The organism is Streptomyces sp. NPDC025618 (assembly GCF_055558795.1).
The window spans coordinates 95,212-151,676 of record NZ_JBVHLW010000009.1; the positions used below are offsets into that span (position 1 = coordinate 95,212).

Below are 56,465 nucleotides of genomic sequence, written 5' to 3' on the forward strand. Positions count from 1 at the left end.
AGTTCCTGCTGGGCATGGTGCTGGCCCGGCTCGTCGCCGTCGGCCGCTTCCCCCGGGTGCCGCTGCTGCCGGCCGGGGCGCTCGTGGCCGGGGCGTATGTGGCGGCGCTCTACACACCCGGGCAGTACGGGACGGTCGCGGTGTGCGTGGCACCGCTCGCCCTGCTGATCGCGTCCGGTGCCATGGCCGACGCCGGCGGCCACCCGTCCGCGCTGCGCCGGCCGGTGATGGTGTGGCTGGGCGAGGTGTCGTTCGCCCTCTACATGGTGCATCAGCTCCTGATCGACGAGGTCGCGCGCCGGCTGGGCATCGACGCCGCCCACAGCCTGGACAGCTGGTCGGCCGCGGCGCTCTCCCTCCCGGTGCTCGGCGGCGCGCTGACGCTCGCCTGGCTGCTCTACAGCCGTGTCGAGCGGCCGGTCATGCGCCGGTGGAGCAGCCAACATCCGCCACTCCTCCTGAAAGTGGGTGAATTGTCGTGAACTCCCCCGAGGACAACGGCCCCTCCGCGAACGACCAGCTGTTCCAGCTGGCCTTCAACAGTGCTCCCTGGACACATCAGACCCTCTATGTGGTGGCCCGGCTGGGCCTGACCGATCTGCTGGCCGACGGCCCGCGGGGCAGCGAGGAACTCGCGGCCGCCACCGACAGCCACCCGGGCGCCCTCTACCGCTTCTGCCGCGCGGCGGCGGCGCTGGGGATCTTCCACGAGCACCCCGGACGGGTCTTCTCCCTGGCCCCTCTCGGCGACGCCTTCCGCACCAGCGGCCTGGCCCAGTTCGTCACGCTCAACGGCTCGGAGAACTTCCGCGCCTGGGTGGACGTCCTCTACAGCGTGCGGACCGGGAAGCCCGCGTTCGACCAGATCTTCCACATGGGCGCCTGGGAATTCCTCGACCGCAACGACGAGATGCGCAAGGTGATGCAGACGATGGTCGGCCGGGGCACCGTGCCGCCCGCCATCGACCTCTGCGACTTCTCCCGCGACACCACCCTGGTGGACCTCGGCGGCAGCGTGGGAACACTCGTCGCCCACGTGCTGCGGGCCAACCCCGAGCTGCGGGGCATCCTCCAGGACCTGCCCACCGTGGTGGACGGGGCCCCCGAGATCCTGCACGGCCAGGGCGTGGCCGGCCGGGTGGAGATCGTGGGGCGCAGCTTCTTCGAGGGGGTGGCGCCGGGGGGCAGCACCTATGTGCTCTCGCGGGTGCTGCACGACTGGGACGACGAGCAGGCGCTGCGCATCCTGGGCCGGGTCCGGGAGGCGATGGGCCCGGGCTCCCGGCTCCTCGTCGTCGACCAGGTGATCCCCGCGGGCGACGGCTTCCACCCGGGCAAGTTCTCCGACCTCCAGATGCTGGTCGTGCTCGGCGGCCGGGAACGGACGATCGAGGAGTTCCGCGAGCTGCTGCGGCAGGCCGGGCTGACGATCAGGGCGGTGCGTGGGCCGGAGGCGATGCCCGCCAGCCCCCGCACCGAGGCCCTCATCGAGGCCGTGGCCTGACCGCGGCCCCGGCCCGTCAGGCGGTGGGCGCACCACGGGCGTCCGCCTCGGCGGCCTCCGCCACCTGGGAGGCCGCCGCACGCCGCTCCAGCGCCGTCATCAGCACGGCCGGCAGGATCGCGACCAGGGCGGCGGCCAGCACCCAGACGAACGTGGTGCCGAAGCCGGACGCCTGCTCGCCCGGACGGCCCGCGGCGTCGTCGAGGTGCTGCTGGAGCACCACGACGAACAGCGCGGTGCCTATGGAACCGCCCACCCGCTGGAGCATGTTGAGCTGCGGGGTGGCGTCGCCGACCTGCTCCGGTCGCAGGGCGCGGAAGGCCGCCGTCATGGCGGGCATGCTGGCCAGGCCGATGCCGAACCCCCGGACGACCATGGCCAGGCTCAGCAGCCAGTAGGAGGTGGTGGCTCCGATCAGCACGAACGGCACGGTGGCGGCGACGCAGACGACCCCGCCGATGACGGCGGTGAGCGTGCCGATCTTCTCGAAGAGCCGCGCGGAGAGCCACATCGCGACCGCGGCGCCCAGCCCCTGCGGGGCCAGCAACAGGCCGGTGTGCACGGCGTCCTCGTGCCGGACCACCTGGTAGTACAGCGGCATCAGGACCATGCCGCCGAAGATGGCCGCGCCCATGGCGAAGGTCGCGAAGGAGGACGCGGCGAACATGCGGTTGCCGTAGAGCCGGAGGTCGAGCAGGGGACGCTCGATCCGGACGGACCGCAGCACGAAGACGGCGGTGAGGGCGAGACCGGCGAGGAAGGGCACCACGACCTGGGCGTCGAGCAGATCGCCGCGCTGCCCCGCCTGGGCCAGTCCGTAGGTGATCCCCACGACGCCGGTGGAGACGAGGAAGAGGCCGATCGCGTCCAGCGGGCCCGCTTCCTCCCGGCGGTCGCGCGGGAGGAGACGCAGGGTCAGATAGAGGGCCAGCACGCCGATCGGCACATTGATCCAGAAGATCCACTCCCAGCCGGCGTGGTCGAGCAGCAGCCCGCCGACGGTCGGGCCGAAGACCGGGGTGAGCACCATCGGCACCCCGATCGCGCTCATCACCCGGGCCAGCCCCTGGGGCCCGGCGGCCCGCACGAGGATCGCCTGGCCGACGGGCATCATCAGGCCGCCGCCGATGCCCTGGAGCACCCGGAAGCCGATCAGCTGCTCGGCGGAACCGGCCAGGCCGCACAGCGCGGAGGCGACGGTGAAGACGGCGAGCGCCACGGCGTAGAGCGTGCGGGAGCCCCACCGCCTGGCGGCCCAGGCGGATATCGGGGTCACCGCGGCGAGGGCCAGCAGATAGCTGGTGACGACCCACTGGACCGTGTCCAGCGAGGTGTCGAAGTCGAGGGAGAGGTGGCGCAGAGCCACGTTGACGACGGTCGAGTCGAGGAAGGCGAGGATCGCGCCGAGCAGGACCACGAGCACGGCCTGACGTACTTCGCGAGTGAGCCCGGGCGTACGCGTCTGCTCATCTTGTGCAGCCATGCTCCCATGGTCATCCCATCGACTGACTCTGTCAACCACCCGGATGATTGATTAGAGTGGCCCCATGACGACGAAGAAGGCCGGCATCTCGGCCCCCGCCACAGCCGCCCCCGAGGACGCCTCCGCGGCGCGGTCCCGGCCGCGCCGGGCCCCCCGGGCCGACGAGCGGCAGCGCGACGCCGAGCGGTCGCGCGCCCTGCTGCTCGACGCGGCATTGGAGGAGTTCGCCCGGCATGGCCTGGCAGGCGCCCGGGTGCAGGACATCGCCACCCGCGCGGGTGTCAACAAGCAGCTGATCAGCTACTACTTCGGGGGCAAGGACGGCCTCTACCGCGAGCTGCAGCGCGAATGGGCGGAGCGGGAGGCGCTGTTCACCGAGGAGAACACGCCGCTGGAGGAGGTCGCCGTCCAGTATCTCGAGCGCGGCCTGGCCGACCCCCGGCCGGCCAGACTGGCCATCTGGCGCGGGCTCGCGGGCGACGACCAGCACACGCCGGAGGAGGCGTCGGCGATCGACACCGACCTGGACCGGCTGCGGCGGGCCGGGGAGCGCGGCGAGTTCTCCCCGGACCTGGACACGGGCTTCCTGCGGCTGGCGGTCATGGGCATGGTGATGGCCCCCATCGTGATGCCGCACACCGCGCGGGAGGCGTCCGGGCTCGACCCCCGGTCGCCCGAGTTCCGGGAGCGCTACAGTGAGCAGATCCGGCTGCTGCTGCGGCAGTTGGCTACCACAGACCCCGGGTCAGCTCACGGAACCGGGTGAGCCGGGCGATCTCCGCGTCCGCCCCGCCCGCCCCGCGCCGGTTGGAGAGCGTGAGGTGCGAGGCCCCGGCACGCCGCCAGGTCTCCACCCGCTCCACCCAGGCGTCCTCGGGCAGCATCTGCAGCGGGACGCGCGCCTCGACGCCGAAGTCCCCGGGATCCCGGCCGTGCTTCTCCACGAGCTCCCGCAGCCGCCGGACCACGTCGAGCCCGGCGTCGAGGTTCCGCATCAGCGGGCCGAACATCCGGTAGCCGTCGGCGATCCGGGCCATCCGGTCGAGGACGGCCGGCCGGGGCACCCCGCCGCCCTCGAAGTCACCACCCCCCATCCACACCGGGATCGGCTTCTCCGGGCGGGGGTTGACGGCCGCGTCCTCGATCTCGATCAGCTCACCCCGGTAGGTGAGGAACGGCTCGGTCCACAGCAGCCGCATCACCTCCACCTGCTCCTCGAGCAGGCGGCCGCGGGTCGCCGGGTCGGCGCCCAGGGCGCGGACCTCCTCGCGGTTCCAGCCCACGCTGACGCAGAGCCGCAGCCTCCCGCCGGAGAACAGGTCGATCTCGGCGGCCTGCTTGGCCGCCATGCCCGCCGAGCGCAGCGGCAGCACCACCGACGGTGCGATCTCGACGCGCGAGGTGAGCGCCGCCACGAAGGCGGCGTGGGTGAACGCCTCGTGCCAGGGGTCGCACGGCGGCACGGACGAAGGCCAGTTCGGCGCCCGGGCGGGCAGCACGTGCTCACCGAAGGCGAGGTGCCGATAGCCCAGCTCCTCGAACGCCTGGACATAGTCGTGGAGTTCCTGGCGGGTGCCGAAGTAGGGCAGGTCACCACCGACCCGGAGCGGGCTGGTCACGTCGTCAACCTCCGGTGGGAGCGGGGGAGTTGTCGTATCGCACCGGGCCCACGATGCCACCGGGCAGGGCCGGCCGCCACCGCCTTCCGGGCAACATCGGCGCGCTCCCCGGTTTCCAGGGAGTTTCGAGGCCCCCTCCAGCCGTGCGCACCAGCATCCGCCGCAGCCCGCGCGTACGGCGGGAGAGCGGGAGAAGACGAGAGAAAGGGGAGCCGGGATGAACGGGAGCACCACCGGACGCGACCTGCCCACCGGCGTCAGCCTGACGGCCGTCGGCATCGCCATCGGCCGGGCCATGGAGAGCGACCGCACGGACGGACTGTTCAAGGACCCGTACGCACGGGCCTTCGTGGACGCGGTCGGGGCGAGCGCCGTGGCCGGCATGGGGGCCTTCAGCGGATACGTCGCGATACGCACCCGCTTCTTCGACGACTATCTGCTCCGCGGCGCGGAGCGTGGCCGCCGCCAGGTGGTGCTCCTCGCCGCCGGGCTCGACACCCGCGCGTTCCGGCTGCCCTGGCCGGCCGGGACGCGCCTCTTCGAGCTCGACCTTCCGGCGCTGCTGGCCTTCAAGGAGGAGGTGCTCTCCCGGGAGGGCGCGGTCGCCTCCTGCCGGCGTACGGTGCTCGCGGCCGACCTGCGCGAGGACTGGACGCGGGCACTGCGCGCCGCCGGCTTCGACCCGTCGGCGCCCACCGCGTGGCTGGCCGAGGGGCTGCTGCCCTACCTCTCCACGGCGGACAACGACCTGCTGGCCGAGCGCATCGGACACCTCTCCGCCCCGGGCTCGGAGCTGGCACTGGACCACCTGGATTCGGAGACCAAGCGGGGCAACCTCGCCGCCACCTCCGACACCCTCGACGGGCTGGGGGCCTCCTGGCTGTCCACGCTCGACGACCCGGCCGGATGGCTGACGGGCCACGGCTGGACCGTACGGGACGCCCCGACCCGGGCGGCGCTCCTCGAGCGGTACGGGCGCGGCAGGCCGGCTCCCGTCCCGGACCGGGACCGGCTCAGCGGACTGGCCGCGGCCGTCCGGGAGGGCTGACGTGGAGACGGCCGTCGCGCTGTCGCTGGTCTGCCGGGTCCACACCGAGCCGGACGGTGACGACCACACGATCCCGTACACCCTCCGCTTCACCGCCACCGCGCCCCGCTCGGTGGCGCGGTGCGAGGAGTTCGACATCGTCCTGGCGCCGGATCCGATCACCCTCAACCCCCGGCTCAGCAGCGGCGTCAGCCATATCGCGCTGCGCTTCGCGGCGCCGGCCGGGGCCCGGGTGCTGGAATACGCGCTCACGGGCGGCGACGCGTCCGGCGCGGACGCCCGCCTCGACCCGACGGCCGCGGGTGTGGTCCTGCGCGTGCCCGGACCGTTCGGCCCGGGCGCGCCGTTCACCCTCCCCGCCCTGCGGTGGACGCTGCGGGCCGACGGCAGCGGCGCCGCCGTGCGCACGGGGCTCGCCGGGCCGTCGTTCGACGACCCGGCGTGGAGCTACCGTTGGACCCGGCACTCGGACGGCAGGCGGGGCACGGTCGTGGGCCACCCCGACCGCTCCCCGCTGCTGACGGTCACGCCCGTCGGACCGCGCTCATGACGCCACACCCGCCAGTTCGAGCGCCTCGGCCGCCGCGCGCAGGATCCGGATGCGTCCGTCCGGCGTCGCGGCGGCCGCCGACACCATCACCCCCAGCGTGGTGACGCCCGCCTCGGCGTAGGCGGTCATCCGCTCGGCCAGCCTCGGCACGGGGCCGGCCAGAGCGGTGCGGTCGATGAACTCCTCGGGCAGCGCGGCCGCGGCCCCCTTGGGGTCACCGGCCGCGAGCCGCTCGCGGAGCAGGCCGACGGCCGGCCCGTAGCCGAGCCGCCGCGCCAGTCCGCAGTGCACGTTCCGCTCGGGATCGCCGATCCCCAGCAGATGCACGTACTGACCGCGGAGACTGTCCACCGCGCTGCCCACGTCGTCGGCGACCGCGACCGGCAGGCTCGGCAGGACGTCGTAGCCCGCCATGCCCAGACCGGCCGTCCGCCGCCCCTGACCGATCACGGCGACCGCCCGGGCGACCGCCTCGGGCGGGGTGAACACCCCGATCCAGCCGTCCGCGATCTCACCCGCCAGCCGCAGGGCACGCGGGCCGACGGCCGCCAGATAGACGGGGATCCGCCGGCCGGGCCGCTCCGTGCGCAGGTGCAGCGGCGCGGCCCCGCCGCCCGCGGGGTCCGGCAGCCGGTAGTGCTCGCCGTCGTGGGTCACCGGCCCGCCGGCCAGCGCGCGTCGCACGATGCCGACGTACTCCCGGGTGCGGGCCAGGGGCCGGTCGAACGGCACGCCGTACCACCCCTGCGAGACAGCGGGGTCGGACACCCCGAGGCCCAGCCGGAACCGGCCGCCGCTCAGGGCGTCCAGGGTGGCGGCGGTGAGCGCCGTCGCGCCGGGCGGGCGCGCCGGGATCTGCATGACGCCCGAGGCGAGGCCGATGCGGCGGGTGGCCCCGGCGAGGAGCCCCAGCACACTGACGGCGTCGGACCGGTAGCCTTCCGGCGCCAGCAGCACGTCGTACCCCAACTCCTCCGCCGCGCGAGCGAGTTGTACTGTCCCTTGGTACGGGATGGTGGCACCGAGCCGCATGGCCCCTCCTGCGTCTCCTGCGTCCGGTCGGGTCCGTCAGATCAGGTGGGCGCCGCCGTCGACCAGCAGCACCTGCCCGGTCGTGTACGCGGCGCGGGACAGGGCCAGCACGGCCTCGGCCACGTCCTCGGGCAGGCCGACGCGCCGCAGCGGGGTGCCCTGGCGCACCTTCTCGGCGATCGGCGCGAAGAACTCGTCGTCGCGGGTCCAGGCCGTCTCGATCAGGCCGGGGGCGACGGCGTTGACGCGGACCCGGGGGCCCACCGTGTTGGCCAGCAGGCGGGTCATGTGCTCGATGGCCGCCTTGCTCACCGCGTAGGGGATGGAACTGCCCGCGGGCCGGCTGCCGGCGACGGAGGAGATGTTCACCACCGCCCCGTCCCCCGACCGCGTCAGATGGGACATGGCCGCCACGGTCGTCTGCCAGGTGCCGATCACGTTGAGCCCGAGGATCTCCCGCCACACCTGGGGCGTGGCCGCCTCCAGGTCGGCGTGCGGGATGACGCGGGTGCCGCCCGCGTTGTTCACCAGGAGGTCGAGGCGGCCGTAGTGCCCGACGGCGGAGGACACCAGGCGGCGTGCCTCGTCCTCGTCGGAGACATCGGCCCGGATGTAGACCGCGTCCGGCAGCGAGCTCGCGACCTTCTCGCCGGCCTCGGTGGAACGGGCGGAGTTGACGACGATCCGCATCCCCTCGGCGGCGAGGCGGACCGCGACGGCCCGGCCGATCCCCGAGGAGGAGCCGGTCACCAGGGCGACGCGCGCGGGAGCGGCCATCAGTAGTTCCCCAGTCCACCGCAGACGTTCAGGGCCTGCGCGGTCACCGCCGCGGCGTCGTCCCCGACGAGGTATTCGACCATCGCGGCGACCTCCCGGGGCTCGACATAGCGGCCCAGCGGCACCCTGGTCGTGATGCGGTCGTACGCCTCCCGCTCGCTGACGCCCCAGATGCCGGCGTAGTGCTCCCTGACGCGCCGCGCCATGGGAGTCTCGACGAACCCGGGGCAGACCGCGTTGACGGTGATGCCGGTCCTGGCCAGCTCCAGGCCGAGCGCCTTGGTGAAGCCGACCACGCCGTGCTTGGAGGCGGAGTAGGGCGCGGCGTGCACCACGCCCTGCTTGCCGCCGGTCGAGGCGATGTTGACGATGCGTCCGCGCCCGGCCGCCAGCATGCCGCCGGTGGTGAGCACCTCCCGGGTCATCAGGAAGACGCTGTTCAGGTTGGTGCCGATCACGTCGAACCAGAGCTCGTCGGTGATCTCCGCCGTCGCGCCGCCGCCGCTGCGGCCCGCGTTGTTGACCAGGATGCCGACGGGGCCGAAGCGGTCGACCGCCGTCCGCACGTACTCCTTGACCTGCTCGGGCCGGGAGACGTCGCACACGGCACCGTCGGCCTCACCTCCCGCGTCGCACAACTCGCCTGTCACCTTGTCGAGTTCGCCCTTGTCGCGGGCGCAGATGTGGACGCGGGCGCCCCGCCGGGCCAGCCGGCGGGCGATCTCCTTGCCGATGCCGCTCGTCGCTCCGGTCACCAGGGCCACGGGCTTTTCCGTCTCGCTCATGCGCTGTCGGTCCCGTCTTGTCGTCGGTGGGCTTGTCGTCGGTGGGCTTCTTGCCGGTGGGCTTCTGGTTGTGGACTTCTGGTCGGTGGGCACGGTCCGGACGACGCGAGCGTCGGCAGGCCGCCTAGAGCGCAAGTGGAAGCCGGGTGGAGCCCGGAGGTCCGTTCCTTCGAGGGGGCTTCGAGGCCGCGCCACCAGCCTGGGCGGCGGCCCCGTACGCCACTTTCCGAGGAGCACCGATGAGCGCAACCGCCGTCGACACCGAGGTCCACTCGCGGATCCAGCACTTCTACGCGCATCAGATGCAGGCCCTGGACGCGGGCCGGTTCGAGGAGTACGCGCTGACCTTCACGGAGGACGGCAGCTTCCAGCACTCCCCCGCCGTCGCGCCGGCCCGGGGCCGGGCGGCGATCGTCGCCGAACTGGTCGCGTTCCACGAGCGGTTCGCGGGCGAGCCGGTCCGGCGGCGGCACTGGTTCGACCACATCGCCCTGACCCCCCAGCCGGACGGCAGCATCCACTCCACGGTGTACGCGCTGGTGGTCACCGTCCGGCCGGGGCGGCGGGAGCCGGAGATCGCCCCCAGCTGTGTGGTGCGCGACGTCCTCGAGGTGGACGGGGAGCGCGTGCTCACCCGGTCCCGGACCATCTCCCACGACCACCTCGACTGACGCGCCGGAGCACCGGCCTCAGGCGGGCCGCCCCTGCGCGTACGCCCCCTCCCCGTCGAGCTCGGGAGCGCCCGACAGCACCGCGCAGTGGAGCCGCTGGAGCCGGGCCGAGGGCTCGACGCCCAGCTCGCGGCGGAGGCGCTCGCGCAGCTCCCGGAACTCCTGGAGCGCCCGCCAGGGGCTGCCCGAGCGGCACAGCGCCGTCATCAGCTGGGCGCAGAAGTTCTCGTGCAGCGGATACCGCGCGACCAGGGTGCGCAACTCGCCCAGCAGCACGGCGTGATAGCCCAGCCGCAGGTCGGCCTCGATACGTTCCTCCAGCGCCTGCATGCGGGTCTCCTCCATATAGAGGACCTCGAGACCCAGCACCCGCCCGGCCGGGACGTCGACGAGGGCGGGACCCCGCCACAGGGCGAGGGCACGCGTCAGATGCGCGGAGGCGGCACGGGCGTCCCCGGCCATGAGGGCCCTGTGGCCCGGTGCCGCCCACTGCTGGAACTGGGTCCAGTCGCAGCTTCCCGGCGTGACCGTCATGCGGTACCCGCCGAAGGCCGTCGCGAGGACGTCTTTCGGCGAGCGGTCACCGGCGGCCGACGACTGCCGCAGGGCGGCTCCTATGCGCCGGCGCAGTTGAAGTATGTACGTCTGCAGCGTGGTGGCGGCGCTGCGGGGGATCTCGTCGCCCCACAGCTCTTCCATCAGTGTCGTCACGGGGACGACGCGTCCCGACCACAAGGAGAGCAGGGCGAGAACCTGCCGTGGCTTCCCGGCACTGGGCACAATGGATACCCCGTTCTCGTACATCGCCAGCTCCCCCAGCACTTCGATGTCCATGTACGCCTTCCGATCGGTGGAATCAGGTCCTGGCCCGAGGCTCCCACCACGCACCGGCCGCAGGACAGTGAGACCGTCACCGGGTGGGCGGTGAAAGCACCACGCGCGTGTGAGGAATTCACAATTCCGTGCCGCCGAAATCGTTCCGAGGGGTGGCTCCATCCAACAGCCGCTGGGCTACAGTCGGTTCGCCGCCGGGGTAATAGCCCCCACTACCGGAAAGACCGCTGGAACTTCGCTCGGACGGGCAGGACGCATGGTGGTTATGACCAGGAGTGAGCCGCCGTACTGGTTCGCTACGTGCATCATCCTCTCCGTCATGTCCGCGGTGGCCGCCCTCGGCTTCCTGAACCTCCTGCAATCCCATCCTCCGGCCTCCCATGTGGCGCTGTTCCTCGTGGGCTTCGTCCTGATGCTCTCGCTCCAGGGCGTGCACTGCGCCGACCGGCCCACCCGGGCTCGCGCCGCGCGGTGGGCGGTACTCCTGGCCCAGGCCACGCTCACCTACGGACTGCTGCCCGTCCTGGGCCTCGCCTGGGGCGGGATGCCGGGTTTCCTGGCGGGCTCCATGCTGATCACCCTCGCCCCGCCCTACTCGGTCGCCGTGTTCTGCGGCACGGCCGGCTTCACCGGGGTCTACGCCTGGATGGTCGGCCAGCACCCGCTCGGCATCGGCATCGGGGTGCTCTCCTGCACGGTGAACGGTCTGATGGTGTACGGCATGACCCTGCTGGCCACATGGAGCGTGGAGCTCCGCCGGGCCAGGGACGAGATCGCCCGGCTCGCGGTGCAGGAGGAGCGGCTGCGGGTCGCCCGTGACCTGCACGACCTGCTGGGTTACAGCCTCTCCGCCATCACCCTCAAGGGAGAGCTGACGGACCGTCTGATCCGCGGCGGGGCCGACGAGGAGGCCGCGCGCGCCCGGATCGAGCTGCGGGAGATGGTCGACATCTCACGGCAGGCCCTCGCCGACGTGCGGTGCGTCGCCCACGGCTACCGAAGGCTCTCGCTCACCGCCGAACTCAGCTCCGCCGCCCGGGTGCTGGTGGCGGCCGACATCGCCGTACGGATCGAGGACGCCCGGCCGACCCAGCAGGAGGAGACCGGGACCGTGCTGGCCACCGTGGTCCGGGAAGGGGTGACGAACATCCTGCGGCACAGCGCGGCGCGCGAGTGCCGCATCACGGTCGTGCCGTCGGGAGACAGGCTGGTGCTGACCCTGTGGAACGACGGCGCGCCGGGGGACGCCCGGCGGCGCATGGCCCGCCGCCGGGACGGCGGGCTGTGCAACCTGGCCCGCAGGCTGGAGGAGGCGGGGGGCGTCTTCCGGGCGGGCCCGCACGGCCGGGGCCGGTTCCTCGTCCGCGCGGAGTGCCCGGTGCATCCGGCCCGGGAGCTCAGCGGATCCAGCCCCGCTCCTTCGCGATCCGGACGGCGTCCAGCCGATTCCGTGCAGTGAGCTTGGTGACGGTGGAGGTCAGGTAGTTGCGCACGGTGCCGGTAGACAAGTGCGTGGCGCGCGCGATCTCCTCGGCGGAATTGCCGTCGGCGGCCAGCTGCAGGACATCGGTCTCGCGCGCCGTCAGCGGGCTGCCGCAGGCCGGCGAGGCGAGGGGCCCGTCGTCGTTCTCCCACGCGGCGGGCGGTATCCGGGAGTCGATCACGCGCCTGCCCGACACGACCGCCCTGATGGCGGCGGCGAGTTCCGCGGGCGGCGCGTCCTTCGGCAGGAAGCCCCTGACCTGGGCGTCGAGCGCCTTGCGCACGGTGCCCCGCTCCTCCAGGGCGGTGAGGATGACGACCTTGCACTCGGGCGCCAGCTCGTTCACCCGCCGGGCGGCGTCGAGGCCGTTGGAGCCCGGCAGGTGGATGTCGAGGATCGCGACGTCCGGGCGCAGGGTCAGCACCGCGGGAATGATGCCCCGCCCGTCCGCCACCTCGGCGACCACCTCGAAGTCCGCTTCGAGACGGAGCAGCGCGACCAGCGCCCCCCGGACCATGTGCATGTCTTCGGCCAGCAGGATCCGGATCACCGTTCCCCCGTGATGCTCGCGCCCTTGGACCACTTTCCGCCGAACGCGGCCCACTCGCTGGAAGTTCCAGCCTACGGACCCCTTACCCGAACAATCGTCCCTTTCTCGCCATATTCTTCTGCATGGAGGCACGTTGGCGCCAAGATGCGCTGGGGGTATGCGCCGTTTTCGAGCCGCCCGCGCCCCGGCGGCGCTCAGCAGACGGCCGGTTCCGCCTCCCGGGTCGTCTTCGTCCAGCCCGTGCTTCCCCGGATCATCCGGAAGAGGGCGCGCCACGCGCACAGGAACGACAGGTAGTTCCTGGTACCAGCGGGTGCGCTGCCGGATCAGCCGCCGCGAGTCGCTCACGCCCTGCTGGTCGACGGAGGCATGGGCGGTGGTGCGCAGCCGCCAGCCGCCGACGGCCAGGCTGATGGCCAGGTCCAGGTCCTCGGTGAGCGAGTCCGTCCAGCGCGGACAGCCGGGTGAACTGGCCGTTGCCGCCCAGGCTGACGGTCCTGGTGAGGTCGCGGCCGAACTGGGGGTTGCCGTAGCCGGTGTCGCCCTGGACCTGTAACGCCGCCTTCTGGCGCCGCAGTTCGAGCGTCCGGCGCCCATGGCCAGGGCCAGATAGCCGACCGACATGCCGATGACGGTGTAGCCGACGGCGCGTCGACCGGCGCCCAGGCCAAGTCGAGCCCGGGTGAACAGTGTTGAGGCAGCGGAACAGCGAGCCCCGGCTCCAGAAATCTCTCGGCGATACGACGCGGATCGCTGCGACCGGGGTGCCGACGGGGCCTGGGGAGCTCGCGCCCCGGGCCGTCCAGGAGCGTACGCATCATCGTCACCCCCCGACTGCCCATCGGCCAGGGCGTGATGCATCCGCAACATCAACCCGTACCACCCCCCACCGGACGCGGCATCAACCGCAGCTCCCACAACGGCCGTTCCGGTGACAGCGGACGCACCAGATGGGCAGACGCCCACGATTCGATCGCGCACTCGGCCGGATCCTGGACGACATGCCGCTCGACCGCGAAACCGGATTCGTCTGCCAAACGAGAGGCGAGGGAAGCGGCTCATCGACCTGATACTGCCTGCGCGGCGGGGTGACGAAACGCGGTGACCACGGGCGCCCGGCAGGGCGGCGCACGCGGGATGCGATGCGCGCGCCGTCTCCGCCGGGTCGCTGCCCGGCCCGCGAGGTGCCGCGCGCCGGCCGGGCAGCGCGAAGGGTCACACCGTTGTGGCGAGTGCCCGGGCGGGCCGCGTCTGCTCGTAGGCGTGGCCGACCCGCAGGAGCGTGGGCTCACCGAGGGGCCGGCCGAGCAGCTGCATGCCGAGGGGCATGCCCGCCGCGTCGTGGCCGGCCGGAACGGTCAGGGCGGGCACACCGGTGATGTTGGCGGGGGCACAAAGGCGCACATAGGCGTCGGAGACGCTCTCGGCCGTGCCGTCGGGCCAGGTGACCGTGTCCTCGTCGGCGCCGACCGCGGGCATCGGGACGCTCGGGGCGGCGATCACGTCGACCTCCTCCAGCATCCGCGCCCACTCGGCGCGCATGAGGGTGCGGGAGCGCTGAGCGCGTACGTAGTCACGGGCGCTCATCAACTCGCTCGCCTCCAGGAGGATGCGGACGTCCTCCTGGTACAGCTCGGGGACCGTGCGCAGGCTGTCCTCGTGGTAGGCACCGGCCTCCGGCACCATCAGGCCCCACTGGGTGGCCTGGATGTAGCGGGTCATCGGGATGTCGACCTCGACGAGCCGGGCGCCCAGGGCCTCCAGCTGCCCGATGGCCTGCCGGACGGCGGTCTCCACCTCCGGGTGGACGTGGTCGAAGTAATAGGTGCGCGGCACCCCGACACGCAGCCCCGTCAGGTCCGTGCCGGCACCGGGCCGGTAGTCCGTGACGGGCACGGACAGCGAGGCGGGGTCGCGCGGGTCGTGTCCGGCCAGCGCGGACAGGACCAGGGCCGCGTCCTCGACGGTGCGGGTGACCGGGCCGACGTGGTCCAGCGACCAGGACAGGGAGGTGACGCCGTGACGGGGGACCAGGCCGTAGGTCGGCTTGAGGCCGACGACCCCGTTGAGCGCGGCGGGCACCCGGATCGACCCGCCGGTGTCGGTGCCCAGGGCGAAGGTCGCGGTGCCCGAAGCGACGGCGACCGCGGAGCCGCCGCTGGAGCCGCCGGCGACCCGGCCGGGGTCCCAGGCGTTACGGGTCTGCGGGGTGGTCAGGCCGAACGCGAATTCGTGGGTGTGGGTCTTGCCGAGCAGGATCGCGCCGGCCGCGCTCAGCCGCGCGGCGACCGTACTGTCCGTAGGCGCGCGATGGCCGGCACGCACCCGGGAGCTGGCCGTGGTGGCCATCCCAGCGACATCGATCAGGTCCTTGAGACCCATCGGGATGCCGTGCAGCGGCCCCCGGTAACGACCTTGCGCCGCTTCGCGTTCGGCCTCGACCGCCGCCCGGCGGGCCTGCTCCGCCGCGACAGTGACGTAGGCGCCGAGACGCGGCTCCGCCTTCTCGATGCGCTCGAGGACGGAGTCGACCAGTTCGACGGGGGACAGCCGCCGGGCACGTATCGCGTCCGCGGCGGCGGCGAGGGACAGCTCATACGGCTCCATCGTGCTTCTCCTCTCCGGCGCGGTAGGCGGCGGCGGGCGGGACGTCCGCGAAGTCCAGCTCGCGCAGGACCGCGACGACGCTGTGGATGTGGTTGGCGACCGCGGCGACCGCGGCGTGGCGCTCGGTGGGCAGCACCAGACCGGCGCGGGCGGCCCAGCGGGCGGCCTCCGGCGGTGTGAGTTCGACGGCGGACATGGGGGTTCTCGCTCTCGGTGGAGGGTGGAGGGTGGAGCAGCGTCGTGACCGACGCCCTGAAGGCCAAGGATTCGCTTGAGGCGGTCGCGGACGCCGCCGTAGCCCGGCGGCCCGTGCGGGAGCGGCCGAGCGGGACCGGCCACTCGGGGACCGGCCGCGTGGTCAGGCCGCGATGGCCGGGATCTCGGTGCCGCGCTCGGCCAGCAGCCGGTAACGGCCGTTCTCCCGGCGGACGGTGCCGGCCGTGGGCCGCGGGAAGTGGGTGCCCAGGAGCAGCGCGTCGGTGTCCGCCAGGGCGTCGAGCAGCCGGGCGCGGGTGCGGATCGCCTGGGCGGGGTCGATGTCGACGCAGCTGTGCACATGGGGGTGGGACAGCTGCACGGGGTGGTGGATGCTGTCGCCGGTGATCAGCGCCTGGCGGTCACTGCCGCGCAGTTCCACGGCGATCTGCCCCGGGGTGTGGCCCGGGGCAGGCACCAGGAAGACGCCCGGCGCCACCTCGTGCCCCTGCTCGGGCACGTCCACGAGGTCGTACTGTCCGGCGGCGCGGACGGGGGTGACGGAGTCGCGGAACATCTGGGCGCGGGCCTCGTCCAGATCGGTGGCGGCCCAGTGCTCCCATTCGGTGCGGCTGGTGACGTAGCGGGCGCCCGGGAAGGTGGGAACCCAGTCCTCACCGGCGAGGCGGGTGTTCCAGCCGACGTGGTCGGTGTGCAGGTGCGTGGTGATGACCAGATCCACGGACTCGGGCGCGAAGCCGGCCGCTGCCAGGCGCTGCGGGAAGTCGGTGTCGAGACCGTCCCAGGCCGGGTTGGCCCGGGTCTTGCCGTTGCCGATGCCGGTGTCCACGAGGATCCGCAGCCCGCCCGCCTCCACCGCGAAGCTGTGGCTCGCCAGGCGGGGGACGTCGGTGTCGGCGAAGTCGGGGCGCAGCCACGGTGCCTCGTCCAGCACCTCCTTGGTGGCGTCCGGCAGCAGCCAAGGTCCGGTCTGGCGCGGCAGTTCGATCTCGTCGACACGGCGTACGGCGATGTCGCCGAGGCTCCATCCCGCGGTGGTGGAGGAAGTGGCCTGCGGGGGCGCGGGGTTCATCGGTGGGTCCTTTCGAATGCGGCGGTGCGGGGCGGGAGAGCAGGATCGGTCAGCCGGTGCCCGGCTGCCGCACGGCGCGGGCGAGGCCGGTCAGGGTCAGCAGGATGACCGCCACGGCGTAGAGCGAGACGGCGGTCCGCAGGCCGTACAGGTTGGTCAGCAGGCCGGCGAGGACGGCGGGGATGCTCATGGCCAGGTAGCTGATGACGTAGTAGGCGGCGAGTGTGCCGGCGCGTTCACCCGGGGCGGCCGGGGACAGCAGCAGGCGCAGGGCGCCCTGGGTGACGGCGCCGAAGCCGGTGCCCGCCAGGGCGGTGCCGGCGAACAGGGCGGGCAGGCTGTGCAGATGGGGCGCGCTCAGGGTCAGCAGGGCCCCCGGGATCAGGAGCGCGGAGCCGACGGAGCTCGCGGTGCGGGCGGGCAGCGGCCGCGCGGCGTGGACGGCGAGGCCGGCCGCTGCCGTCAGGGTGAAGAAGACCAGGCCGCCGGTGGCGCGGGAGGTGTGCGGGGCGATGAGCCGGGCGAGCGAGGGGCCGAGGGAGGAGTAGAAGCCGCCCAGCGCCCAGGCGGCGACGACGCCGGGGGCGAGAAGCCGCATGGCCGGGAGGGAGGCGGGGGCGACGGCGACGCCGGGACGCAGGGAGCGCCACGCACCGGAGTGGGGGTGCGCGGTCTCGGCGGTGAGCGGCACCGCGGCCGCCTGCGCGGTGAACAGCAGGAGCAGCAGGAGGTAGACGGTGCGGGTGGGGGCGGGGGCGTACTGCGCGAGGGCGGTCGAAGCCAGCACGCCGGCCGCCATGCCGGCCACGGGGGTGATGCCGTTGGCGAGCGCCGCCCGGCCCGGGCGCTCGGGGTCCTCGAAGTCGAGCAGGGCGGCTCCGGCGGCGGCGGTGGCCACGCCGGTGGCCAGGCCCTGCAGGATCCGGGCGGCGATCAGCGCCGTCACGCCCTGGGCGGTGGCGAAGACGGCCATCGCGGCGGCTTCGGCGAGCAGCGCGCCGGTGAGGACCGGGCGCCGGCCCAGGTGGTCCGAGAGCGTGCCCGCGGTCAGCAGTGCCCCGAGCAGGGCGAGCGCGTAGGCGCTGAACACGACGGTGACCGTCATCGCCGAGAAGTGCCATTCGGCCTGGTAGAGGGCGTAGAGCGGGGTCGGCGCACTCGAGGCGGCCAGCAGGGCTACGAGGACGGAGGCGTGGAGGGGGAAGGCGCTGCGGCGGTCCAGCACGGGCGGACGGCGAGAAGGGGACGGCGGGGCCGCGACGCTGAGCATGGAGCACCTCTCACACCTAAAGGCAAACGCTTTGCGTTAGGAAGAGTAAGTCCCCCGGCACGCAAAACGCAAACCTTTAGCTTTTAGGTGTGGGGGGAGCGGAACTCCGGCCGCCGAGCGCCGTCGCCACGAGGTGGTCGGTGTAGGCCGCCGACAGATCCGAGGGGCGGAACAGGATGCGGTACATCAGGGGGGCGACGACGACATCCAGCAGGCTCTCCACATCGGGCACGGCCTCCCCGCGCCCGGCCGCGCGCACGCCGATGGCCTTCAACTGCTCGGCGGCGTAGTCGGAGCAGCGCACCGCGTTGCCCTGCTCGGGGTCGCCCACCAGGGCATCGCGGATGTACGTGCGGCCCGCCGTCGAGGACATCTCCTCCGCGAACTGCGTCGTCCACGCCTCCAGGTCCGCCCGCAGGCTGCCGTGATCGGCCGGCGGGGTGTCGGGGCGCAGCCGCTCGACGGCCACGTCGGACAGCAGTTCCCGCAGGTCCCCCCAGCGCCGGTAGATGGTGGACGGCGTCACTCCGGCGCGGGCGGCGATCAGCGGCACGGTGAGCGCGTCGCGCCCCACCTCCGCCTCCAGATCACGGACGGCCTGGTGCACGGACTGCTGGACGCGGGCGCTGCGCCCGCCGGGGCGTGTGGTCGCTCGGGCACTCATGCCACCCAGCTTAATGCGAAGAAGTTGCGTTCGGGAGGACCGGGCCTTGGGGCGGGCTGTGAACGCACCCCACCTCGTCACTCTCGCCCGCGCCGGAGCCCGCTTCGACGCGGCCATCTCCTCGAACACGGTCATCGCCTCGAACGCGGCACCTCCTGAAGGCCCCGGGCCCGCCGCGTCATGACCGCGGACCTCGCAGGGCCGAGGGTCACGCCCAACGATCTCAGGACGAGGGCCGCCACCCACAGCGATCTCAGGACCGAGGGCCACCCACCCCGATCCGTGGTGGGACCGGCCGCGCGCTGATCCGGCCTGATCCGTGAGAGAGGGCCGCCGAGGGGGCCCGCGGTGGGGCCCGGCGGAGGACCAGCGAGCGGGGCCCGGCGGGTAGGACCCGGCGGAGGATCAGCGAGCGGGGCCCGGCGGATGGGCCCGTCGAGCGGCTTCACCGGCAAAAAGTGCGCAGGGCGGCGAGGCAGTCCGCGGCCCGGCGCCGCGGGTCGGTGTCGGTGCCGGCCCAGGCGATCCGGGCGTCCGGCCGGATCAGGACGGCGGTGACGTCCCGCCAGATCGCGTGCGCCGCACCGGCGTTGACGGTTCCCGCCCGCCGCTCCAGGCCATCCGCGAAGCACGGTGTCCGCGTCCCGCCGAGGTCGAGCAGCAGTGGTCGGCCGTGGTGCATCCACGGGTGGGCGGTGGGTGCGTCGGCCGCGGCCAGGGCGAGGCCGGCCAGCCGGGTGCCGTTCAGCGGGTGCGCGCCGGGAGTCGTGCCGGCGGGGAGCGGGTCGTCGAATCCGGCGATCCGGCGGGCCCAGAGGCGGTTGGTCCGCGGTTCGGCGAGCGCGGCGGACCAGACCTCGCGCAGCGCGATCTGCTCCGGGCTCGCGGCGGCGAACAGGGCGAGCTGCGCCCGGGTGTTGTCGATGACGGCGCGGGCGGCCGGCCGGCGCTCCGTGTCGTAGCTGTCGAGCAGTCCGTCGGGTGCCCGGCCCTCGAGGGTGGCGGCCAGCTTCCAGCCCAGGTTGGTGGCGTCCTGGATACCGAGATTCATGCCCTGCCCGCCGGCCGGGAAGAACATGTGCGCCGCGTCCCCGGCCACCAGCACCCGTCCGGCCCGGTACCGCGCGGCCTGGCGGGTGGCATTGCCGTAGCGCGAGAGCCACCGGGGGTTGCGGATGCCCAGGTCACGCCCCAGCAGCGCGCGGGTCTGCTCGCGCACCTCCTCCAGGGTCAGCGGTTCGCCGGTGCCATGGTGCATGGTGGCCGTGGAGAGGCCCGCCAGCCGGTGGACGCCGTCGCCGATCGGGGCCGCCAGGAACGAACCGGCCGGCCCGGTGGCGGCGAGCGGCGCGGCGGGCGGATCGTCGAGTTCGACGTCGGCGAGCCAGCCGGTCAGGGTGGTGTCCTGCCCGGGGAAGCCGATGCCGGCCGTCTGGCGAACCGCGCTGCGGGTGCCGTCGCAGCCCACCACCCAGCGGGCCCGCACGCTCCGATGGGTGCCTTTGGCCCGGATCACCACCTCGACGGCGTCCGGCCCCTGGGTGAGCGAGACGACCTCCTCCCCGCGCAGCACCCGGGCGCCCACGGCGACCGCGTGCTCCTCCAGGAGGCGTTCGGTGACGGACTGACCGAGCGCCAGCATGAAGGGGTGCACCGCCCCGACGGTGGAGAAGTCCAGCCGGGTGGTCGCCGCGCCGAAGTGGCCGGTCGGCACCGAGGTGCCGCGTTCGATGAACCGCTCCGCGAGGCCGCGGGTGGCGAAGGTGTCCAGCGTGCCGGCCTGCATGCCGACCGCGCGCGACCGTCCGTCCGGTGCCGCCCGGCGTTCCACGACGGCCACCTCCACCCCGTGCAGGCGCAGCTCCGCGGCGAGCCAGAGCCCCACCGGGCCGGCCCCGGCGATGAGCACGTCGAGCACGACGACCACTTCCTCTCATTTCTCGGATGACGCGCCATGACGGCCGCGCGCCGATGCGCTGGGGCAGGGCGGCGGCCTCATGGTGTCGGGTGGGCGATGCGGCTCAGCGGGCGCTGCCGAGGTTCCGGTCGGCGTCGGCGCCTTCGAGCATGAGGGTGGTCTCCTCGATGCGGCGGAAGCGGCCGTCGGGGGCGAACTCGGCGAAGAGGTAGACCTCCATGCGGACGGTGGAGCCGTCGGTCTTGATGACCTCCATCGTGTGGCGGTCGGCGTAGCGGTCGCCGGACGAGAGCTCGTCGTGCACCTCGACCGAGCCACCGGCGACGACCGTGCGCAGGTGGGCGATGTGGGCGAGGAACTCGGTGCGGTTCGCCCAGCTCCCGTCGGTGCGCTGGCGGTAGTCGGGGGCGAAGTGCCGGTCGGCGGCCTCGTCGAGGTCGAGACCCGGGGTGAGGAGCAGGTCGGTGAGGGCGGCGCGGGCGTCGGTGCGGTTCATGGGGATTCCTTCGGTCGGGTGCGGGAGTTGGCCCGCCGGGCATCGGTCGGAGATGCGTGCTTGAGGCACGCTTATGACCGTACAGGAAAAGCGTGCGCCGCGCACGCTAATCTGGAGGGGTGAAGAACTCGACGGGACACGACATCGCCGACGCACTGGGACTGCTCCTCCGGCGGAGCACACGCGCCCGCCTCTACACCCAGCTGACCGAGGGGCTGGGGGAAGCGGTCGACGACCTCACTTACCCGGTCCTCAGCGGCCTGGCCCGGACCGGGGCGTGCAGCGCCGCCGACCTGGGCCGTGAGATCGGCCTGGACCGCACCACCGTGACCCGCAGAGCCGACCGGCTGGAGCAGGCCGGCCTGCTCCAGCGCCAGCCCGACCCGGCCGACGGCCGCGCGACCCTCCTCGCGCTGACCGAGCAGGGTCACAGCATCGTGTCGGCCACCAGGCAGCGACTGGCGGCCGGCATCGAGTCCTCGCTCGCCACCTGGCCACAGGCGGACGCCCAGACCTTCGCGCGCCAGCTGCGCCGCTTCGTCGAAGAGGGCCCGTTCGCCGACGAACACCACTGACCGCCAACGGGCGCACGGGGCCCGCCAGTTCGGCGCGCAAGCTCAGCCTTCACAAGGACTACGGGGGAGCGAGAGGTGCTGTTCGCCAGTCGACAGCACGCGTTCCTGAACCGGCTCACCCCCCCACGGTGGACGGCATCCGGGCCGCCCGGCCCGGTGGTACGGAGGTCCAGGCGGCCCGGTGGGGTTCAGGGAGTCACCGCGTTCCAGCGCTCGGCGGGGATGTCCTCGCACTTGTAGAGGCTGACGGTGCCGTGGTCGGCGTCGGGGGCCAGCAGGCACAGGTGGTTGGCCTCGTTGCGGTAGCGGACGGTGCCGTCCGCGTATGCCTCGGCCAGCCAGCGCTGTCCGGCGCCGGCGACGCCGCGGGGGTCGTCACAGCCCTGGAGCACGGCACCCGTTCGCGTGGTGGCGTGCTCGTCCCGGCTGCCCAGGCACTGGTTGGTGCCGTCGAGGCTCTGGAAGCGGACCAGGTTGTCGTCGCGGCTGATCCGCTGGATGTTCCAGCCGAAGTCCTTGCGCTCGTAGGCCAGCCAGTAGATCCACCACCAGCGGGGCGGGGTGGGCGCCGTGTAGACGAAGGTCCCGGGGACGTTGCCGGCCCGCCGCAGCCTGCCGCCGAGGAACGCGGACTCCAGGCGTACGTTGTCGCCGGTCGTCTGCCAGCTCGCGGGCACGGAGGCCGCGCTGTCCCACCACCGCTGGCCGGGGTTGTCGGTGCACGGCGTGGCGGTCACCGAGGTGTTGCCCGGAGTCAGGCAAAGGCCGGGGAAGGCCACGTTCCGCCAGCGCTGCGGTCCCCCGCCGTCCTCGGTCGGCTTCGGGTCGTCCTCCAGGTGGCTGACCGTCCACTGCGCGCGCGGGTCGTCACACTTGCCCGCCACGATCGGGGAGGCCGCGTCCCGGCGGGCACTGGGCGCGAGGGCGATGCAGTCGCCCGTGTCGATGTTCCGCAGGTAGTGGGTGAGCGCCCCGGTGGTGAACATCTCGAAGGTCTGGCTGCCGTTGTAGCGGGCGTCCCCGACCGCGAAGGAGCGGTCCGGGTTCTCCTGAAGCAGCCGCCCCGTCGGGGTGGCCAGCACGCTGTGGAAGACGTGCGACGCACGCGGCGGCTGGGCCGGCGGCGGGGTGCGGGCGAAGAGCACGGGCACGTGGTCGGATCCCCCGCCGCCCGGGACGGCCGCGGTGAAGCCGCCCGGCAGGCCGTGCGTGACCGCGTAGTCCAGCTCGCTGGGCTCGTCGCCGCCGATGTACGTCGGCCGGCCGGTCCGCAGCAGATTCTCGCCCGCGCGCAGGTGCAGCGACTGGTTGCGGGCCTGACCGTCGGTGCGGTTGAGGATGTTCACGTTGAAGTCGCCGGCCAGCACCCAGTTCCGGCCGCCCTGGCCCGGTGTGGCCATGAAGGTGCGGACCTGGTCGAGCAGTCCGGGCATGCCCGCCCGCCCGGTCACGTCCTCACCGCGGGCATGGGTGTTCCAGTACCAGGTGTTGCCGAACCGCAGACCGAGCAAGGGGCGCGCCCGGTAGCGGTTGTTCGGGGCGTTCGGGTCCGGGTTGTAGAACGTGTTCTCCAGCACGCGGACCTCGTTGGCCGGGGTGTCGGTGACCGTCGCCAGGTTCATCTGGCCGCCGTCCCAGGTGTCCAGGGCCGTGGCGCCGACCCTGCGGGGGTCGGTCTGGAGGTAGTACACATAGCGGTCGCTGCGGTTCGGGCCGGCTTCCGGCCAGGTCACGAACGTGACGGAACTGGGCTGGGGATCGCGGTTCGGCGTGAGCCGGATACCCCGGAAGTTGGTCCGGTGGTCGTCCCTCGGCAAGGGCGGCCCGGCACCCGCCTCCTGCACCATCACCACCTGATTGTTCGCGGCCAGCGGCTGGATCTCCGAGCGCCACCGTAAGCCGTTGTCGGAACCGTGCATGTTGTACGTGGCGAACGGCGAACTCCCGTCACCGTTCACGGCCCGCGCTGTCGTGGCGGTGAGCGTCACGTTCGCGGCCAGTGCCGCCAGCACGGCCGGGACGGCGACCACAGCGGCCGTCCAGCGCCGTCGACGGCCCCGCGTCGCCGGATGAGTGTGTCTCGTCAATGGTCCGTCCTCTCGCGTCGGCCCCGGGCCGAGCGGTCCGGGGGTGGTCGATGTACGCCTTCTCCACGAACCTCCGCTCGGCCCCGTCTTGGCACCGAGCTCGTTTCCCTCCTCACCGGACAGAACCGACTGCCCCCCTGCGTCCGATTCCCCTCAGATGCTCCTCCTGGACCACCTCAACTGACCGCAAACTCACGGCACTTGACTCAAACCGCGCGGCCCCGTCGCCTTGATCCCCAAGGAGGCGACCTCGGCGGCGAGTGATCCGGAGCCGGGCACCGCGTTACGCCCGGGCGTCGCCGGTGGCCGTGCATCGGGTGCCGAACCATGCCCTGATGGCCTCCGCCGTCGTGCGCGCGTGCCGCTCGGTCATGCTCCAGTGGTCGCCGGGGACGTCCACGACGGTGTGCGGCACGGGCCAGGTCGCTCGCCACTCCCCCGCCCGCGCCCCGGACCCGCCGGGGGCGGGCGGCCGCGGTGGCGGTTCGGTGGCGCGGAGCAGCAGGGTGGGGACGTCGGTGGGTTCCGGGTGCCAGCCTCGGGCGATACGGGTGTAGGCGCCGAGGGCGGCCATGGACATGTCGTCCACGGCGGTGTCGAACCGCTCGCCCAACTGCGAGGGGATGCGGGCGGGCAGGGCGAGCAGCCACGGCGCGTTCTCGAGATCCGGGGTGACGTGGTAGGTGTCGATGAGGACGAGGCCGAGCGGTGGTGTGCCGGTCGCCGCGAGCCGTGCGGCCACCGCGTGCGCGGGGCAGCCTCCCATCGAGGAGCCGAGGACGGCGTACGGGCGGTCGCCGAGGTGCTCGCGCACGGTGCCGGCGTGCAGGTCCACGAGGGTCTGCCAGTCGGCGGGGACGGCGTCGCCGTGCCGGACGCCGGGGTGCTGGATCTCGAGGACGTCCCGTTCGCCGTCGAAGGAGGAGGCCAGCGTGGCGTGCCAGGGGCCGCCGAGGGCGGGTGAGAAACCGGGGAAGCACACGAGCGCGGGGCCGGCCGCGCCTTCGGCCAGTTTGAGGGGCGCGAGTTCGTGCCGGGCGCTGTCGGCGTGGCCGAAGGCGGGCAGGGCGAGCGAGGCGGTCACCAGCAGGTGCATGGCCGACACGACGTCGCCGGTCTCGCACACGCGCCGGTAGAGGGAGGCGAGGCCCTGCGGCGGCCGTGCCGTTCCCCGCACGCGGGAGTCCCCTTCGGGCAGGGCTTTGGCCGGCTCCCCGCCGAGATGACCGGTCAGCTCCGCGTCGAGGTGACCCGCCAGCTCCGCGGCGCTGGGCCGGTCGAACACGACGGTGGCGGGCAAGGGCAGGCCCGTGAGCGCGCTGAGCCGGTTGCGCAGCAGTACCCCGGTCAGGGAGTCGAAGCCCAGCTCGGTGAAGGGCCGGTCCGGGGCGACGGCGGACGCGCCGGCGTGGCCGAGTACGGTGGCGACTTCCTCACGCACGAGTGCGAGCAAGGCCGGTGCCCGGTCGGACGCGGGCAGCGCGCCGAGCCGTTCCCGCCATGCTCCGGCCTCGGGCCCGGAGCCGTCACCCGCCCCGGCCGCCGGGCGGGCCGTGCGCACCAGCCCGCGCAGGAGCGCAGGCAGCGGCTGTCCGGCGGTGGCCGCCCGGCGTGAACGGTCCAACAGCAGGGGGGCCAGCACCGGTTCGCCGCTGCCCAGCGCGGCGTCGAACATCGCCAGCCCCTGTGCGGGGGAGACGGTACGCAGCACGCCGTCCAGGGCCCGGCCGGGAGCGGCGGTACGCGCCGCCATTCCCTCCCCGCCCGCCCACGGACCCCAGGCGAGCGAAAGCGCCGGCAGGCCGAGGCCGGCGCGGTACCGTGCGAGCGCGTCCAGGAAAGTGTTCGCCGCCGCGTAGTTGGCTTGGCCCGCGGCGCCCAGCAGCCCGGCCGCCGAGGAGAACAGGACGAAGTGCGAGAGGGGCAGATGTTTCGTCAGCTCGTGCAGATTCCAGGCCGCGTCCGCCTTCGGCCGCAGCACCGCGGCCAGCCGCCCGGGTGTCAGGGCCTCCAGCACGCCGTCGTCCAGGACCCCGGCGGCGTGTACGACAGCGCTCAGCCCGTGTGCGTACGTCCGCACGACGGCGGCCAGCCGGGAGCGGTCGGCGGCATCACACGCGACCACGTCCACGCGGGCGCCGGACTCCCGCAGTTCTGCCCGCAGTTGTCGCGCGGCCGGCGACCGGAGACCATGGCGGCTGACGAGGACGAGGTGGCGGACCTCGTGCCGGCTGACGAGGTGCCGGGCCAGCAGGCTGCCGAGTGCTCCGGTGCCGCCCGTCACCAGGACCGTGCCCTCTGCCGGGAAGCCGCGCCGTGCCGGTTCGGTGGTGGCCAACCGCGGTACGCGCACGGCGCCTTCGGCGAGGGAGAGCTGGGGCTCCCCGGTGGCGACGGCGGCGCGCAGCAGGCGCAGGGAGTCGGGCCGGCCATCGGTGTCCACGAGCGCGAGACGCCCGGGATGTTCCGCCTGCGCGGCACGCACCAGGCCCCACACCGCGGCGGCCGGGAGGTCCGGCGCGGCGGCGGTGGCGCCGCGGGTCACCACGACGAGACGCGATCCCGGCGCGGCCGGGGCGGACAGGCGGGTCTGGAGCACGGCCAGGGCACGGGCGGTCAGGGCATGGGTGTCCGCGACCGGGCCGGCGGCCGAGGAGGGGCCGGACAGGGAGACCACCACCGCCCCAGGTGCGTCCGACGGTGCGGGAAGCACGGAGCGGAGGCCGAGGTCGTCCGGTTCCGCCACGGACAAGAGCGGCCCGTCGCCGCCCGCCGCGACGCCGGCCCAGCGCAGGCCGTACAGACCCCCGGCCGCGCTCTCGGCCATGGCACCGGTGGATTCCGGTACGGGCCGGGTGATCAGCGCGTCCACCCGGGCCACCGGCCTTCCCGTGGGGTCGGCGAGGTCCACGGTGACCGTGTCCGGACCGGTGGTGCGGATGCTTACGCGCAGCGCCGTGGCACCCACGGCGTAGAGGCGCATACCGCGCCAGGCGAAGGGCATCCGGGCGGGACCTGCGGTGGGAGCGGCGAGCAGTGCGGCGTGCGACGCGGCGTCCAGCAGGGCGGGATGGAGGCCGTACCGGCCGGCATCGGCGCTCGTCGCCCCGGGCAGGCGCACCTCGGCGAAGACCTCCTCGTCCGGCCCTCGCCAGACGGCCGTGACGCCGCGGAAGGCAGGGCCGTACGTGTGACCGGCGTCGGCCAGGCGCTCGTAGGCGCCTGTGAGGTCCATGGGCACGGCGCCCGGAGGCGGCCACTTTGAGGCGCCACGGCCGCCCTGTCCGGCGGCCGGGCCGAGCCGCCCGGTCGCGTGACACGTCCAGGCACCCAGCGGGCCCGACTCCCGGGGTCGGGAGTGGACGTCGGCGGTGCGGCGGCCGGAGGCGTCCGGTTCACCGAGAACCACCTGCACCTGGAGCCCGTCACCGGTGCCGGGCACCGGCAGCGGGGTCAGCAGCACGAGGTCCTCGACGACTTCCAGCCCGCACGCCTCGCCCGCGTGGATCACCATCTCGGCGAACGCGGCAGCGGGTACGAGCACTTGCCCGGCGATGACGTGGTCGCGCAGCCACGGCTGGGCCGCGGTGGAGAGGTGGCCGGCGCACAACAGGCGTTCCGTGCCCGGGACGGTGGTCGTCGTCCCGTTCAGCAGAGGATGCCCGTCGCCGGCCGGTGCCGGAGCGGCGGTGTCCTCCAGCCAGTAGCGCTGCCGCTGGAAGGGGTAGGCCGGCAGGTCCGCCCGCCGTGCGCCGCTGCCCGCGTACACCCGGGGCCAGTCCACCGGCAGACCGTGTGTGTGCAGTCGGCCGAGCGCGGCCAGGACCGCCTCCGGCTCCGGCGCGCCGGCCCGCGTGGTGGCCGTGAACACCAGGTCCTCGTGCTCCCCCGCGACGCCGGCCAGGGCAGCCGCCGCGAGCTGCGCGTCCGGGCCCACCTCCACGCAGGCGGTCACCCGCTCGTCGTTCAGAAGGTGTTGCACCGCGTCGCCGAACCGTACGGCTTCGCGGGCGTGGCGCACCCAGTACGCCGCCGAGCGCAGGTCGTCCCCCTCGGCCTGACGCCCTGTCACGGTCGATACCACCGGGATGCGCGGCTTCCCGTAGCTCACGCCCGACGCGATGCGGCCGAACTCGGCGAGCATCGGTTCCATCAGCGGTGAGTGGAAGGCATGCGCGGCCCGCAGCCGCGTGGTGCGGCGTCCGCGCGCGGTGAACCGGGCGGCGACGGTGCGTACGGCTTCCTCTTCCCCGGAGAGGACGACCGACCGGGGACCGTTCACCGCCGCGATCGCCACGAGGTCCGCCCGATCCGCCAGTTCTTCCGCCGCCTCGCCCTCGGTGGCCTCCAGAGCCACCATGGCGCCGGCACCGGGTAGTTGCCGCATCAGCCGGCCACGGGCCGCGACCAGCTCCACCGCTGCCGGCTCCGACAGGACGCCCGCGACGTGGGCGGCTGCCAGCTCGCCGACGGAGTGCCCGGCCACGGCGTCCGGCCGCACCCCCCAGGACTCCAGCAGCCGGAACAGGGCCACTTCATAGGCGAACAGCCCCGCTTGCGCGAAGTCCGTCCTGTCCAGCAGCGCGGCGTCCGCGGTGTGCTCCTCCGCCCACAGCACGGCGCACAGGGGCCGCTCCAGGTCTCCGGTGCCGTCGAACCGCGCGCACAGGGCGTCGAAGGCGGCCGCGAACGGGAGGAACGCGCTGTACAACTCCCGCCCCATGCCGGGTCGTTGCGCGCCCTGGCCGGAGAACAGCATCGCCTGCCGCCCCGCAGGTGCGCCCGCTTTCACCCCGGAACCGGTCGCCGCCAAGGCGTCGAGCGCACTCAACAGCGCCGCGCGGTCCCCTCCGGTCACAGCCGCCCGGTGTGCGAGTGCCGCCCGGGTCGTCGCCAGGGAGAACGCGACGTCCAGCACGGACAGCCCGGGCCGCTCCCGCATCAGAGCCGCCACCTGCCCGGCCCGCGCGCGCAGGGCCCGCGGATCCGCGCCCGACAGCAGCAGTGGTGGCACCGCCCTCCAGGGCTCGGCAGCCACCTCCGCGAGGGGTTCCTCCGGCGCCTCCTCCAGGATGACGTGGGCGTTGGTCCCGCCGATGCCGAACGCGGACACCCCGGCCCGGCGCGGGCCGCCGGGCCGGGCCGGGCGCCAGACCTCCTCGCGCGTCAGGAGCCGTACGGCGCCCGCCGACCAGTCCACGCGCGGTGACGGCTCCTCGCAGTGCAGAATGCGCGGCAGCCGTCCGTGGCGCATCGCCAGGACCGTCTTGATGACACCGCCGACACCGGCCGCGGCCTGCGTGTGCCCGATGGCGGACTTGAGCGCCCCGAGCCACAGCGGCCGGCCTTCGGGCCGATCCCGCCCGTACACGGCCTGCAACGCCTGGGCCTCGACGGGGTCGCCCAGCGCGGTACCGGTGCCGTGCGTCTCGACCGTGTCGATGTCGGCCGGGGACAGCCCGGCATCGCCCAAGGCCCGGCGGATCACCTCCTGTTGGGCCGGGCCGTTCGGCGCGGTCAGGCCGTTCGACGCGCCGTCGGATCCGACGGCCGAGCCCCGGAGCACGGCCAGCACCGGATGGCCGTTGCGCCGGGCGTCGCAGAGGCGCTCCAGCAGGACCACGCCGACACCCTCGGCCCAGCCGGTGCCGTCGGCCCCGGCCGAGAACGGTTTGCACCGGCCGTCCGGCGCCAGGCCGCGCAGTCTGCTGAACGCGACGAACGGCGCCGGGGTGGCCATCACCGTGACACCCCCGGCCACGGTCAGCGAGCACGCACCGGACCGCAGCGCCTGTACCGCCGAGTCCATCGCCACCAGCGACGACGAGCAGGCGGTGTCCACGGTCACGGCGGGCCCGCGCAGGTCCAGCGCATGGGCGATCCGGCCCGAGGCCACGCTGCCCGCCGAGCCCAGGGCGAGATGCGCCTCCAACTCGTGCGGGCCACGGTGCAGGAGACGGCCCGCGTAGTCGTCGTGCATCACGCCGACGAAGACCCCGGTGTCGCTGCCGCGCAGGGCCGTCGGGTCGATACCGGCCCGCTCCAGGACCTCCCAGGTGGTCTCCAGCAGGAGCCGCTGCTGCGGGTCGGTGGCCAGCGCCTCCCGCGGGGACATCCCGAAGAAGGCGGCGTCGAAGTCGGCCGCCCCGCGCAGGAAGCCGCCACGGCGGGTGACGGACGTGCCGAGCCGGTCGGGGTCGGGGTCGAAGAGGCCGGGCAGGTCCCAGCCGCGGTCGTCGGGGACGTCCGAGGTCGCGTCGGTCCCGTCCGCGACGAGCCGCCACAGGTCCTCGGGCGAGGCCACGCCGCCCGGATACCGGCAGGCCATCGCGACGACGGCCACCGGCTCCGCCGAGGGCGTACGCGCCCCGCCGCTGCCGGGACGGCCGCCCGGGGCCGGGTGACCGAGCAGCGCGGCCCGCAGGAATTCCGCCACGGCGGCGGGCGTCGGATGGTCGAACACCAAGGTCGCGGGCAGTTCCAGGCCGGTGACCGCGCCCAGCCGGTCACGCAGCAGCACGCCCCCGAGGGAGGTGATCCCGGAGGCGGTGAAGGACCGGCCCGGTTCCAGCTCCCGCTCCGGCACCCCGCTCGCGTGCGCCGTCGCGGCGAGGACGAGGCGCAGCACGGCGCCGTACCGCGCGGACGAGGTCAGCTCCGCCAGGATCCGGCGCAGGGCGGAGGACGTGGCCTCGCGCTCCGGCCCGAGCCGTTCGGCCAGTCGGCGGGCCAGCGCCAGGCGGTCGGTCTTGCCGGAGGAGGTACGGGGCACGGAGTCGGTCTCGTACACCTCGTCGGGCACCTTGAAGCCCGACAGCCGCTCCCGGCACAGAGCCCGTACCCGGTCGGTGTCGACACCGCGCCGCGGGCCGGCGACCACGAACGCGACCGGCACCTCGCCCAGCACGTCGTGCGGCCTGCCGACGACGGCCGCGTCCACGACACCGGGGCAGGCGAGCAACACCTGCTCCACCTCGACCGGGTTGATGTTCTCGCCGCCGCGGATGATCAGTTCCCTGACCCGGCCGGTGACGCGCAGACCGCCGTTCGGGACGCGGCGGCCGAGATCCCCCGTGCGGTACCAGCCGTCCTGGAGCGCCCGGGCGGTGTCGTCCGGGCGGCCGTGATACCCGAGCATCAGGTTCGGGCCGCGGACCCGGATCTCCCCCTCGTCCCCGTCGGCGACGTCCTCGCCACCGGACGGATCGGTCAGCCGCACCTCGACACCGGGCACCGGCAAAGCGTCAGGGCCTTCGAGCCGGTCGGCAGTGATCTTCCCGCAGGTCTCGGTGCTGCCGTAGCCGTCGAGCAGCGGAGCCCCGAGCAACTCCGCCACGTCCGCCCGCAGTTCCGGTGGACACGGCGCGCCCGCGGTGACGCACAGACGCAGGCCGGCCGGCGGCCGGGAGGCTTCCCGGGCCGCGCTCGTGAGCAGGCGGTAGGTGGCGGGCACACCGGCCACGATGGTGAACCGTTGTTCAGCGAGCGCCTGCGCGACGCTCGCGCCCCGGTCGAGGAGGTACGCGCTCGCGCCCACGGCCACCACGCCCAGCAGGCACAGCGAATGGGCGTAGGCGTGGAACATCGGCAGCGGCCACAGCAACCGGTCCTCCGCCTCCAGGCCCCACAACGGGACGTAGGCCGCCGCCACGGACCACAGCGCGGTGCGCTGGCTGGAGACCACGCCCTTGCTCCGCCCGGTCGTACCCGAGGTGTAGAGGATCCAGGCCGCCTCGTCCAGGCCGAGGTCGTCCCGGGGCGCGCGTCCCGGCTCCGACCTGGCGAGCCGTTCGAAGTCGTGCGTGCCCACGGCCGCTTCGCCCGCGCCCGCGCCCGCGCACGCCACAAGGATCCGCGACCGCAGCCGTGGCCGTTCGGCCGCCAGCCGCAAGATGCGCGGGATCAGCGCTTCCTCGGTGACCACCGCGACCGCCCCGCTGTCGTCGAGGAAGTGCGCGAGCTCGGCGTCCGCGGCCCCGGGATCGACCGGAACGCCCATGGCTCCGGCTCGCAGAACCGCGAGGTAACTCTCCACCGCCTCCACCCGGTTGCCCAGCAGGAGCGCCACCCGGTCACCCCTGCGGACCCCCAGCATCACCAGGTGGCCCGCCAGACGGCCGGTCCGCTCCTCCAGCTCCTTGTACGTGACGCCCCGGTACGCGTCCTGGAACGCGATCTTCTCTCCCGCCCGTGCGGCGTGCGCCTTCAGCACACCGGGCAACGCGCGGATCAACTCACTGCGGATCTCCGTCATCCCCACCCCTCCGGCCGCCGTGACCGACATGGGTGCCCGGCGCGGTGACATGACCCCAGTCGCGTTCGCTGCCGAGATTCTCCAACCACCGGTCAGAGTCGGACACCCGTCAGGGACACCGCCGTTCGGCCCGATCCAGCCCACTGGGTCAGCGCCGGCACCCGGGCCTGACGGCGCTGGCCGGGGCCGGCCGCGCGGATGTCGTCCGCGACACCAACGGCGAGCGGCTCTTCCGCCACCGCCCCGGCCCCGACCACCGCCACTATCTGCTGTGCACCGAGTGCGGCCTCAGCCTGCCCGTCGAATCCGGACCCGTGGAGAAATGGGTGGACCGGATCGCCCGGGCCTCCGGGTTCGCCGATATCCGGCACGCCGTCGAGCTGTCCGGGGTCTGCCCGGACTGCGACCGGAAGGCCGGTCAGGCGCGGACACCCTGAAGATCAGTGGTCGTCCCAGTGCCCGTCGTGCTGGGCGTGCCGGTGCCCGTCGTGGACGTAGTCCATGTGATCGCCGTGCGGCACGGCGACGTGGCCGCACCCCGGCCGGTGCTGGTGAGCGTGGTCCTGGTGGACGGTGTGGCCGGCGGGCTCGCACTCGTCTGTGTGGTCCTCGTGCACGCGGTGCAGGTGTCCGTCGTGGACGTAGTCGACGTGGTCGCTGTGCGGCACGGCGACGTGCCCGCACCCCGCACCGTGCTGGTGGGTGTGGTTCGCGTGAGAAGTGTGCGCGCTGGTCGGCATGGCGAAGCCTTCCTTCTCCCCCACTTGATCGGATCCGTCCGACGGGAGAGCCGACCCTTCCAGTGTCAACCGCGCCGGGGTATCGCGAAAGTCGCCCGCGCCGGATGTCAGCCGTCCCACCGGGCCGGTCCCGGCGGGACGGCTGACGTCCGGGCTCATGCCCGGGCCGCCACCGGCCCGTGGTCGTGCTCGCACGCGGTGTCGTCCAGGCCGTGGGTGTCCCAGGCGGGGAAGGGGTCGGACCATGACGTTCCCGGCTCGTCCGGCCGTACGAGGCACGCGGTCAGCGCCTGTCGCAGCGCCTCCGGGCGCAGCTCCGTGCCGATGAAGACGAGTTCCTGGCTCTGCCCGCCCGGCTCGCGGGCACCGGCGGGCTCGAACCGGGCCACGGCCCCGGCCTGTGACCACAGCCCCGTCACCCGGTCCCGCCCGGCCAGCCGGAAGAACCCCTTGGAGCGCAGCACTTGGCCGTAGGCCCCGGAGTCGAGCTCCTCGGTGACGAACCTCCACAGCCGTTCGGGGTGGAAGGCCCGCTCGGCGCGGAAGACCGTGGAGGAGATGCCGTACTCCTCGGTCTCGGGGGTGTGGTCACCGTTGAGTTCCCTGACCCACCCGGGCGCCTGCTGGGCGCGCTCCAGGTCGAAGAGGCGGGTGCCGAGGATCGCCGCCGGGGCGACCTCGCCGTGCCGCGCCGGCACAATGCGGGCGGCTGGATTGAGACGGGCGAGCGCCGCCCGGAGCCGGTCGGCATCCACCGCGTCCACCAGGTCGAGCTTGTTGACCACGATGACGTCGGCGAACTCGACCTGGTCCATGAGGAGATCGCTCACCGTCCGCTCGTCGTCCTCGTACTGGTCGAGGCCGCGCTCCGCCAGGCCGTCGCCGGCCGCGAGCTCGGGGAGGAAGTTCGCGGCGTCCACGACGGTGACCATGGTGTCGAGCCGGGCGAGGTCGCCCAGGGTCGCGCCGTCGTCCCGGGCGAAGGCGAACGTGGCGGCGACGGGCATCGGTTCGGAGATCCCGCTCGACTCGATGAGCAGGTGGTCGAAGCGGCCTTCGCGGGCCAGCCGGTCGACTTCCTCGAGGAGATCGTCCCGCAGGGTGCAGCAGATGCAGCCGTTGGTCATCTCGACCAGCCGCTCCTCGGTCCGCGACAGGGCGCCTGCTCCGCCCCGGACCAGCGCGGCGTCGATGTTGATCTCGCTCATGTCATTGACGATCACGGCGACGCGCAACCCGTCGCGGTTGGCGAGGACGTGGTTGAGCAGGGTCGTCTTGCCCGCTCCGAGGAAGCCGGACAGGACGGTCACCGGCAGCCGTCGATCAGCCATGGCCGTCAGCCCTCCGGGTGCAGCAGCCCGCGCTCGTACGCCTTCACCAGGCGCTGCGGCACCAGGTGCACGGCGCCTTCCACGGTGACGGGCACCAGGTGGGGCGTGCTCGCCTTCCACTGGGCGCGGCGGTGTCGGGTGTTGGAGCGGGACATCTTCCGCTTGGGCACGGCCATGGGAACCTCCGTCGTCGGTACGTGCCGCCACGTTATCTGAAAACGGAAACCATTACCAAGTGGACCCCTGCCCGAGTCCAGCGCCACCACCGACCGGGCCCAGGCATGGATCGACACAGCAACTGACGCCCGCCTGAACGGTGTTGACCCGATCGTTTCTCTGCGGCCCCTCGCCCAGCACGGCGAAGCGAACAGGAAACCGGCCCCGCGCGGGCCGGCAGAGAAGACCAAGAACCGGCCCCTCGGCACCCGACGCCTCCCGGCGCGGACATGCAAAACGCCCCCTGACCTGGAATTTCTCCCAGATCAGAGGGCGTTTTCACCTGTCGGGACGGCGGGATTTGAACCCACGACCCCTTGACCCCCAGTCAAGTGCGCTACCAAACTGCGCCACGTCCCGGTGCTCGTCCGGCTCGGGTTCGTTCCCTCGCCGACCGCGCACGAGAACAATACCGCACTTCAGCGGGTGGGCGCGCACGGGTTTGCGGGGGTCTGATCGTCGGCGGGGGCTTGACCTCAAGCTTGGTCGAGGTCGCACGCTGATCAACATGACGACATCGACCGCCACCACCCCTGTCTTCACCTATGCCGACCTCCCCTGGCTCATGACCCTGATGAGCGGCGACGAGAAGCACGGGCCCGCCGCGACCTCGACGCTCGACGCGCTCTGGGTGCTCTACGACCGCGTGCTGCGCATCTCCCCGGAGCTGCGGGAGGCGCCGGGCCGGGACCGGTTCCTGCTGTCCAAGGGGCACGGGCCCATGGCGTACTACGCGGTGCTCGCCGCCAAGGGCTTCTTCCCCGTGGAGTGGCTGAGCGGGTTCGGGGGGTACGAGTCGCCGCTCGGGCACCACCCGGACCGGATGCTGATACCGGGCGTGGAGATCGGCAGCGGGTCGCTCGGGCACGGGCTGCCGCTGGCCGTGGGGACCGCGCTGGGGCTGCGGGCGCAGGGCCTGGGCGCAGCCACGGTGTGGGTGCTGATCGGGGACGCCGAGCTCGACGAGGGCAGCAACCACGAGGCCCTCGCCTACGCCGGGGCCACCGGGCTCGACACGCTCCACACCTTGATCATCGACAACACCTCGGCCACCCACGGGTGGCGCGGCGGCATCGCGTCCCGCTTCGAGGCCGCCGGGTGGTCCACGGCCACCGTCGACGGCCGTGATCATGACGCCCTGCACGCGGCCTTCACCGCGCCGCACCCCGGCAGGCCCCACGCCGTGGTCGCCCGCGTCGCCCCCAAGAACGCCTGAAGCCCAGGAAGGCATCCCCGATGGACACCATGCGTGAGCGTTTCACCTCCACCCTCTCCCAGCTGCTCGACACCGATCCCCGCCTCGCCCTCGTGCTCGCCGACATCGGCGTGGCCGGGTTCGCGGACGCCCAGCGCGCCCACCCCGACCGCGTGATCAACGTCGGCATCCGGGAGCAGCTGCTCGTCGGCACGGGCGCCGGGCTGGCCCTGACCGGGATGCGGCCGGTGCTGCACACCTTCGCCAGCTTCCTCGTGGAGCGGGCCTTCGAGCAGGTCAAGCTGGACTTCGAGCACCAGGGCACCGGCGGGGTGCTGGTCAGCACGGGCGGCTCGTACGACTGGCCGGCCGGTGGCCGTACCCATATGGCGCCCGGGGACGTGGCGCTGCTCGACACCCTCGACGGCTGGACCGTGCACGTCCCCGGCCACCCGGACGAGACGGAGACCCTCCTGAAGCACGCGGTCGCCGCGGGGGACGACCGGGTGTACGTACGGCTCTCGGCCCACGCGAACACGGCGGCCCGGCCGGTCTCCGGCCTGGGATTCCACACCGTGCGCCAGGGACGCGGCGGGGTGGTCGTCGCGGTCGGGCCGATGCTGGACAACGCGCTGGCCGCGGTCGAGGGGCTGGACGTGACCGTGCTGTACGCGGCGACGGTGCGGCCCTTCGACGGCGTCGCGCTCCGGGCCGCGCTCGGCGGGCGGGCGGAAGGGGCCGACGTCGTGCTGGTCGAGCCCTATCTGGCCGGTACGTCCACAGCGGCCGTGAACGACGCTCTCGCCGATCTGCCGCACCGCGTGCTCGGCCTGGGCATCGGTCGGCGGGAGCTGCGCCGCTACGGCTCGATCGACGAGCACCTGAAGGGGCAGGGCCTGGACCCGCGCTCACTCCGGGACCGGATCGTCTCCTTCCTGAACCGCTGAGGGCGAAGGAGGGTACGCCGATCGGTCCGATGAATCGATGAGCGGACCGCACCCGTCCCCCTCGCCTCACCCGTGGCGGGGGCGGCGGGCGGTTCCGCGCCGGTCGGGCGCGGTGTTGACCCATGACCCGTCCCCCGTGCAACCATCGGGCCGACCCGCGCATCACCGCAACTCCCCCGCCCCAGGAGGACAGTTGGACACCCCCGGCCCGGTCGGCGCATCCGTTTCCTCTCTCTCCGCACTCTCCCGGCGCAGATTTCTGCAGGCCGCGGCCGGTACGGCGGCCGCCGCGGGCGTCGCCGCCACCCTCCCCTCCGACGTGGCCGCCGCGGCGAGCCCCCACGCGCCGCGCGCCGCCCTGTCCTTCACTGCCGCGACCAACGGCTCCGCCTCCCTCTCCCCGGCCGGTGACCGGGTGATCGCCGAGGTGCAGAACGTCCTGTGGTCCGTCCCCCGCGCCGGTGGCGAGGCCGTGGCGATCACGCCCGCCGATCTCGAACCCACCCGCCCGGTCCACTCCCCCGACGGCAGGACGCTCGCCGTCTGCGCCTATCGCGGCGGCGGCTTCCACCTCTGGACGCTGCGGCCCGACGGTTCCGGGCTGCGGCAGCTCACGGACGGGCCGTGGGACGACCGCGGGCCCGCGTGGTCACCGGACGGCACGCGGATCGCGTTCGCCTCCGAGCGCGGCGGCGACCCGGTGGCCGGGAGCCCGTACCGCGTGTGGGTGGTGGACGTGCGGACGCGCACGCTGACCCGGATCAGCGGCCTGGCCGGCCAGGACGGGCCGTGGCAGGACGGCGCGTGGGAGGACTTCGACCCGGTGTGGTCGCCGGACGGCAAGCGGCTGTGGTTCGTCCGCGGGCGCGTCGCGGCCGGTGGGCTGGAGTCGCGTACGGTCGTGTCGGTGGCGTCCGACGGCCGGGGGCCGGTGCGCGTGGAGCACACCGAGACGGCGGCCGCGCAGGTGATGACCCCGGCCCTCTCGCCGGGCGGCAGGCTGGCCTATCTGCGCACGACGGCGGCGCCCGCCGCGTCCTGCACGCTCGTGGTGGACGGCACGGCCGTGCCGGTCGAGGGGGACGTGGAGCCTGTACCGCCGCGGTGGGTGTCGCGGGAGGAGCTGCTGCTCACGGTGGGCGGCCAGTTCCGGATCATCCGGCCCGGCCGGGGGGACGCCAAGGCGCCCGCGGCGGTCGCCACCATCCCCTTCACCGCGAAGCTGCCGCTGGACCGGCCCCGGTACCGAGTCAAGCGGTACGACTTCGAGGCCGGCGGTGTGCACAAGGCGCGTGCCGTGCATCTGCCCGCGCTGTCACCCGACGCCCGGCAGGTGGCGTTCGTGGCGCTCAACTCCCTGTGGATCGCGGAGGTTTCCGGCGGCCGGCCGCGCAAGGTCACGAGCGCGGCGTCCACCCGCTATCTGCTCGCGCCGGCCTGGACCCGCGACGGGAAGGCGCTGGTCTACAGCGACGACCGCGACGGGCTGCTGGCCGTCCGGCGCCGTGACCTCGCCTCGGGCGAGGAGACCCTGCTGGCCGACGGCGGCCGCGTGCTCCCGGCGCTGTCGCCGGACGGGACGCGGCTGGCGAGCCTGGACATGTCGGGCAATCTCGTGGTGCGCGATCTCGCCACCGGTACGGACCGGGTGCTCGCGGCGCCCCTGGGCGCGGGCGGGCTGCCCGGCAGGCCGAGCTGGTCACCCGACGGCCGCCATCTCGCGCTGTGCGACCGCAACCGGCTCAACCAGCGCTTCCGCGAGGGCTACAACCTCATCCGGGTGCTCGACACCGCCGGCGGCGGCAGCCGCCTCCACGCCCTCGCCCCGCACGCCTCGCTCGCCGACCGCTACGACTCCGGCCCCGTCTGGTCGCCGGACGGCCGCCACATGGCGGTGATCCACGAGTCGGCGCTGTGGCTGCTGCCCGTGCGCCCCGACGGGACGCCCGAGGGCGAGCCGCGCCGGCTGACGGACGAGGCGGCCGACCACCCGTCGTGGTCCGCGGACTCCCGGCACATCCTGTATCTGTCGGCGGGGCGGCTGCGGCTGCTGGACGTGGCGGGCGGATCGGCCCGTACGGTCCCGGTCGCGCTCGACTACCGGCGTCCGACACCCGCGGACACGGTCGTGCGCGCCGGGAGGTTCTGGGACGGCACGGGCGAGGCGGTGCGTGAGGACGTCGACCTCGTGGTGCGCGACGGGCGTGTCGCCGCCGTGGAGCCGCACCGGCCCCGGCGCCCCGCCCTGCGCACCGTCGACGCGTCGGGGCACACGGTGCTCCCCGGCCTGTGGGACGCGCACACGCATCCCTGGCAGAGCACCTACGGCGGGCGGCAGACGGCGCTCCAGCTCGCGTACGGGATCACCACGGCGGTCTCGCTCGGCGGCTTCGCCTACGAACAGGCCCGGATCCGCGAGGCCGTGGCGTCGGGGGCGCTGGCCGGGCCCCGGCTGCTGGCCACCGGTGAGCTGCTGGACGGGGCGCGGGTCGCGTACAGCATGGGCCGCCCGCACCGCACCCGCGAGGGGCTGCGGAGGTCGCTGGAGCGCGGGGCCGGGCTCGACTGGGACTTCGTCAAGACGTATGTGCGCGCGCCGGGCTGGGTGATGGAGGAGGCCGCGCGGTACGCGCACGACCGGCTCGGGGTGCGGGCGGGCAGCCACCTCTGCTCGCCCGGCGTACAGCTGGGGCAGGATCTGACGACCCATCTCCAGGCAACACAGCGGCTGGAGTTCGGGCACGCGACGACGGCCACGGGCCGTGCGTACGAGGATCTGGTGGAGATCTACACCGGTACGGACTTCCATCTGATCGCCACGATCTTCACCTCTGTGCCGCTGCTCGGCGAGACCCCGGCGCTGGCCGCGGACCCGCGGGTGACGGAGCTGATGCCGCCATGGGACGTGGCGGTCGTGCGCGAGACGGCGAAGGCCGCGCCGACGGCGGACCAACTGGCCACGCTGGAGCGGGAGATCGACGTCTACCGCCGTGTCCTGTCCGGCGGCGGCATCGTCGCGCTGGGCACGGACGCGCCGCTGGTGCCGATCGGGCTGTCCCTGCACCTGGGCCTGCGGGCCCTGCACCGCTACGGCCTGTCACCGGCGCAGGCGCTGCGGACGGCGACGGCCCTTCCCGCACGGGCGTTCGGCGCGGAACGGGAGCTGGGCACGCTGGAGGCCGGGAAGCTGGCCGATGTGACGATCGTGGACGGCGACCCGTTCACGGATTTCGACACGCTCGTGCGCACGGTGTCGGTGCTGCGCGGCGGGATCCCGTTCGAGCAGGCGGATCTGGTGGGGGCGTACGGCGGCGCGGGCGACCGGGCGTCGCACGCGGCGCGCTCGCACGGCGAGTGGCTGGAGGTCGGGCGGCAGTTGCGCCGCGACTCCTGCTGCGACATGGAGCTGCCGCACTTCTGACGGGCGCGCGGGAACAGCCGGTCCCCGCGCACCGTGCCGAAGGGCGCGCGGGGAGCCGCCGGCTACTGGTTGATCTGGTAGGAGTCGCCGTAGACCTTCCACTTCAGCGGCGGGCGGAGGTCGAAGTTGCCGTTGTCGAGGAAGACGCGCTGCTCGGTGTCGATCCGGCTGGTGTCGCTGTGCGCCTCCTCCTTCTTCATGATCTTCTTGCGGGCGTCGAAGAAGGCGTTGAGGTAGGTCTTCTCGTCACCGCCCTGGGCCGGGGTCTTCGCCTTGGACATGGCAGCCTTGCGGATGCCGCCGAAGCTGTCCTTGCTGTCGCCGGGGCCGTGCATGACGATCGCGTCGTAGTAGACGAACTGGCCGAGGGTGCGCAGGCCGTCGGCCTTCGCCTGCTTGACGGCGGGGTCGAAGTACATGCGGTCGCGCAGGGTTTCCTGGGCGTCGCGGAACGCCTTGTCCTCGGCGGCCTTCTTCCAGGCGGCCTCGAAGGGCTTGCCGAGGCCGGCGTGCGAGTCGCTGCCGTTGGCCTTGCGGAGCGCGGGGAGGTACTTCGCGAGCGGGTTGTCCGGCTTCGTCTTGGTGTAGCCCTCGACGAGTTCGAGCATGTCGCCGGTGCCCGAGGTGAAGCCGATGATGCCGCCGGTGTAGCCGCGGCCGTCGTCGTAGGGCTCGATGTAGGCGAACTGCGCCCGCCAGTTCAGCGTGGAGTTCTCCGCGCTGGCCACCAGCTGCATCGCGATGTCCTTGGCGTGCGGGTCCTCCAGGCCGGCCCCGGCCCGGTCCGCCTGTATCCGGGCGGTGGCCGGCGCGGCGCCACCGGGGGCGGCGGCCGCCTGGCCGGCGCCCGCGAGAGCGAGCGAGGCCGGGACGGCCACGGCCAGTCCGAGCAGGGCGAGGCGGCTGGTCCTCTTCGAGGTACGCGTGGGCATGCGGCGGCTCTCCGTTTCCCGGTCAGCTGTCAGGAAGGTTTCCTGACGAATGACCGGCATTGAAGCGGGAGATCCACTTCCGCCACAAGAGGTGCGTTCCACACCAGAGCGGGAACGCGCCACTTCCGCATCAGGAGTCAACCGCCGTACTACGCGCCTACGGTGGCCTCCGCCTCGTCGGCCCGCTCCCGCACCGGCACGGGCCGGGTCACGACCGGGTGGAGCGCGATCGGCCGCCACCACGGGTCGGACGGCAGCGTGCCCGCGGGCTCGAAGGGCTGCCCGGGCCGCGGCGTGGCGACCCGCGCACCCTGGCGCTGAGCTGCCGCGACGGAACCTTCGACGGGCTCCTCCCAGGAGTGCGGCGCGAGATTGAAGGTGCCCCAGTGGATGGGCAGCATGACGCCGCGCGCGGCCTCGCCCTGGAGGTCGAGATGGGCGCGCATGCCCTCTTCAGGCGTCATATGGATGTCTGGCCAAAACTCGCTATAGGCACCGATCTGCACCATCGTCGCGTCGAACGGCCCGTACTGGGCGCCGATGTCCGCGAAGCCCGGGAAGTAACCGGTGTCCCCGCTGTGGAAGACGCGGTGCCCGGGACCTGTGACCACCCACGAAGCCCACAGAGTGTGCTGGGTGTTGCGCAGCGCCCGGCCGCAGAAGTGCCGTGCGGGGGTGGCGGTGAGGGTGAGGCCGCCCACCACGGTCGACTCGTGCCAGTCCAGCTCGGTCACGCGGTCGGGTCTGACGCCCCAGTGCTCCAAGTGGGCGCCGACGCCCAGCGGCACGGCGAAGCGGACGCCCGTACGGGCCAGGGCCCTGACCGTCGCCATGTCCAAGTGGTCGTAGTGGTCATGGGAGATGACCACCACGTCCAGCCGCCCGATCTCGGCCAGCGGCACCGGCACCGGGTGCAGCCGCCTGGGGCCGGCGAACGCGAACGGTGAACAGCGCTCCGACCACACGGGGTCGAACAGCACCCGGTGGCCGTCGATCTCCGCGAGCACGCTGGAGTGCCCGAGCCACGTCAGCCGCAGCCCGGAGGCGGCGGGGACGGCCAGGTCGGCGATGGTCGTGGGGTGGACGGGCACATTTCCGGCGGGGGTGCGCCGGGCCCGCTCCTCCTTGCGGAAGTAGGTCGGCAGGAACTTCAGCAGGGAGCCCGAGGGGGTGCGGTCGGCGGCCACGGGGTTGGTGAACACCCCGTCGGCGAAGTTCGGCGACCGCCGGATGCGCTCCATCCGCTCCCCGGCAGGGTCCGCCCCGAACGCGGCCGGGCGCAGAGCGTCGAGCGGTGAGCTTTTCGGGCGGAAGCCGGTCACGGCACCTCCAAGGAGAAGCGGGCAGGTCACGCCATTATCTGCCCGGAGCACCGGCGGCCGGTGACCCCCTCCCGACGTCCCGGCCGCGCCCGCGCGAACTCCGCGTGCCGCCGCCCGGGCCCACCCCCGACAGAGGCCCGGACGGCGGCAGCGGAAGCCGCCCCCCGGTGCCCCACTGTGCAGGGTCGCGGCCCCGGCCGCACGTGATTTTTCCATGAACATGCAGAGTGTGGCCCGGCTCAGAGCCCGCTCACCCGGAGGGTGACGTTCAGCCGCCCCGACAGCCCGAGCGCGGGCGGCGCGGTGTCCGGCAGGGTGCGCGGCACGCCGTGGAAGGCCAGGCGCGCGGGGCCGCCGAAAACGAAGAGGTCACCGCTGCGCAGCTCGACGTCCGTCCAGGGCCGGTCGCGGCCGCTCGCGTTGCCGAACCGGAAGACGCAGGCGTCACCGAGGCTGAGCGAGACCACCGGCGCGTCGGCCCTCTCGTCGCGGTCCTGGTGCATGCCCATCTTCGCGCCGGGGCCGTAGAAGTTCACGAGGGCGACGTCGTACGGGGGCACGTCGGCCGCCGCCGAGCCCCAGGCGTCGGCGACGGCCGCCCGCGCGAGCTCGCCCAGCCAGGGCGGGAACGGCTTCACGGGCGCGCCGTCGCCGTCGACGACGGTGCGGGCGTAGCCGTAGGGGAACCAGTGCCGGCCGAGGCAGACCGTCCGTACGGACATCTCCCCGCCACCCGGCATCCGCACGGTCCGCAGTCCGGCGGGCGGCCTGGCCCACTCCCGGCAGGCGGCGAGCATCCGGGCCTGCGCGGCGGGGGTCAGCCAGCCGGGCAGGTGGACGGCGCCCGGGGCGATCTCGGCCCGGGGGCGGGGGAAGAGCGCGTCGTCCATACCGCCAGCGTAGGTCGGCGCCCGGCGGGGGCTCCGCCGCGAAGGCGCGAGCGGAGGGCTAGTCCGTGAGCAACCGCTGCCGCAGCCGCTCCCGCGTCGTCCCGGTGAGCCCGAGCCCCTCGGCGAGATAGCGGTCGGCCGTGCCCCATGTCTCCTCCATCGCCGTGAACGCCGCGGCGAGGTACTCCGCGCGCGCCTCGAACATGGGCGACAGCAGCGCCGTGATCTCCGGCGGCTCGGCCGGTCGCGGCTGCCGCATCCGGTAGCGGCGGTGCGGCGCGTTCGACTCCAGGTAGTCCGTCTCGATGACGTCGCGCGGCACCCCGAGCGCGAGCAGGGTGATCGCGATCGCCAGCCCCGCCCGGTCCTTCCCGGCGGCGCAGTGCATGAGGACGGGCACGGCGTCCTCGGCGATCATGCGCAGGACGCGGCCGTGCTCGGCGGTGCGGGTGGTGACGATCTCGCGGTAGCTCGCACACATCCGGTCCGCGCCCCTCGTGCCGGCCATCACCTCCCGCAGCCGTTCGAGGTCCCCGGCGCGGACCAGTTTCCAGAACTCGGCGCCGTACGCGGGGTCGCTGAGCGGGATGTTGACGTTCCGCACGCCGAGCAACTCGGCGTCGGGGCCGTCGAGCTCGATGTCGGCGGCGTTGCGGAAGTCGAAGACCGTGTGCAGGCGCAGGGTGCCGAAGAAGTGCCGGTCCTCCTCGGTCGCGTGGGCGAGGTGGCCGCTGCGGAAGAGGACGCCGGGCCGTACGCGCCGCCCGTCGGCGGCCGGAAGGCCGCCCAGATCGCGGAAGTTGCGGACCCCCGCCGGCTCGGGCTCGGTGGACGGGACATGCGGCGTCTGCGTCACGGGCGCTCCCAGGTTCGGCCGTCGACGCTGCTCGTCGACGAGGCGACGAGGCGACTTTACGACAGCGGTCATACGGTCCATCAGCCGTCGTGGACACCCGCGCCGACGTATTCCGCCTGGCGCGATTTTGCCGGGGTGGGATACATCACTGCACGTCAACCCCTGGTTACGGTGGCGTAAGTCACTCCCGAAGGTGAAAGATGTGCTGACGTGGCAGACGATTCGCAAGCATTCAGCAAGAGCACGATCGGGTCGTACGCAGCCGTCGGGGACAGCTTCACCGAGGGCGTCGGGGACCCGGGGCCGGACGACGCCTTCATCGGCTGGGCCGACCGGCTGGCGGTACTCCTCTCCGACCAGCACGCCGAGCACGCCTTCCGGTACGCCAACCTCGCCGTCCGCGGCCGCCTCCTCGACCAGATCGTGGAGGAGCAGGTGCCCCGGGCGAAGGAGCTCAGCCCGGACCTCGTGACCTTCTGCGCCGGGGGCAACGACATCCTGCGGCCGGGCAGCGACCCCGACGACGTGGCCGCGCGCTACGAGGCGGCCGTCGCGGACCTCGCCGGTTCGGTCGGCACGGTGCTGCTGTGCACCGGCTTCGACACCCGCGGCATGCCGGTCCTGCGCCATCTGCGCGGCAAGATCGCGACCTACACCGCCCACGTCCGCGCCATCGCCGACCGGCACGGCTGCCCGGTCCTCGACCTGTGGTCGCTGCGCTCGGTCCAGGACCGGCGGGCCTGGAGCGACGACCGCCTCCACCTGTCGCCGGACGGGCACACGCGCGTCGCGCTGCGCGCCGCCCAGGTGCTGGGCCTGGAGGTGCCCGCCGACCCGGACCAGCCGTGGCCCGACGAGGGGCACCGCTCCCCCGCCGAGGTGCGCCGCGACAACATCCACTGGGCGCGCGAGCACCTGGTGCCGTGGATCGGCCGCCGGCTGCGCGGCGAGTCCTCGGGGGACCACGTGGAGCCCAAGCGGCCCGACCTCCTGCCGCTGTAGTCCACCCGGCGGGTCAGCGGGGGAGCCGCCCGTGCGGCAGGTCGGCCCAGACGACACGGCCTCGGCCGCTGTCGTCGGGCCGGACCCCCCATGCCTTCGACAGCACACCGACCAGCAGCAGCCCGCGCCCGCTCTCCTCGTCCGCGCCACTGCACCGCGCCCGCGGCTCCGTCGAGGTGTGCCCCTGGTCGGTGACCTCTATCCGTACGTGCGCGCCGCTCAGGCGCAGTTGACAGCTGACCTTTTCGCTGTCCGTGTGCCGGACGGCATTGGTGAAGAGTTCCGAGACCACCAATTGGGCGTCATCGCACGCCACTTCGTCGATTCCCCACTCCCGCAGCTGCGCGGCGACTCGTCTGCGCGCCTCCGCCACCGAGGTGTTGAGAGCCGGGAAGTGAAAGGCGTCCTGGAGACGCGCGGCCATGGAACTGCCGTAGCGTCCGAGCGAAGGTGCGTCATGGGAGGGGACCACTCCGCAACTATGTGCGATGCCGGTCATGTGTGGCAAGGTTCAATCTGTAATTTGCAGAATCGTCAGGGCAGTCTGTGCGCTCCGGAGGGCGCATGGCACACTGCGGGCATATGACAGCCGCTGACGGCACGGAGGGGGAACAACAGTGGCGGACGCGCGGCCGGCAGGCGCCCCGACCGTCCTTCGGGTCGTACTCGGCAAACGGCTTCAGGACCTCCGGGAGAAGGCCGGTCTGTCCTATGAGGACGCGGGCCGCGCCCTCGATGTGACCCATGCCACGATCCGCAGAATGGAGAAGGCCGAAGTCGGCCTGAAGCTCCCCTATGTGGAGAAATTGCTGTGCGTCTACGGCGTCGCCGAGCCGGAAGAGGTCGAGAGCTTTCTCTCCCTCGCCCGCGAGGCCAACCGCCCCGGCTGGTGGCACCGTTTCCGCGATGTCCTCCCCGAATGGTTCAGCGCCTTTGTGAGCCTCGAGGGAGAGGCCAATCTCATTCGCGCGTACGAACCGCACTACGTCCCCGGCCTGTTGCAGACCGAGGACTACGCGCGCGCCGTGCTCCGCGCCGGGATGCCGCACGCGCCCGCCGCCGACATCGACCGCGCGGTCACCGTCCGCAGACAGCGCCAGTCGCTGCTCACCCAGGACGGCGCGCCCCTGCTCTGGGTGGTGATGGACGAGACCGTGCTGCGCAGGCCCATCGGCGGACCGGACATCATGCGCGCGCAGATCGCCCGGCTGATGGAGGCGACCGACCTGCCGAACGTCCGGCTCCAGATCATGCCGTTCGCCGCCGGGCCGCATCCGGCGATGTACGGACCGTTCCACATCTTCCGGTTCCCGCTCGCCGAACTGCCGGACATCGCCTACGCGGAAAACCTGGTCGGGGCCTCCTACTTCGACCAGCGCGACGATGTCTCGGCCTTCCTGGAAGCGCTGGACCGCATGTGCGCGCAGGCCGCGCCGGCACACACCACCAAGGCCGTCCTCGGTGGCATTCGTAAGGAGATCTGAACCATGGATCGCATATACAACGGCATGCCTGCCACCGATCTCGGCACCGAGGGGTGGAGCAAGCCGTGGAGCGGCGGCAACGGGGGAAGTTGCGTCGAGGCCATGCGGCTGGGGGACGGCCGGGTCGCCCTGCGCCAGTCCACCGATCCGGAAGGCCCGGCGCTGATCTACACGCACCACGAAATCGAAAGCTTCATCAGAGGAGCGAAGGCCGGCCAGGCCGACTTCCTTCTCGCGGGAACGAGTGTGAGCTGCGAATGAATGAGCACGGTGTGAGCGAGCGGGGCTTCTCGGCCGAGGAAATAGACACCAGCAGGCCGCATCCCGCGCGCATGTACGACTACTACCTCGGCGGCTGGGACAACTACGAGGTCGACCGGCAGGCCGCGGAACACGTCATCCAGGTGCACCCGCAGGTGCGGCTTTCCGCCCGCGCCAACCGCGCCTTTCTCCACCGCGCCGTGCGCGATTGCGTGCGCGACGGCATCCGCCAGATCATCGACATCGGCACCGGCATTCCCACCTCGCCGAACACCCATGAGGTGGCCCACGAGAGTGCCGGGGACGTCCGGGTCGCGTACGTCGACAACGACCCGATCGTGGCGACCCACGCCGGCGCGAAGCTCACCGGCGCCGGGCACGCCGCGTTCGTCCTCGGTGACGTGCGCGAGCCGGAGGCCGTCCTGGCCCACCCCGTCGTGCGCGAACTCATCGACTTCACCGAGCCGGTGGCCCTGCTGCTGGTGGCCGTCCTGCACTTCGTGAAGGACGAGGAGGACCCGGCCGGCATCGTCGCCACGCTCGGCGCCGCGCTCCCCTCCGGCAGCCGCCTGGTGCTCTCCCACGCCACGGCCGAGCCGTACGAGGGCTACGCGGGCGGCTATACGGACGTCAAGGCACGGGACAGCGTGCTCGGCACGTACAAGAACGCGACCGCGGCCCTGAATCTGCGGGACCGCACGGCGATCGAGCCCCTCTTCGGCGACTTCGCGCTCCAGGACCCGGGCCTGGTGCGGGTGCCGCTGTGGCGCCCCGACGGCCCGGTGCCGAGCGCGGAGGAGCTCAACAGCACGATCTTCTACGGCGGGGTGGGGCAGAAGCCCTGACGCTTCCCGGGCCGCCGCGGCCGGGCGGGGAAATTCCGGGTTGAGCCGCACAACGGCGGGGCATCAGGCCATTACGCGGCCATTTCGGGCGCGCGGGGACACGGGGGTGGGCCCATGCGCAATCTCGGCACGGGCATCGGCTGGCGGCCCGGGCTCGCCGACACCCTCGCCCGGCTCCCGCCCCCCGACTGGGTGGAGGTCGTCGCGGAGAACATCGACCCCGCCCACCTCCCCGGTCCCGTGAGGCGGTTGCGCGCCCATGGCGTCCCCGTCGTCCCGCACGGCGTCACCCTCGGGCTCGGCGACGCGGACCGACCCGACCTCGCACGGCTGGCCGCCCTCGCCGAGCGCGCCGAGGCGCTCGGCGCGCCGCTGGTCACCGAGCACCTCGCGACCGTGCGCGCGGGGGGCCCGCGGACCGGCACGTCCCGCATGGAGGCCGGGCACCTGCTGCCCGTGCCGCGCACGCGCGACGCGCTCGACGTCATCTGCGCGAACATCCGCCTGGCCCGGCAATTCCTGCCCGTGCCCCTCGCGTTGGAGAACGTCGCCGCCTGTCTGCGCTGGCCCGGCGAGGAGTTCACGGAGGGCCAGTTCCTCGCCGAGGTGGTCGAGCGCACCGGGGTCGGGCTGGTCGTCGATGTCGCCAACCTCCACACCAACCACGTCAATCTGGGCCAGGACCCCGCCGAGACGCTGGACGCCCTCCCCCTGGAGGCCGTCGCGTACGTCCATGTCGCCGGGGGCGTGGAGGCGGACGGCATCTGGTACGACACGCACGCCCACCCCGTACCCCCGCCGGTGCTGGGCCTGCTCGCCGAGCTGTGCGCCCGCCGGCAGCCGCCCGGCGTCCTGCTGGAGCGCGACGACCGCTTCCCGGGCCCGGACGAGCTCGCGGCGGAACTCGCGGCCGTCCGCGCCGTGGTGACCCCGGGCTCCGGCCGTGTCTGACCCCGGCCTGGAGCAGGCCCGCGCCCGCCTCGCCCGGGACCAGGCCGCCCTGCTGGCCGCGCTCGTCGCGGGCGGCCCGCCGCCACGGGGCTTCGACCGGGCGCGGCTCGACGCGCAGCGCCGGATCCTGCTCGCCAAGCGGGCGGCCACCGTGGCCGGGGTCGCGCCCGGACTCCCCGCCGCCCTGGGCGAGGAGTTCCGCGGCCTCTTCCTCGCCTACGCCCGCACCCGGCCCCTCACCGGCGGATACCACGACGACGCCACCGCCTTCGCCGACCACCTCCTGGCCGCCGGCCTCCCCCGCGACCCCGGGCGCCGCCGTCGCCTGGCCGACTGGCGCGCGGCGCCGCGGACCCGTTTCGCCGCGGCTGTACGGGCCCTTCGGCCGCGTGCCGCGCCCCGCCCCGCCCGCCCGACACCGCGTTCCGCGAAAGGCACGTGACAGCATGATCACCGCATGGGCAATCGCACTCGCCGTCGCGACGGCCACCGTCGCACTCCCCTCGGCCCTGCTGCTCCGTTCACACCGCCGGGCGATCGCCCCGACACGCACCGGGAGCGGCACGCCGGGCCTGCTGGAGGTGGCGTACCTGACAGGCGGCCCGCTGCGGGTCGCGGATACGGTGATCATCGTGATGGCCGACGACGGGCGGATCACGGTGACCGCCGACGGCATGATCAAGGTGCTCAGCCCCGTCACGTACGACCCGGTCGAGCGCGCCCTGCTCAAGTGCTGCGGCGACCGCTGGTCCTGCACCATCCGCGGCGCCCGGATGGCGCTGCTGGGCGCGTCGGCCGTACAGGACATCCAGTCGGCGCTGGTGGCCGGGGGCCTGCTCGCGCCCTCCGGGCCCGACCCGGCCGGCCGCCGGGCCGGGCGACTGCACACGGCGGGCCTGACCGCCGCCACCCTCATGGCATCGGCGCTGCTCCTCGCCACGCGCACCTATCCGGTGCCTCTCGCCCTCCTCGCGTGCGTGGCCTGCGGCGTCGCGCTGCGCCTGGCGATCCGCGTCCGCTGGTCGAGGGCGACCCCGGCGGGCCGTCGCGCGGCGCGGGCCGCGCACCCGACGGGCCCCGCGGGCCAGGTCGCCCTCGAAGGCCCCTCGGCCCTCCCGGACGGCATCCTGCGCGACCAGCTGCTCCGGGCGGCGAAGCCCGAGCGGACGGACAAATCCTCTGGTACGGGCAGCGGCTTCGGGCCGATGTGCTCCTTTACGACGTGCTCGTCCCACGGCCACGTGTGCGGGTCGCACTCAGGGTGCGGCGGGGGGTGTGGGGGCGGTCCCTGAGCCGGCGGCGCGGACCTCACACCTGTCCTTGAAACCCTGGCTCGTCAGGCCGAGTGCCGCGTTCGTGCGGGAACGGAGGTTCTCCACCGCGACCATCGGCGTCAGCTCGACCAGCGCGGCGTCGTCGAGATGCCTGCGCAGCCTCTCCACCAGTCCGTCCGTGACGGTCGGCGGAGTCGCCGACATCGCTTCGGCGTACGCCATGACGTCCCGCTCCAGCGGGGTGTAGACCTCGCTCTCCCGCCAGCGCGGCACGTCGCGCAGCTTCTCGGGCGCCATGCCGTGCCGGTGGTGCTCCCAGTAGCCGAAGTCCATGCACCACGAACACCCGATGGACGCGGCCGAAGCCATCACCGCGAGCGCCTTGAGCCCCGGGTCGACCCTCTTCCACCGGCTCACCGCCAACTCGAACCCACTGGTGGCGAGCACGACGCGCCCGTTGTGCGCGTAGGCCATCACCGGGTCGAGAACCTTGCCGTAACTGCGCTCGCAGTACCACCGGATCAGCCGGACGAGAGGGGTGCGCCGGGGAGCGAGGGAAATGCGGGCCATGCCAGACCTCCGCGTCGTGTCGGTCGCTTCTGCCCGTACGACGGATGGCGCGGGGGGTTCCGTGACATGCCCGGCATCCGATTCCCCTGCGCGCCCGGGCGGGACGGGTTGAGGAGAGCATGCCACCGGCTGTGGTCAAGATCCGCCGGGTCACGGATTCGTCCCAGCGAGCGGCGGCCGCGATGAGGCAGGGAACGGTGCGGGAACCGCGTCCCGGCTGGCGGCGGCGTGTGGCGGTGTGCGTGACGGAGGATCGTGCATGTAACAGACATGTATTAGCGGGCGATTGGTGGAACGTTCGCCGGGCCGGGTGACTCCTAGTCATCAGAAGCGCTCGCTCGTACCCACTCGCACCACCTCGTACCGAGCGGCCGACACCCTACCGATGCCGAGGAAGAAACGATGCGCGTTCACAAGCTCACCTTCGCCGCCCTGGCCGTTGCCGCCGGACTCTCGCTCACGGCCTGTCAGAGCGACGGCGGCGGCACGGAGAAGAGCGACCCGTCGTCCGCTTCCTCCGCGTCCTCCTCGGGCGGCGGTTCGGGCTCGAACGGTGCGAACTCGGGCAGTTCGGATCAGGGCGGCGGGAAGGACTCCGCCGGAAAGGGCTCCGGCGGGAAGAGCTCCGGCGGGCAGGGCACGGCAGCCGGGACCGGCGCCAAGGAGAGCGGCAAGCTCGCCAAGTGCCGTACCGACGAGCTGGAGATCACGGCGAAGGACAACACCATCGGCGGCGACCCCGACGGCACCGTCGTGGTGCAGCTGAAGAACCGGAGCGGCCACAACTGCGCGATATCCGGGTACGCGGGCGTCGACCTGAAGACCAACTCGGGGACGCTGTCCGCCAAGCGCACCGGTGAGCAGGCCCCCGCGACCGTCCTCAAGAACGGGCAGTCGACGTTCTTCGGCATCACCTACCCGATCAACAAGTCGGGCGGCTCCGGCGTGCGCGTCACGGGGCTGCTGGTGACCCCGCCGAACGAGACGAAGACGGTCACCCTCCCCTGGCCGGGCGGCGCCACGCTGCCCGTCACGGACAACCCCGGCTCCCCCGTGAAGGTCGGCCCGATCGGAAGCGCCGGCCAGGGCGGCTGATCAGCACGCCCTTGGGGGACGCGTCATGCGATCCGCCGGACGTGCCCCGGCTCCTCAGAGGTGAGACCGCGTACGCCGACAGCCAGCGCCCATATCAGGAGGGGAAATACCGCGACCCGCTCCATTCCTCCCATGCCCAGCCCAAGGTAGTGGCGGGAGAGGAAAAGCCCCGCGGCGGTGATCGCCGCGATTCCCAGCAGACCGGTGGCCCGACGCAGTCGGCCCGGAGCGTCGTTCGCAAGGCCGAATGCCGCCAGCAGAAGACCGATGTTGCCCGTCCCCATGATGAGCAAGGCACCCAGCACATGCTGGTTCTCGTGGACATCCGCCGGTGCCAGCCCGACGAGCACGAACCCCAGGCCGGCACCGGCCAGGAGAACCCTGGCCACGACGGGGATCCCACCTCGGCGCCACAGGGAGCCCGTCAGGGCGACACCGGCGACGAGGAGAATTCCCAGAGCGATGAACGAGACGTTCATCAGCTGGTGTTCGGGCGAACAGATATACCGTGGCATGGGCTCCTGCCGCACGGCGCAGTGAGCGTTCCCCAAGTCACTGATGTTGTTTTGCGCCCAGCTGTACGGCTTCGACCAGGCCGCCTCCACGACCCCGTGCACCACAAAGAATTGCGCCACACCCACGATCCACGCGGTGCAACCGATCCGAGCCTTCACCTGTCCACCTCTTGCCGCACGATTCCTGTACGGCCCCAGCGGACCACGCGGCTCACGCCTCAGGCACTCCGGCGAGCCGCCGAAGGGTGGGTAGGGCAAACCCTACGAACACGGGCCGGTTGCCCTCCGTTCGCCGGGACGCACGCCGCACGAGATGTCTGCTTCTCCGCCCCGGGAGAAGCAGACACACCATCGGACGAGGACGCCCCGCCCACCGCTTACCGGTTCGCCACCGCCTGCTTGACCAGCGTCCGCCCGAAGTCCCACATCAGCCCGCCGCCCGCGTGCGCGTCGTCCATGACGGCGGTGAAGGCGTTCACGAAGCGGTCCACCTCGGGCTCGCCGATGATCAGTGGCGGGATGAGCTTGATGACCTCCAGGTGGTCGCCGGAGACCTGGGTGAGGATGCGGTGCTTCTGGAGGAGGGGCACCACGACCATCTGCGCGAACAGGCCCTTGCGGGCGGCCTGGAGCATCGCCCAGCGGCTGCGCAGCCCCAGCGACCTGGGCTTGCCGAACTCGATGCCGATCATCAGGCCGCGGCCGCGCACGTCGTGCAGCAGCTCGTACTTGTCGACCAGCGCCGCCAGCCGCGTCCGCAGCAGGTCGCCCGTGTGCCGGGCGTTGGCCACGACCTCGGCGTCCTCCATGACGGACAGCACGGCGAGGCCCGCGGCCATGGCCTGGGCGTTGGAGCCGAAGCTGGCCGAGTGGACCAGCACCCGGTCCATGGAGGAGTAGACCTTCTTGAAGATCCAGTCCTTGCCGAGGGTCGCGCCGACGGGCACGTAACCGCCGGACAGCGCCTTGGCGACGCACACGAGGTCCGGCTCGACGCCGTCCTCGTGCTGGTAGGCGTAGAAGTCGCCGGTGCGGCCGATGCCGGTCTGCACCTCATCGGCGATGAGCAGGGCCTTGTGCCGGCGCAGCAGTTCCTGCGCCTGGCGGAGGAAACCGAGCGGTGGTTCATGGACGCCCTTGCCCTGGATGGGTTCGACGACGAAGGCGGCCACGTCACCGCGGCGCAGCTCTCTCTCCAGGGCATCGAGGTCGCCGAGCGGGATCGCGGTGTCGGGCAGCAGCGGGGCGAAGCCGTCGCGGAAGCCGTCCTCGCCGTTGACGGACAGCGAGCCCGTCGTCAGGCCGTGGAAGGCGTGCGCGCAGTAGAGGATCCGTGGCCGCCCGGTGGCGTAGCGGGCGAACTTCAGCGCGGTCTCGACGGCTTCGGTGCCGCTGTTGCCGAAGAACACCCGGTCCAGGTGCGGGGTGTAGGACAGCAGCTTCTCGGCGAGGAGGCCGGGCAGCGGCTGGCAGTCGAATCGGGTGAGGTCGGCGAGCGAGGCGTCGAGGACGTCGTGCAGGGCCTTGCGGACCACGGGGTGGTGGCGGCCGACGCCCATCACCCCGAAGCCGGCGAGCATGTCGAGGTAGTCCTGCCCGTCGGCGTCCCAGAAGTAGGCGCCTTCGGCCCGTTCGTAGACCTTGTCGAAGCCGATGGTGTGCAGCATGCGGGGCAGTTGGTGGTTGAGGTGGCGGGCGTGGAGCTCGTAGCGTTCGCCGCCGCGCTCGGCGAGGAGCCGGGTGAGGTCGAATCCCTTCGCGCCGTCGGTGCCGTCGGGTGTCATGCGTCGTTCTCCTTACGGGCCGGGTCCGCCGCCGCGGCCTCCTTACGGGCCAGGGCGGCGCTGATCCGGCCGGCGATCTCGGCGGGGGTGAGGCCCAGGTCGGCCAGGACCTCGCCGCGCTTGGCGTGGGGCAGGAACTGCTCGGGGATACCGAAGGTGCGCACGGGGACGTCGATCTCGGCGTCGCGCAGGGCCTGGGCGACGGCCCAGCCGACGCCGCCGGTGCGGCTGTTGTCCTCGACGACGGCGACGATCCTGTGCCGTTCGGCGAGGGCGGGCAGGGCCGCGTCGACGGGCTTGACCCAGCGCGGGTCGACGACGGTGCAGGGGGTGCCGCGGGCGGCGAGCAGGTCGGCCGCCTCGAGGCAGACCTGGGCCATGGTGCCGACGGCGACGAGCAGCACCTCCGGCTCGGCGGTGCCGGAGCGGGCGATCACGTCCATGCCGCCGACCCGGTCGAGCGCCGGGACGGCCTCGCCCACGGTCTCCTTGGGGTAGCGCACGACGGTCGGGGCGTCGCTGACGTCCAGGGCCTCGCGCAGCTGGGCGCGGAGCTGGTCGGCGTCGCGCGGGGCGGCGATCCGCAGGCCGGGGACGACCTGGAGGATCGACATGTCCCACATGCCGTTGTGCGAGGCGCCGTCGGTGCCGGTGACCCCGGCCCGGTCCAGCACGAAGGTGACACCGCACTTGTGCAGCGCCACATCCATCAGCACCTGGTCGAAGGCCCGGTTCAAAAACGTCGCGTACACCGCGAAGACCGGGTGCAGACCGCCCGTCGCCAGACCGGCCGCCGACGTCGCCGCGTGCTGCTCCGCGATCCCGACGTCCCACACGCGGTCCGGGTACGCCTGGGCGAAGCGGGTCAGGCCCACGGGGTGGAGCATCGCGGCGGTGATCGCGACCACGTCGGGCCGCTCGGCACCGATCTTGAGCATCTCGTCGCCGAAGACCGAGGTCCAGGACCGGCCCGCGGAGGCGACCAGGGGCTCGCCGGTGAGCGAGTTCATCACGCCGACGGTGTGGAAGCGGTCCGCCTCGTCCTCCAGGGCGGGCTGGTAGCCGCGGCCCTTCTCGGTGCGGCAGTGCACGAGCACGGGGCCGTGGAAGCGCTTGGCCCGGCGCAGCGCCGATTCGACGGCCTCGATGTCGTGCCCGTCGATCGGCCCGAGGTACTTCAGCCCGAGGTCCTCGAACATGCCCTGCGGGGCGAAGGCGTCCTTGAAGCCCTTCTTCGCGCCGTGCAGCGATTCGTAGAGCGGCTTGCCCACGACGGGCAGCCCCTGGACGGCGTCCTTGCCCCAGGACAGGAAGCGCTCGTAGCCGTCGGTGGTGCGGAGCGTGGCGAGGTGGTCGGCGAGGCCGCCGATGGTGGGCGCGTAGCTGCGTTCGTTGTCGTTGACGACGATGATCAGCGGCCTGTCGCGGGCGGCGGCTATGTTGTTGAGAGCCTCCCACGCCATACCGCCGGTCAGCGCGCCGTCGCCGATGACGGCGACGACGTGGCGGTTCCAGCGGCCGAGCACCTGGTTGGCCTTGGCGAGGCCGTCGGCCCAGCCGAGCACGGTGGAGGCGTGGCTGTTCTCGATGACGTCGTGCTCGGACTCCTCGCGCGAGGGATAGCCGGAGAGCCCGCCCTTGCCGCGCAGCTTGGAGAAGTCCTGGCGGCCGGTGAGCAGCTTGTGCACGTACGACTGGTGGCCGGTGTCCCACAGGATGCGGTCGGCCGGGGAGTCGAAGGCGCGGTGCAGGGCGATGGAGAGCTCCACCACGCCGAGGTTGGGCCCGAGGTGCCCTCCGGTCCTGGCCACGGCGTGCACCAGGAAGTGACGGATCTCCTCGGCCAGTTCGGTCAGGTCTTCGCCGTCCAGCGCCTTCAGGTCGCGCGGACCGCGGATGTTCTCCAGCAACGACACGCGAGCCCCCTCCTCTTCTCTCGGCCTGGGCCGGGCTTGCCGCCTCGGCCCCTGTCTCCCCCCGCGGTACGCCTCCGGCGGTCAGCCGACGGTGACGTCGGGCACGCCGGAGGCGACGCCCGCCTCCGTCATGTCCGCGGCGATCCTCATCGCCTCGTCGATCAGCGTCTCCACGATCTTCGACTCGGGAACGGTCCTGACGACCTCGCCCTTGACGAAGATCTGGCCCTTGCCGTTGCCGGAGGCCACGCCCAGATCCGCCTCGCGCGCCTCACCCGGGCCGTTGACCACACAGCCCATGACGGCGACCCGCAGCGGCACCTCCATGCCCTCCAGGCCGGCGGTCACCTCGTCCGCCAGCTTGTACACGTCCACCTGCGCCCGGCCGCAGGAGGGACACGAGACGATCTCCAGGCGGCGCCGGCGCAGCCCGAGCGACTCCAGGATCTGCGTGCCGACCTTGATCTCTTCCGCGGGCGGGGCCGACAGGGAGACCCTGATCGTGTCCCCGATCCCCTCCGAGAGCAACGCCCCGAAGGCGACGGCCGACTTGATGGTGCCCTGGAACGCCGGGCCCGCCTCCGTCACGCCGAGGTGGAGGGGGTAGTCGCACCGCGCGGCCAGCTGCCGGTAGGCATTGATCATGACGACCGGGTCGTTGTGCTTGACGGAGATCTTGATGTCGCGGAAGCCGTGCTCCTCGAAGAGGGACGCCTCCCACAGGGCGGACTCCACCAGCGCCTCGGGCGTGGCCTTGCCGTATTTCTCCAGCAACCGCCGGTCCAGGGAACCGGCGTTGACGCCGATCCGGATCGGGGTGCCCGCGTCGGAGGCCGCCTTGGCGATCTCCCGCACCTTGTCGTCGAACTGGCGGATGTTGCCCGGGTTCACCCGCACCGCCGCACAGCCCGCGTCGATCGCCGCGAAGACGTACTTCGGCTGGAAGTGGATGTCCGCGATCACCGGGATCTGCGACTTCTTCGCGATCACCGGGAGCGCCTCGGCGTCGTCCTGCGAGGGACACGCCACCCGCACGATCTGGCAGCCCGCCGCCGTGAGCTCCGCGATCTGCTGGAGCGTGGCGCCGACGTCGGCCGTCACGGTCGTGGTCATCGACTGCACCGACACCGGTGCTCCCCCGCCGACCGCGACCGGCCCGACCTGGATGCGCCGCGAGGTGCGGCGCATCGCGAGCGGCCGGGCCGGAACGCCGGGGAGCCCCAGAGAGACCGGCTCCGAGGATCCCATGGCGGTCAGCTCCGGTTTCCGGCGACGCTCTCGCGGACCGCGCGCAGCGACTCCTTCAGCGACCCCATGGTGGCGAGGACCGCCGTGGGCTCATAGCCGCAGTGCGCCATGCAGTTGTCGCAGCGGGGGTCCTTGCCGCGTCCGTACTTGTCCCAGTCGGTCTCCTCGATCAGCT

At 73.0% G+C, this 56,465-nt stretch carries 47 protein-coding genes, 1 tRNA gene and 2 pseudogenes (2 of these 50 only partly in view); 18 read left to right on the top strand and 32 right to left on the bottom strand.

Going from position 1 to position 56,465, the window contains the following annotated elements; genetic code table 11:
* A protein-coding gene (locus tag ACZ4A5_RS11490; RefSeq protein WP_467581481.1) for an acyltransferase family protein crosses the window boundary here: on the top strand, positions 1–482 show its 3' portion. Its footprint begins 661 nt before the window's first position; 482 of the gene's 1,143 nt are visible here — the last part of the coding sequence; its start codon lies beyond the left edge, outside the window; it ends in the stop codon at positions 480–482.
* Positions 479–1,504 carry a methyltransferase gene (locus ACZ4A5_RS11495; RefSeq protein ID WP_467581484.1) on the top strand — a complete coding sequence of 342 codons (1,026 nt, stop codon included), beginning with the start codon at positions 479–481 and terminating at the stop codon, positions 1,502–1,504. The genes ACZ4A5_RS11490 and ACZ4A5_RS11495 overlap by 4 nt, the downstream gene beginning before the upstream one ends.
* 16 nt (positions 1,505–1,520) lie before the next feature.
* On the opposite strand, the gene ACZ4A5_RS11500 is transcribed toward ACZ4A5_RS11495, so the two are convergent.
* Positions 1,521–2,987, bottom strand: a complete 1,467-nt coding sequence (locus ACZ4A5_RS11500; protein WP_467581487.1) for a DHA2 family efflux MFS transporter permease subunit — start codon at positions 2,985–2,987, stop codon at positions 1,521–1,523.
* A gap of 64 nt (positions 2,988–3,051) precedes the next feature.
* Between ACZ4A5_RS11500 and ACZ4A5_RS11505 the strand changes: the two genes are divergently transcribed.
* Positions 3,052–3,753, top strand: a complete 702-nt coding sequence (locus ACZ4A5_RS11505; RefSeq protein ID WP_467581490.1) for a TetR family transcriptional regulator — start codon at positions 3,052–3,054, stop codon at positions 3,751–3,753.
* Here the strand turns inward: ACZ4A5_RS11505 and ACZ4A5_RS11510 are convergent.
* Positions 3,716–4,606, bottom strand: a complete 891-nt coding sequence (locus ACZ4A5_RS11510) for a TIGR03619 family F420-dependent LLM class oxidoreductase (protein WP_467581493.1) — start codon at positions 4,604–4,606, stop codon at positions 3,716–3,718. The two genes, ACZ4A5_RS11505 and ACZ4A5_RS11510, sit on opposite strands and share 38 nt — an antisense overlap.
* 217 nt (positions 4,607–4,823) lie before the next feature.
* Between ACZ4A5_RS11510 and ACZ4A5_RS11515 the strand changes: the two genes are divergently transcribed.
* Positions 4,824–5,654 (top strand): SAM-dependent methyltransferase, encoded by an 831-nt coding sequence (locus ACZ4A5_RS11515; RefSeq protein WP_467581496.1) that lies wholly within the window; start codon positions 4,824–4,826, stop codon positions 5,652–5,654.
* 1 nt (position 5,655) lies between these two features.
* The gene (locus ACZ4A5_RS11520) at positions 5,656–6,204 is read left to right on the top strand and encodes a hypothetical protein (RefSeq protein ID WP_467581499.1); all 549 of its coding nucleotides are present in this window, start codon (positions 5,656–5,658) and stop codon (positions 6,202–6,204) included.
* Here ACZ4A5_RS11520 and ACZ4A5_RS11525 read toward each other — a convergent pair.
* Genes ACZ4A5_RS11525 through fabG form a run of 3 tightly spaced genes read right to left on the bottom strand, consistent with a single transcriptional unit; the run spans position 6,199 to position 8,798 of the window.
* The gene (locus ACZ4A5_RS11525; protein ID WP_467581502.1) at positions 6,199–7,236 is read right to left on the bottom strand and encodes an LLM class flavin-dependent oxidoreductase; all 1,038 of its coding nucleotides are present in this window, start codon (positions 7,234–7,236) and stop codon (positions 6,199–6,201) included. The two genes, ACZ4A5_RS11520 and ACZ4A5_RS11525, sit on opposite strands and share 6 nt — an antisense overlap.
* Before the next feature lie 36 nt (positions 7,237–7,272).
* Entirely contained in the window at positions 7,273–8,013 is a 741-nt protein-coding gene (locus ACZ4A5_RS11530) for an SDR family NAD(P)-dependent oxidoreductase (RefSeq protein ID WP_467581505.1), read from the bottom strand.
* Entirely contained in the window at positions 8,013–8,798 is a 786-nt protein-coding gene (fabG, locus tag ACZ4A5_RS11535) for a 3-oxoacyl-ACP reductase FabG (protein ID WP_467581508.1), read from the bottom strand. Before fabG ends, ACZ4A5_RS11530 begins: the two co-directional genes overlap by 1 nt.
* A 239-nt stretch (positions 8,799–9,037) precedes the next feature.
* Between fabG and ACZ4A5_RS11540 the strand changes: the two genes are divergently transcribed.
* A complete protein-coding gene (locus ACZ4A5_RS11540) occupies positions 9,038–9,469 on the top strand; it encodes a nuclear transport factor 2 family protein (protein ID WP_467581511.1) in 432 nt (143 codons plus the stop codon).
* Between the two features lie 18 nt (positions 9,470–9,487).
* On the opposite strand, the gene ACZ4A5_RS11545 is transcribed toward ACZ4A5_RS11540, so the two are convergent.
* Positions 9,488–10,303 (bottom strand): AfsR/SARP family transcriptional regulator, encoded by an 816-nt coding sequence (locus tag ACZ4A5_RS11545; RefSeq protein WP_467581516.1) that lies wholly within the window; start codon positions 10,301–10,303, stop codon positions 9,488–9,490.
* 265 nt (positions 10,304–10,568) lie between these two features.
* Here ACZ4A5_RS11545 and ACZ4A5_RS11550 point away from each other — a divergent pair, with 265 nt between their 5' ends.
* On the top strand, positions 10,569–11,762 hold the full coding sequence (locus ACZ4A5_RS11550; RefSeq protein WP_467581518.1) for a sensor histidine kinase: 1,194 nt from the start codon (positions 10,569–10,571) through the stop codon (positions 11,760–11,762).
* Here ACZ4A5_RS11550 and ACZ4A5_RS11555 read toward each other — a convergent pair.
* The 9 genes and pseudogenes from ACZ4A5_RS11555 to ACZ4A5_RS11595 all read right to left on the bottom strand — a co-directional run bounded on the left by ACZ4A5_RS11555 (position 11,701) and on the right by ACZ4A5_RS11595 (position 20,579).
* Positions 11,701–12,336, bottom strand: a complete 636-nt coding sequence (locus ACZ4A5_RS11555; RefSeq protein ID WP_467581730.1) for a response regulator transcription factor — start codon at positions 12,334–12,336, stop codon at positions 11,701–11,703. The two genes, ACZ4A5_RS11550 and ACZ4A5_RS11555, sit on opposite strands and share 62 nt — an antisense overlap.
* A 360-nt stretch (positions 12,337–12,696) precedes the next feature.
* Positions 12,697–13,398: pseudogene (locus ACZ4A5_RS11560) on the bottom strand (hypothetical protein); the annotation flags it as partial.
* 153 nt (positions 13,399–13,551) lie between these two features.
* Positions 13,552–14,943, bottom strand: coding sequence for an amidase (locus ACZ4A5_RS11565; RefSeq protein ID WP_467581520.1), 1,392 nt, complete (start codon positions 14,941–14,943; stop codon positions 13,552–13,554).
* Complete coding sequence (locus ACZ4A5_RS11570; RefSeq protein ID WP_467581522.1) at positions 14,930–15,139, bottom strand: hypothetical protein; 210 nt, start codon at positions 15,137–15,139, stop codon at positions 14,930–14,932. The genes ACZ4A5_RS11565 and ACZ4A5_RS11570 overlap by 14 nt, the downstream gene beginning before the upstream one ends.
* Positions 15,140–15,301: 162 nt before the next feature.
* On the bottom strand, positions 15,302–16,231 hold the full coding sequence (locus ACZ4A5_RS11575; protein WP_467581524.1) for an MBL fold metallo-hydrolase: 930 nt from the start codon (positions 16,229–16,231) through the stop codon (positions 15,302–15,304).
* A gap of 49 nt (positions 16,232–16,280) precedes the next feature.
* A complete protein-coding gene (locus tag ACZ4A5_RS11580) occupies positions 16,281–17,501 on the bottom strand; it encodes an MFS transporter (RefSeq protein WP_467581527.1) in 1,221 nt (406 codons plus the stop codon).
* Positions 17,502–17,577: 76 nt separating this feature from the next.
* The gene (locus ACZ4A5_RS11585; protein WP_467581530.1) at positions 17,578–18,165 is read right to left on the bottom strand and encodes a TetR/AcrR family transcriptional regulator; all 588 of its coding nucleotides are present in this window, start codon (positions 18,163–18,165) and stop codon (positions 17,578–17,580) included.
* A gap of 445 nt (positions 18,166–18,610) precedes the next feature.
* Positions 18,611–20,083: an FAD-dependent monooxygenase gene (locus tag ACZ4A5_RS11590; RefSeq protein ID WP_467581533.1), complete on the bottom strand. Its 1,473-nt coding sequence runs from the start codon at positions 20,081–20,083 to the stop codon at positions 18,611–18,613.
* Positions 20,084–20,186: 103 nt separating this feature from the next.
* Positions 20,187–20,579 (bottom strand): nuclear transport factor 2 family protein, encoded by a 393-nt coding sequence (locus tag ACZ4A5_RS11595; protein ID WP_116152849.1) that lies wholly within the window; start codon positions 20,577–20,579, stop codon positions 20,187–20,189.
* 119 nt (positions 20,580–20,698) lie between these two features.
* Here ACZ4A5_RS11595 and ACZ4A5_RS11600 point away from each other — a divergent pair, with 119 nt between their 5' ends.
* Entirely contained in the window at positions 20,699–21,154 is a 456-nt protein-coding gene (locus ACZ4A5_RS11600; protein ID WP_467581536.1) for a MarR family winged helix-turn-helix transcriptional regulator, read from the top strand.
* A gap of 188 nt (positions 21,155–21,342) precedes the next feature.
* Here ACZ4A5_RS11600 and ACZ4A5_RS11605 read toward each other — a convergent pair whose 3' ends face one another.
* From ACZ4A5_RS11605 to ACZ4A5_RS11630, 6 genes are all read right to left on the bottom strand, one after another.
* On the bottom strand, positions 21,343–23,241 hold the full coding sequence (locus tag ACZ4A5_RS11605; RefSeq protein ID WP_467581538.1) for a hypothetical protein: 1,899 nt from the start codon (positions 23,239–23,241) through the stop codon (positions 21,343–21,345).
* Between the two features lie 283 nt (positions 23,242–23,524).
* Complete coding sequence (locus tag ACZ4A5_RS11610; RefSeq protein WP_467581540.1) at positions 23,525–31,495, bottom strand: SDR family NAD(P)-dependent oxidoreductase; 7,971 nt, start codon at positions 31,493–31,495, stop codon at positions 23,525–23,527.
* A gap of 440 nt (positions 31,496–31,935) precedes the next feature.
* On the bottom strand, positions 31,936–32,235 hold the full coding sequence (locus ACZ4A5_RS11615) for a hypothetical protein (RefSeq protein ID WP_467581542.1): 300 nt from the start codon (positions 32,233–32,235) through the stop codon (positions 31,936–31,938).
* A 155-nt stretch (positions 32,236–32,390) separates the two neighbouring features.
* Positions 32,391–33,566, bottom strand: coding sequence for a GTP-binding protein (locus tag ACZ4A5_RS11620; protein WP_467581545.1), 1,176 nt, complete (start codon positions 33,564–33,566; stop codon positions 32,391–32,393).
* A 5-nt stretch (positions 33,567–33,571) separates the two neighbouring features.
* On the bottom strand, positions 33,572–33,742 hold the full coding sequence (rpmF, locus tag ACZ4A5_RS11625; protein ID WP_467581547.1) for a 50S ribosomal protein L32: 171 nt from the start codon (positions 33,740–33,742) through the stop codon (positions 33,572–33,574).
* Between the two features lie 326 nt (positions 33,743–34,068).
* Positions 34,069–34,142: transfer RNA gene (locus ACZ4A5_RS11630), tRNA-Pro, on the bottom strand.
* Between the two features lie 148 nt (positions 34,143–34,290).
* Between ACZ4A5_RS11630 and ACZ4A5_RS11635 the strand changes: the two genes are divergently transcribed.
* The 3 genes from ACZ4A5_RS11635 to ACZ4A5_RS11645 all read left to right on the top strand — a co-directional run bounded on the left by ACZ4A5_RS11635 (position 34,291) and on the right by ACZ4A5_RS11645 (position 39,345).
* The gene (locus ACZ4A5_RS11635) at positions 34,291–34,998 is read left to right on the top strand and encodes a transketolase (RefSeq protein ID WP_467581549.1); all 708 of its coding nucleotides are present in this window, start codon (positions 34,291–34,293) and stop codon (positions 34,996–34,998) included.
* Positions 34,999–35,018: 20 nt separating this feature from the next.
* Positions 35,019–35,924, top strand: coding sequence for a transketolase family protein (locus tag ACZ4A5_RS11640; RefSeq protein ID WP_467581551.1), 906 nt, complete (start codon positions 35,019–35,021; stop codon positions 35,922–35,924).
* 193 nt (positions 35,925–36,117) lie between these two features.
* Positions 36,118–39,345: an amidohydrolase family protein gene (locus ACZ4A5_RS11645; RefSeq protein WP_467581553.1), complete on the top strand. Its 3,228-nt coding sequence runs from the start codon at positions 36,118–36,120 to the stop codon at positions 39,343–39,345.
* A gap of 62 nt (positions 39,346–39,407) precedes the next feature.
* On the opposite strand, the gene ACZ4A5_RS11650 is transcribed toward ACZ4A5_RS11645, so the two are convergent.
* From ACZ4A5_RS11650 to ACZ4A5_RS11665, 4 genes are all read right to left on the bottom strand, one after another.
* The gene (locus ACZ4A5_RS11650; RefSeq protein WP_467581555.1) at positions 39,408–40,277 is read right to left on the bottom strand and encodes a chitosanase; all 870 of its coding nucleotides are present in this window, start codon (positions 40,275–40,277) and stop codon (positions 39,408–39,410) included.
* Positions 40,278–40,426: 149 nt separating this feature from the next.
* The gene (locus ACZ4A5_RS11655) at positions 40,427–41,599 is read right to left on the bottom strand and encodes an MBL fold metallo-hydrolase (protein WP_467581557.1); all 1,173 of its coding nucleotides are present in this window, start codon (positions 41,597–41,599) and stop codon (positions 40,427–40,429) included.
* Positions 41,600–41,838: 239 nt separating this feature from the next.
* Positions 41,839–42,489, bottom strand: a complete 651-nt coding sequence (locus tag ACZ4A5_RS11660) for an alpha-ketoglutarate-dependent dioxygenase AlkB family protein (RefSeq protein WP_467581559.1) — start codon at positions 42,487–42,489, stop codon at positions 41,839–41,841.
* Positions 42,490–42,547: 58 nt separating this feature from the next.
* Entirely contained in the window at positions 42,548–43,345 is a 798-nt protein-coding gene (locus ACZ4A5_RS11665; protein ID WP_467581562.1) for a tyrosine-protein phosphatase, read from the bottom strand.
* 210 nt (positions 43,346–43,555) lie between these two features.
* On the opposite strand from ACZ4A5_RS11665, the gene ACZ4A5_RS11670 reads away from it, so the two are divergent.
* Positions 43,556–44,347 (top strand): SGNH/GDSL hydrolase family protein, encoded by a 792-nt coding sequence (locus ACZ4A5_RS11670; RefSeq protein WP_467581565.1) that lies wholly within the window; start codon positions 43,556–43,558, stop codon positions 44,345–44,347.
* 13 nt (positions 44,348–44,360) lie between these two features.
* On the opposite strand, the gene ACZ4A5_RS11675 is transcribed toward ACZ4A5_RS11670, so the two are convergent.
* Positions 44,361–44,771, bottom strand: coding sequence for an ATP-binding protein (locus ACZ4A5_RS11675; protein WP_398868636.1), 411 nt, complete (start codon positions 44,769–44,771; stop codon positions 44,361–44,363).
* A 193-nt stretch (positions 44,772–44,964) separates the two neighbouring features.
* Here ACZ4A5_RS11675 and ACZ4A5_RS11680 point away from each other — a divergent pair, with 193 nt between their 5' ends.
* The 5 genes and pseudogenes from ACZ4A5_RS11680 (at position 44,965) to ACZ4A5_RS11700 (ending at position 49,180) form a co-directional block, all read left to right on the top strand.
* A complete protein-coding gene (locus ACZ4A5_RS11680; protein WP_467581568.1) occupies positions 44,965–45,831 on the top strand; it encodes a helix-turn-helix domain-containing protein in 867 nt (288 codons plus the stop codon).
* 3 nt (positions 45,832–45,834) lie between these two features.
* Entirely contained in the window at positions 45,835–46,092 is a 258-nt protein-coding gene (locus tag ACZ4A5_RS11685; RefSeq protein WP_116214726.1) for a DUF397 domain-containing protein, read from the top strand.
* Complete coding sequence (locus tag ACZ4A5_RS11690; protein ID WP_467581573.1) at positions 46,089–46,937, top strand: SAM-dependent methyltransferase; 849 nt, start codon at positions 46,089–46,091, stop codon at positions 46,935–46,937. Before ACZ4A5_RS11685 ends, ACZ4A5_RS11690 begins: the two co-directional genes overlap by 4 nt.
* Positions 46,938–47,051: 114 nt before the next feature.
* A pseudogene (locus ACZ4A5_RS11695) lies at positions 47,052–48,330 on the top strand (MbnB/TglH/ChrH family RiPP precursor modification enzyme).
* A 4-nt stretch (positions 48,331–48,334) separates the two neighbouring features.
* Positions 48,335–49,180, top strand: coding sequence for a TIGR04222 domain-containing membrane protein (locus tag ACZ4A5_RS11700; RefSeq protein WP_467581576.1), 846 nt, complete (start codon positions 48,335–48,337; stop codon positions 49,178–49,180).
* On the opposite strand, the gene ACZ4A5_RS11705 is transcribed toward ACZ4A5_RS11700, so the two are convergent.
* Positions 49,145–49,732 carry a carboxymuconolactone decarboxylase family protein gene (locus ACZ4A5_RS11705; RefSeq protein WP_467581578.1) on the bottom strand — a complete coding sequence of 196 codons (588 nt, stop codon included), beginning with the start codon at positions 49,730–49,732 and terminating at the stop codon, positions 49,145–49,147. The genes ACZ4A5_RS11700 and ACZ4A5_RS11705 overlap by 36 nt on opposite strands.
* Positions 49,733–50,134: 402 nt before the next feature.
* On the opposite strand from ACZ4A5_RS11705, the gene ACZ4A5_RS11710 reads away from it, so the two are divergent.
* Positions 50,135–50,827 (top strand): DUF4232 domain-containing protein, encoded by a 693-nt coding sequence (locus ACZ4A5_RS11710; protein WP_467581581.1) that lies wholly within the window; start codon positions 50,135–50,137, stop codon positions 50,825–50,827.
* Positions 50,828–50,850: 23 nt separating this feature from the next.
* Here the strand turns inward: ACZ4A5_RS11710 and ACZ4A5_RS11715 are convergent, their stop codons facing one another.
* The 5 genes from ACZ4A5_RS11715 to hpnH form a co-directional block, all read right to left on the bottom strand.
* On the bottom strand, positions 50,851–51,501 hold the full coding sequence (locus tag ACZ4A5_RS11715; RefSeq protein ID WP_467581583.1) for a DUF998 domain-containing protein: 651 nt from the start codon (positions 51,499–51,501) through the stop codon (positions 50,851–50,853).
* 218 nt (positions 51,502–51,719) lie between these two features.
* Positions 51,720–53,126 (bottom strand): aspartate aminotransferase family protein, encoded by a 1,407-nt coding sequence (locus ACZ4A5_RS11720; protein WP_467581586.1) that lies wholly within the window; start codon positions 53,124–53,126, stop codon positions 51,720–51,722.
* Positions 53,123–55,042: a 1-deoxy-D-xylulose-5-phosphate synthase gene (gene dxs / locus ACZ4A5_RS11725; RefSeq protein WP_467581590.1), complete on the bottom strand. Its 1,920-nt coding sequence runs from the start codon at positions 55,040–55,042 to the stop codon at positions 53,123–53,125. Before dxs ends, ACZ4A5_RS11720 begins: the two co-directional genes overlap by 4 nt.
* A gap of 81 nt (positions 55,043–55,123) precedes the next feature.
* On the bottom strand, positions 55,124–56,290 hold the full coding sequence (ispG, locus tag ACZ4A5_RS11730) for a flavodoxin-dependent (E)-4-hydroxy-3-methylbut-2-enyl-diphosphate synthase (protein ID WP_467581593.1): 1,167 nt from the start codon (positions 56,288–56,290) through the stop codon (positions 55,124–55,126).
* 5 nt (positions 56,291–56,295) lie between these two features.
* Positions 56,296–56,465, bottom strand: the 3' end of a protein-coding gene (gene hpnH / locus ACZ4A5_RS11735; RefSeq protein ID WP_467581596.1) for an adenosyl-hopene transferase HpnH. Its footprint extends 853 nt past the window's final position; only the last 170 of its 1,023 coding nucleotides appear in the window; its start codon lies beyond the right edge, outside the window — the gene reads right to left on this strand; its stop codon occupies positions 56,296–56,298.

Excerpts from the sequence above, each read along its gene's own strand:
- ACZ4A5_RS11500 (WP_467581487.1), bottom strand. The coding sequence starts at position 2,987 with ATGGCTGCACAAGATGAGCAGACGCGTACGCCCGGGCTCACTCGCGAA.
- ACZ4A5_RS11505 (WP_467581490.1), top strand. The coding sequence starts at position 3,052 with ATGACGACGAAGAAGGCCGGCATCTCGGCCCCCGCCACAGCCGCCCCC.
- ACZ4A5_RS11515 (WP_467581496.1), top strand. The coding sequence starts at position 4,824 with ATGAACGGGAGCACCACCGGACGCGACCTGCCCACCGGCGTCAGCCTG.
- ACZ4A5_RS11525 (WP_467581502.1), bottom strand. The coding sequence starts at position 7,236 with ATGCGGCTCGGTGCCACCATCCCGTACCAAGGGACAGTACAACTCGCT.
- ACZ4A5_RS11530 (WP_467581505.1), bottom strand. The coding sequence starts at position 8,013 with ATGGCCGCTCCCGCGCGCGTCGCCCTGGTGACCGGCTCCTCCTCGGGG.
- fabG (WP_467581508.1), bottom strand. The coding sequence starts at position 8,798 with ATGAGCGAGACGGAAAAGCCCGTGGCCCTGGTGACCGGAGCGACGAGC.
- ACZ4A5_RS11540 (WP_467581511.1), top strand. The coding sequence starts at position 9,038 with ATGAGCGCAACCGCCGTCGACACCGAGGTCCACTCGCGGATCCAGCAC.
- ACZ4A5_RS11545 (WP_467581516.1), bottom strand. The coding sequence starts at position 10,303 with ATGGACATCGAAGTGCTGGGGGAGCTGGCGATGTACGAGAACGGGGTA.
- ACZ4A5_RS11550 (WP_467581518.1), top strand. The coding sequence starts at position 10,569 with ATGACCAGGAGTGAGCCGCCGTACTGGTTCGCTACGTGCATCATCCTC.
- ACZ4A5_RS11565 (WP_467581520.1), bottom strand. The coding sequence starts at position 14,943 with ATGGAGCCGTATGAGCTGTCCCTCGCCGCCGCCGCGGACGCGATACGT.
- ACZ4A5_RS11570 (WP_467581522.1), bottom strand. The coding sequence starts at position 15,139 with ATGTCCGCCGTCGAACTCACACCGCCGGAGGCCGCCCGCTGGGCCGCC.
- ACZ4A5_RS11575 (WP_467581524.1), bottom strand. The coding sequence starts at position 16,231 with ATGAACCCCGCGCCCCCGCAGGCCACTTCCTCCACCACCGCGGGATGG.
- ACZ4A5_RS11580 (WP_467581527.1), bottom strand. The coding sequence starts at position 17,501 with ATGCTCAGCGTCGCGGCCCCGCCGTCCCCTTCTCGCCGTCCGCCCGTG.
- ACZ4A5_RS11585 (WP_467581530.1), bottom strand. The coding sequence starts at position 18,165 with ATGAGTGCCCGAGCGACCACACGCCCCGGCGGGCGCAGCGCCCGCGTC.
- ACZ4A5_RS11595 (WP_116152849.1), bottom strand. The coding sequence starts at position 20,579 with ATGAACCGCACCGACGCCCGCGCCGCCCTCACCGACCTGCTCCTCACC.
- ACZ4A5_RS11610 (WP_467581540.1), bottom strand. The coding sequence starts at position 31,495 with ATGACGGAGATCCGCAGTGAGTTGATCCGCGCGTTGCCCGGTGTGCTG.
- ACZ4A5_RS11615 (WP_467581542.1), bottom strand. The coding sequence starts at position 32,235 with ATGCCGACCAGCGCGCACACTTCTCACGCGAACCACACCCACCAGCAC.
- ACZ4A5_RS11620 (WP_467581545.1), bottom strand. The coding sequence starts at position 33,566 with ATGGCTGATCGACGGCTGCCGGTGACCGTCCTGTCCGGCTTCCTCGGA.
- rpmF (WP_467581547.1), bottom strand. The coding sequence starts at position 33,742 with ATGGCCGTGCCCAAGCGGAAGATGTCCCGCTCCAACACCCGACACCGC.
- ACZ4A5_RS11635 (WP_467581549.1), top strand. The coding sequence starts at position 34,291 with ATGACGACATCGACCGCCACCACCCCTGTCTTCACCTATGCCGACCTC.
- ACZ4A5_RS11640 (WP_467581551.1), top strand. The coding sequence starts at position 35,019 with ATGGACACCATGCGTGAGCGTTTCACCTCCACCCTCTCCCAGCTGCTC.
- ACZ4A5_RS11650 (WP_467581555.1), bottom strand. The coding sequence starts at position 40,277 with ATGCCCACGCGTACCTCGAAGAGGACCAGCCGCCTCGCCCTGCTCGGA.
- ACZ4A5_RS11660 (WP_467581559.1), bottom strand. The coding sequence starts at position 42,489 with ATGGACGACGCGCTCTTCCCCCGCCCCCGGGCCGAGATCGCCCCGGGC.
- ACZ4A5_RS11675 (WP_398868636.1), bottom strand. The coding sequence starts at position 44,771 with ATGGCCGCGCGTCTCCAGGACGCCTTTCACTTCCCGGCTCTCAACACC.
- ACZ4A5_RS11685 (WP_116214726.1), top strand. The coding sequence starts at position 45,835 with ATGGATCGCATATACAACGGCATGCCTGCCACCGATCTCGGCACCGAG.
- ACZ4A5_RS11690 (WP_467581573.1), top strand. The coding sequence starts at position 46,089 with ATGAATGAGCACGGTGTGAGCGAGCGGGGCTTCTCGGCCGAGGAAATA.
- ACZ4A5_RS11700 (WP_467581576.1), top strand. The coding sequence starts at position 48,335 with ATGATCACCGCATGGGCAATCGCACTCGCCGTCGCGACGGCCACCGTC.
- ACZ4A5_RS11705 (WP_467581578.1), bottom strand. The coding sequence starts at position 49,732 with ATGGCCCGCATTTCCCTCGCTCCCCGGCGCACCCCTCTCGTCCGGCTG.
- ACZ4A5_RS11710 (WP_467581581.1), top strand. The coding sequence starts at position 50,135 with ATGCGCGTTCACAAGCTCACCTTCGCCGCCCTGGCCGTTGCCGCCGGA.
- ACZ4A5_RS11720 (WP_467581586.1), bottom strand. The coding sequence starts at position 53,126 with ATGACACCCGACGGCACCGACGGCGCGAAGGGATTCGACCTCACCCGG.
- ispG (WP_467581593.1), bottom strand. The coding sequence starts at position 56,290 with ATGGGATCCTCGGAGCCGGTCTCTCTGGGGCTCCCCGGCGTTCCGGCC.